The following is a 46,319-nucleotide window of genomic DNA, read 5'->3' as shown; positions in this document are numbered from 1 at the left end:
AACGATTCCTTACAACGTCTTTAAAGGTGAAGAGCATTGGAATCTTTTCGCAGAACTAACAGTCAGCTAGTGACCACTATCAAGGAGGTTTTGGTAATGGGAAAATATCGCTGGCATGTCAGCCGAGTAGGTGAAAAACCAGAAATCGTTCGGCACTACAACTGGATTACTAAAATGTATCGATTTATTTTACGTAATCCTGCAATGTTTGCCGATCGTGAATTGACGATTTATAAAAATGGAAAGCCCTGTGTTGACCTTCATTTTGATGAAATAAAGAGAAGATTTGACTTGAATAACAAAGAAGGAATCGAGCGTAAATATATCAACGAATTATCAAAGGAGGACGGCGAATGAGTCTAATTGAAGAATTAAAAAGCACTGGCGATCAATCTTTTGATACGTGGTTTGATCGTTGGTTTGAAAAGAATGATTTTCCTAACACATTTAAAAAATCAGCTCAGCAAGGCTATACAGGCTATTACATCGAATTAAGAAGAACCACATCACTACATGAAAACGATGAATACTTGAATCGACGACTACGCGATCCACGCACGGTAACAAAACTAAAGGATCGCCTACCGGGAATTAGCGTTGAGTTCGTCAAAGAGCGAAAGACAGGATTAATGGGACTGAAATATACTACAGAAAAATTGAAATTTAGCTGGAAGTAAGTTCTGTAAGCCACACCAATTAAGTAGGAAGGATGAATCTATGAAAATACTAGAATTATTTGCAGGGACCAGATCAATAGGAAAAGCCTTCGAAGCTGCCGGACATGAAGTCTACTCAATCGAGTGGGATAAGAAACACGAGAACATCAATTGGTACGCCGATATCTCAAAAATACAAGCAAACGATATTTTAGCGCGGTTAGGACGTCCAGATGTGATATGGGCTAGTCCTGATTGTACATCATATAGCATTGCAGCAATCAGTCACCATCGTACTAAAGAAGCAGATGGAAATCTATTGGCTAAATCAGAATATGCTTCGTTTTGCGATTTGACGAATCAGCATGTTTTGAAACTGATTAAAGACTTGAATCCAAAGGTTTACTTCATCGAGAATCCGCGTGGTGGACTCAGAAAAATGAGGTTTATGCAGCAGCTACCAAGGTACACAGTGACTTACTGCCAGTATGGGGATACACGGATGAAACCGACTGACATTTGGACCAATCATCCTAATCCACAATTCAAACCAATGTGTAAAAATGGAGCGCCTTGTCATGTATCTGCGCCGCGGGGAAGTCGGACAGGAACACAAGGCATCAAGGGGAGTGTTGATCGATCCCGAATTCCTAAAGAACTATGCGAGCATATTGCAAAAATCAGCGAAGAGCACGTGGCGAGCGGAGCGCTGAAAAAAGTGAACTAACTCAGCCTATCAAGTAAGAAAAGAGGTATGAAATGAATAAACAAGAAGTAATTGAACGATTAAATAATAAATTAGACGAAGTCTTTGCATTTCAACGGAGTTTCAAACCTTTAACAAGGGCACACATGGAATGTGAGTCAAAGGCTAATGCTTATATGACTGCTATAAACTACGTCGAACAACTTGACGAACCTCAAAAAGTCAAAGTGAAGCAATTCGTAGCAGATTGGTTTGAAGAGCATAAGCATAATTTGAGCAATTCACTGTGGGAATTTACTGTCGAATTGAATGAAAAAACTTTAGTGACGGGTGCTATATATACTGAATTTGAAAGTTGGTTCATAGAACATCCGCGTGCATACGAATTTATCACAAGTATGGGAAAAGGCTACGAGGTCGAGGAAGAGCCGAAGTGGAAAATAATTAATGATCAAAAATACTGTCTGACATCAATAGAAGCAGGATATGGCAACTCGTTACATTGGGCTTTCGACAGTACGAAGAAAAAGCCGATCCTCTTTGATAACGAGGAAACGGCATTGTATACAGCGTATATAACAGGCGGCACAGTCGAGAAAGTGTAGGTGTGAAATGGAATTACTTGAATATTTGGAATCAGAAGCAGATAAACTGCATGAAGAGAATTTTTCCAGTAGTGATGAATTTAGAACGGTGAACCACAGTTTTGTTGAGGGTTTTAATTATGCACTGGCGATTGTTCAAGGCTTTGAGGCTTTGAGGTGAAACTCAACCCAAACCAGCAGGTCGTATTGGAGTGGTTGAAGGAAGCATACAAGCGAACTAAATGGTCAAGCCCGTTCGGGACTGTGTACTCCACAATAAATATCCACGAGCTGTTCGTGCGAACGAGACTAACCAAAGCACAACAATACCAAGTCCTAGCAGCCTTTGCAGAATGGGGAATGGAACAGGAGGAAGAAAAATGATCAACAACGACTTAGCAATCGACAGACTGCAAGATTTAATTCTTACGTCTGTTAATCTAACTGAATGGCAGAAAGAGCAGATTAAAGAGGCTATTAGATTAATAGGAGGCGGAGATGGAGAAACAAAAACTAATTGAAAAATTAAAAAAAGATAAATAAAAAACGTTCAGCTCCTCAGCTAAACGCAGAATTAGTAATTAATCTCACAATTAATTATAACAAATTTTCGGAGGTTGGGGAATGGCTGAATTAACAAAAACACAATTAGCAGCACTTGAAGAAGACTTTAGAATGTATCACAAAATTCCAAGTAAGATTGCTGAAGCATTGGTGGCAAGAGAATGGAAGCCTGAAGACGTCAACAGTTGGATTAAAGGTAGTCGGACACACAATGAGAAGGCTCTGAACGATTTAATTAAGCGAGAAGACAATAAGAGCTATCTCTACTACTCAAAGCTGTACGCGGATATTAGCAGAGCTTATAAATCAGTCAGTGAGGAGCTAAGAGAAATCGTAGACGTTTACATGTGGGGAGAGTTGAACTATTTAGAATGGCGAGAAGTCGCTGAACATATTCATTGTTCAAAGACTGCTGTTTATAAAAAACGCTACAAAATATTGGAAAGTTTGGCAATTCAACAAGGAAAAGTGTTCTAAAATGTGTGGTAGACCACCCTAAAAACGTATTAAACTGGTATAGTAGATAATTTATCAAGCGGACGATTCAACCTTTTACTGACATGAAAGTTTCTCCTTTCTGAATTTTAAACTTACAACGTCTTGCTTGATAAGTTATTCGCTTTTGACTACACTGCCACTCTGCGGAAACAGAGAAGGCAACATCTGCGCAATGTATATAACGAGCTTTTAGGTGCAGTTAGAAGCTCACTGGCGGCACAAAATAAATAAGAATGGAGTTGAAAGACTTCGTTTCCTTTAAAGTTCACGTGCCGTCTTTATGTCACTGTGGCGGAAGTAGAAGACGCGGTAAGGCTATCCGAGCGGGTAGAGTGGCTGTTGCTAACGACGAGTTAGTAATGTGAGTGGGGCGGTGCCACTCCAGTGACGTAACGCATTAGAAACGTTAGGTTGATTCCGCATACTAGTTAAGTCGGGCGTAATATGATCGGACTGATAATCCGTACCATCCTAATTGTATTCTTTATAAGTCGTGGCGTGTAGCTCAGCGGCTAGAGCGTTTGGTGAATAGCCAAGAGGTCGCCGGTTCGATCCCGGTCACGTTAATAGGAATTGAATGATGGTCATAATTGACTAAACACTGCAATGACAGCAGGTGTGTAATTGTTGATTCCTTCTTTACACATTTGGAAACAACGTGTTGGAACGTTGGGCGTTGATGGATTAATTCTGAAACGTTTAAACATTAGCTATCTAGTCATAGCCTTATCGGTCAGTAAGCGGGGAAGGACAATCCAAACCGCCTCTGCTGACAATACATATTTGGTTAGATGGTCGGAGTTAGTAGCTAAACTAATTCCACGATGGCTTGGATAGAATCGGTAACCCTGTCTATCCAATACATAATCAAGATCACTTCTGCGGTCTTTTTATTTTGCATCAGGGAGGAATATTTAGATGAAGGATATTAGAGTAAAAGTTGATAAGGCAGTAATTCAAAAAGCAATTTTAGACAGAGCAGTGGAATTGATCAGTCAGATTGAGGTTGATGAATTAACAAATGTTGATTTCACTACCTGTGACTTAGGTGGTAGCTTCCAAGTGAGTCTTAATATTGAGTTCCAAAATACTGAAAAATAGATCATTCATCCGAGTGGTCTTTTTATTTTGCATAAGAAAGGTGGTGATGGAAAATTGAATAAGAGACAAAAAGCCTTTGCCGATGAGTACATCGCCAATGGTGGAAATAAATACAAGGCGGCTATTAGTGCTGGGTATTCAGAAAAGTATGCTAAAGCACAATCGCATAGGTTGTTGGAAAATGTTGGAATTGCGCAATATATCAAAAAACGGCTAGATCCTATCGAAAAACGGCGAGAAATAACCGCAGATGATGCCTTAAACGAATTGATAAGTATTTGGCAAGGCGATACACAAAATGGCGTCAGCAAGACGATGGATAGGTTAAAGAACGGGGAAATCGTCAAACATATCGAGTATGAGTATACGCCGGATTTAGAAAGCAAACTCAAAGCTTTAGACTTGTATCTCAAATACAAATCGCTTCTTTCTCAGGCACAGCTAGAGAAAGCGAGAACAGAAATCAAACTGATGCAAGCGAAATTGGAAGTCTTGCAACGCGGCGATGAAGAATCTACCGAAGATAAGCTTGACGAATTACTTAATCGGATTAGTGGTGAGTTAGATGACATTGACTGACGTATATAATCCAAAACAAATTGATGTGTTGAAAGCTACGATCAAAACTGATTGGTTTATTACACTTTTGCACGGCGCTAAACGATCCGGAAAAACGAAAATCAATAACGATCTTTTTCTATTTGAGTTACGGCGAGTACGGAAGATTGCGGATCAAGAAGGCGTGAAAGAGCCGATGTATATTTTGGCTGGCGTGTCTTCTGCAACGATTCAGAAAAATGTTTTGCAGGAGTTATACAACACGTACAACATTGAACCGAAATTTGATAAGCATGGAAATTTCCGACTTTTTGGTGTTAAAGTCGTGCAGGCGTATACAGGTAACGTTGGCGGTGTCAAATCTATTCGAGGTATGACAGCTTACGGTGCGTACGTCAACGAAGCATCGCTTGCGGTGCAGTCGGTTTTTGGAGAGATTGTTTCTCGCTGCTCCGGAACCGGTGCACGCATATTAGCCGATACCAATCCGGACAATCCGGAACATTGGCTAAAAAAAGAATATATCGACAATACTAGTGAAACGATTCAGTCATTTCATTTTGAGTTGGACGACAATACATTTTTATCTGATCGCTATCGACAGAATATCAAAGATGCAACGCCGAGCGGTATGTTTTACGACCGAGATATTAAGGGGCTGTGGGTATCTGCGGAAGGCGTTGTATATCAAGATTTTGACGCAAATAAACATTATATTCAGTCGAGCGATCTACCTCAGCTTTGTACATTTTATTGTGGAGTTGACTGGGGTTATGAGCATTGGGGATCTATCGTAGTAATAGGTGAAACAACAGACGGAACATCTTATTTAATTGAAGAACATGCTACTCAATTTGAAGAGATTGATTATTGGGTAGACATAGCAAAAGGCATTCAAGAGCGATACGGCTCACGAGTGCCTTTTTATTGCGATTCAGCTAGGCCGGAACACGTAGCCAGATTCCAACGTGAGCATATCAGAGCATCTAATGCGGATAAAGCGAGATTGTCGGGTGTCGAAGCTGTTGCAAAACGATTTAAGACTAATTCATTACTTGTCTGCCGAGACAAAGTATCAAAGTTTAGAGATGAGATTTACCAATATGTTTGGGATAAAAAGAGTGGAGAACCAATTAAGCAATACGATGATGTGTTGGACGCTTTGCGCTATGCAATCTACACACACCACAAACCTAAAGCGAGAGCCAAAGGATTTAAAGGAGGATTGTAATTTTGCTATTAAACAACGATAAACTAACGCCACCAAAAATCATGACGTTTGACCGAGACGAGGACATTACGCCAGAAGTCATTGCCAAATTCATGCGTATTCATCAGCTAGAATTGCCAAGGTATCAATATTTGATGAACTGCTACAAAGGGCAAATGGAGATTTACGACTATGCTAAAAAGGACGCCTACAAGCCGGACAATCGGCTAGTAGTCAACTTCCCGAAATACATCACCGATACATTTACCGGTTATTTTAACGGTATCCCGGTTAAAAAGAGCCATCCAGACGATGCTTACAATCAAGCCATTACAGCATTTGACGGCTTAAACGACATGGAGGACGAGGAGTCAGAACTTGCTAAAATGGCTTGCGTTTATGGCCGTTGCTACGAGTTTATGTATCAAAATGAAAATACAGAAACGTGCGTGGTTTACAACAGCCCAGAAGATATGTTTATGGTGTATGACAACTCAGTTAAGCAAGCACCATTGTTCGCTGTCAGATATGGACTAGATGATGATAACGTGTTTCAAGGTGAATATTATGGCCCTGATGGCAATCGCAAGCTAACAGGATCTACGTCTGCTTTGCAGTTTGGCGAGGAGTTAGACGATTATTATGGCGAGTTGCCAGTCACCGAGTTTTATTTCAACGAGGAACGCATGAGTATTTTTGAGTCGGTCATCTCATTGTTTAATGCGTTTAACAAAGCTATCAGCGAGAAAGCAAATGATGTGGAATACTTTAGTGACCAATATCTTGCATTTTTAGGCGCAGAAGTAGATGGTGACGATCTAAAAGAAATCCGTGAGAACCGAATCATCAACTACTATGGCACTGAAGCAACTCGTGTGGATGTGAAGTTTTTAGATAAGCCAGACAGCGACGAGCAGACGGAACACTTGCTAGACCGCCTGCAAAAGCTAATTTTCCAAACGTCTATGGTGGCAAACATCAGCGATGAGTCTTTTGGACAAGCGTCTGGCACAGCTCTAGCTTACAAACTGGAGGCAATGAGTAATCTAGCGTTAGCCTTCCAGCGCAAGTATCAATCGGCACTAAACAAGCGATATAAGCTATTTAGCAGTCTTGCTACTAACGTGCCTGCTAGCCAGTCTAACGCATGGCGAGAGTTGGAGTATACATTTACCCGCAACGAGCCAAAAGACATCAAGAGCCAAGCGGAAACGGCTCAAATGTTGATGGGAATTACATCAGAAGAAACAGCATTATCTGTCTTGTCTGTCGTGTCAGATACTAAAGCCGAGTTGGAAAAGATTGATGCACAAAAGCCGAAAGTTGCTTATGACTTTGAGAAGGGAGCAAATGAGGATGCCGAGAATTAATTTTGAATTAACAGGGGATGAAGTACGGGCTCTTGTTCGAGGAGAAGCAATTTCTTTAGGGAAATTAGGGGAGTATCGTGAAGTCACCATCACCTCGAAAGAGAAAAGAGCCCGCCATGATCGCACTGATTTTTTCACTGACGAGCTATTATGGGGCGGCAGTAGGATTTCTGTAACTAACCACCCTAATTGCGGATTGCCAAACTACTCGCAGGATAAATAGCCTATGAAATCACAAGATTACTGGCGAAAACGTGAAGAAAAATGGATAGCTCAGCAGATTAAAGATGATGCGAAACAGTCTAAAGTGATTGCTGAGAAATACCAACGAGCGCTTGACCAAATCGAAAAAGAAATCTCAGCTAACTGGGAACGGTTTTCTGGCAAAGAAGGTGTCACACTTTCCGAAGCTAAGAAAATGGCATACGAGATGGACGTGAAGGCTTTTGCTAGAAAGGCGAAGCAGTACGTTAAAGACAAAGACTTCAGCAAGACAGCCAATGACGAATTGAGGCTTTACAACGTCACGATGCGAGTTAACCGTTTGGAGCTGTTAAAGTCACAGATTGGCTTGGAGCTAGTCGCTTTGTCCGATGATGTAGATCAGTACACTGCCGATACACTCACCAAAACAGGATTAGCCGAGGCAACACGTCAAGCCGGCATTTTAGGCGAGACAGTATTTTCAGGCTATCAAAACTTTGTGGAATCGGTAGCTTTTGCAAGTTTTAATGGTGCAACTTTTTCCGAACGTATCTGGGGCAATAATCAGGCGCTTAAAGCCGATTTAGACCGTCTGCTTGTAAGGAGTATCACGCAAGGAAGAAATCCACGAGAGCTAGCGAGAGAGCTGAGAAACATATTTGACAGCAGTAAGTATGAAGCTGAACGGCTGATGCGGACGGAGACTGCGAGAGTGCAGATAGAAGTCCAGAAAAAATCATATTTTGAGAATGATGTGGAAGAGTTCGAGTTTGTAGCCGAACCGTCAGCGTGTGGGTTATGCAAACCACTAGACGGTAAGACATTTAAAGTTGCGAAGATGGAATCGGGGTTAAACGCTGCGCCGATCCACCCTAACTGTAGGTGCAGTACAGCACCTTATGTAGAAAGAAAGGAATAGAAAACGATGAAAGATTTCAACGAAGTTATTTTGACTATTCAGGTTGGAAACGGCTTAGGCCAAGCTTATAAAAAAGCTATCGAAACTGAAAATAGTACGCAATGGAAAAAGAATCCTATATATAACAGCAAAAAAGAATTAATCAGCAATGAATTGAAGCCGGTTTGGAACGGCAATTACGCTCATGTTGAAGTTGGACAAGATGATTTCTTGACGATCTCAATCATTTCCCACACACTACCTAACCTTTTAGAAACGACTAGCTGGTATGAGCGAATGGGTGCGAAGGTTGTTTATAAAAAAACCTATTAAGAAAAGGAATGATTAATATGTGTGTGCATTGGTCAATGAATAGTAAAACCTGCGCTTTGTGTGGAGAGCCTATTCCAGATGCGTTGAAGGCAAGAGCAAGTGAAATTACCAATGGAAAAATTAATGGCGAAGTTTTCAGCTCTGAGCCGTTGTCTGTGAATGAAATATTGCTAGAAGCTGCGATTGAATTTTTGCATGATATTGACTCTGAAAAGATTGAGACTATTCAATTTAATTCAGCAAAACACGATGATCGATCAAGAGATGTCACGATTAAAATTACGTATCCGCCAGAACTTACTGAGTCGGAGGAACAGGTGGACTATGCTCGGAGCCTAATTGAGCGTGACAAGGAGAGAAAGATGTTATGCCAAAAACATTATTTAACATAAGGAGCTGAACGTTATGGAAAACAGTAACCGCAGTAACGAAAATGCATTTGTTGAGTTTTTTAAAGGACTTGACGAGAATTATCAGCTTTACCTTATCAATGAAATGAAGAGGGAACTTCCAGATGAAAATCCCAATTTTCTTGGTGAAGCACTAAATAGTTTAGGTGATGAAGTAAAAGTCATTCCTAACAGCACTTTTGCCAAGAAAAGGTGGTGATCCAAAGTCTCGTTAGCTGTCGTTAAAGCTATTTAAGGAGTGATAGCGATGAACAGAATTAAAGAACTGAGAGAAGAGAAAAACCTCACTCAAAAAGAATTAGCTCAAAAAATAGGTATTTCAGACGCTTCTGTAAACAAATATGAGAAAAACACTATGAATCCTAAAATAGATAAACTTGAAAAAATGGCAGAAATATTTGACGTGTCAGTCGCCTATATATCGGGGAAAGGCACAAGTGACAACAAGAACAAACTCAAAGAGCTAAGAGAAAGTTTTGGTCTAAGCCTCGGCGATTTAAGCGAAGAATTACAAAAGAAAGGCTTTAAAGTCGGAAGGGCATCTTTGAATAACTACGAAAACGGCATTCAACAGCCAAAACAAGAAACATGGGAGCACTTGGCAGATTATTTTGATGTATCCGTTGCTTATATCATGGGACTGAATACAGCCCTAAATAAAAACGAAATATCTATATCCAAACTGGAATACGAACGCTTGAAAGCAATCGAGCAAAAATACAATGAAATCAAGTCTTTAGTCACTGACTAAGGGATTTTTATTTTGTCTTTTATTGGCAGACGTTAAAGAACCATTGGTTTCCCAAAACCAATCAAAACTAAATGCGAGATGGCTCCCATGCCACAAAATGCGAGAGAAGGAGAAATACACATGAAAACACCATTTTTATTGCCAATGAGATTGCAATTTTTTGCTGAATCAGCAGACGAAACAGAAACCGATGAAACTCATACAGAGGAAACCGCTGCAGAGGAGACTGAAACTGATGAGAAAGAGTTGGATTCTGAAAAGGTCGTTGAAAAACTGCAAAAAAGATTGGCGAGCAAGACTGCCGCTGAAAAGGAAACTAAGACGCAGCTTGAACAAGCCATATCCCGCATTGAAGAACTAGAAAATGCTGGTAAAAAAGGCGTGAAAGAGTTGTCCGATGAGGAGAAGGCGACCAAAGCACAGCAAGAAAAAGATGATGAGATTGCTAAACTGAAATCTCAAATCAAGATTGCGGAATCCACACAGCAAGCTGATGAAGTCTTGAAAGATGCTGGTTTAACAGTCGGCAAAGACATCTTAGGCATTGTGGTAGCAGAGGACGACCAACAAACGCTAAAAAACGTCAAAGCGCTAATCAACTACACGCAAGACCTACGATCTAAATGGGAGATTGCAAGAAACACTGGTTCCACTCCAAAACGCACGCCGGGCAATCAGCAAGCTATCACGCAAGAACAGTTTGATGCTATGCCGTTTGCACAAAAGTCGGCGTTAGCAACAAAAGACCCAGAACAATTTAAAAAATTAACAGGAGGCTATTAATATGGCAGACACAAAAACAATGTTAGCGGATTTAGTAAATCCCGAAGTATTAGCACCAATCGTATCATATCAACTACAAAAAGCATTGCGCTTTACACCTTTGGCGCAGGTAGATGCAACTCTTTCCGGTCAACCAGGGAATACACTAACTTTCCCGGCATACACTTATATCGGTGATGCAACAGACGTGGCGGAAGGTGCTGCGATTCCGTTGGATAAAATCGGCACATCTACCAAACAAGTAACCGTGAAAAAGGCTGCAAAAGGTACGGAAATCACTGATGAAGCTGTTTTATCTGGTTATGGCGACCCGGTGGGCGAATCTAGCCGGCAATTAGCCTTGTCTATCGCAAACAAAGTGGACGATGACATGATTGTCGCTGCAAAGACGACGACACAAACAGCTACAGCTCCCGCTACTGTTGCCGGTGTGCAAACAGTCTTGGACGTATTTAACGACGAGGACGCACAAGCTTATGTATATATCATGAATCCAATTGATGCTGGTGCATTGCGTGCTGATGCCAACGCTCAAAAAATTGGGTCCGAAGTCGGTGCAAATGCGTTGGTTAACGGAACTTACGCAGACGTTTTAGGCGCACAAATTATCCGCTCTAAGAAAATGGCGCAAGGTGAAGCGCTGATGTTTAAGATCGTGGCTAACCAACCGGCGCTTAAATTAGTCATGAAACGTGGTGTACAAGTGGAATCTGATCGTGACATCGTGACAAAAACTACTGTCATTACAGCGGACGAACACTATGCAGCATACCTTTACGATTTAACAAAAGTTGTGAAAGTAACTGTTGGCGAAGATCCGGCCACTGGTGCATAATGAGTCGCCTGTTAAGTCGTCACTTGCCCGCTTATAAAGTGGAAAAAGAAACGACAAAGCAAGTGAAGAAACCACGAAAGAAACCAGTTAAGAAAAAAGTAGGTGGTTAAATGGCTACCATTGCAGAAGACGTTAAGAAGCTGTTAGGCGGTACGCAAGACGATAAGTTAGAAGTTATCGAACGGCGAACAAAAAGCCGTCTAGCGTCAATTCTGGGCGTGTCAGAAGTGCCCATTAGCTTTGAAACAATTGTCTACGAAGTAACGGTTAAACGATTCAACCGCATCGGCAATGAGGGTATGCAGTCCTACAGCCAAGAAGGCCTGTCCATGGCGTTCCCAGAGTCTGATTTTGCCGAGTATCAAGGTGAGATTGACGATTGGTTAAATGCACAAAAAGACGATGAAGGAGAGGTTAAGCGAGGGAGGTTTCGTCTATATTGAGATACGACACAAGTATTACATTTATCAAAGATAGCACGGACTCCCACTATGATCCTGACCTTGGTGAGTGGGTTGATGGCGAAGCAAAACGAACTGGAACGGTTGCGAATGTGACCGATCTTGGTACAGAGCGTAGTGTAAAAGTATTTGGTGATGTTAGAGAAGGGGCAAAGGTCATTCGGACCATGCCTCTTTTTTCTTTACCTGAATTTGATCATATCGAGATTGATGGCAAGACATTCAAGGAAACCACTGCTAGAAATCCGTCAGGACGGCATAGTTTGATTGTTCAGGAGGTGGAGAGCGGTGGCCAAGTCATTTAAAATTACTGGGCTAAATAAACTTTCTAGCAAGCTAAAGAAGAATGTAACGATGAATGATGTAAAACAGGTAGTGAAAAATAATACTGCTGAGTTAACAAATGTCGCTCAACGAAACGCGCCGGTGGATACTGGCTTTCTAAAGCGTTCAATCGTTATGGAGCTTGCAAACGGCGGCTACGTTGGGAGATCTATCGCAGGAGCTGAATACGCGCCTTGTTAAGATAGGGCGAGCGTATGGTAACATACGATTAGGAATCGACCAAAATCGGTAGAAATCTTATTATAACAGTGTGCAATCGAAGTTGGAACATGATATAATTAGCACAAGGAGGCGGTATCATGTTTGAAGTTATCGATGCGCATGAAAGAAAAGGGAATGGGTTTGACGATTTAACAGGAAAACGTTTTGGTAAATTGACTGTAATAGGTTTATCTGCTAAAAAAGTAGGCAGAAAATCTTATTGGGTATGTCAATGCGATTGCGGAAATAAACATCTCGTTCGAAGCGATTCTTTAAAATGCGGAAATGTCCAGTCGTGTGGATGCTTAAAAGTGGAACAAGACATTCTGAATTTAAGACGTACTGCCCACGGAGATACGGTCGGAGGAGAGAATCGCCTTCACATGACATGGCAAGGAATGAAGCAAAGAACGACAAACCCAAACAACTCAAGTTTCAAGCGCTATGGTGGTAGAGGAATCACAGTATGCGATGATTGGTTAGACTACGAAAAGTTTAAATCATGGGCTTTATCTCACGGATACAACGATTCGTTAACTATTGAAAGAGTTGATGTGAATGGTATGTATTGTCCAGAAAATTGCATATGGATTTCTGCTAAAGAGCAAGCGACTAACCGAAGAAGCACTGTTTGGATCGAATGGAATGGAGAGGTAAAAAATATAAAACAGTGGTCGGATGTTCTAGGAATTAATTACGGAACACTACATTCCAGATATTACAGAAGCGATATGCGTCCACCCGAACTATTTGAACCTGTTAAAAGTAAGAAAATACCGAGGTAATCAGCAAAACTAAAAAATTGCTGGCACCGTAGAGCATAGGAATTGAACCTATGCTTTTTTATTACACAAAAAGCATAGAATACAATATTCCCACGAGTGGTCGACAACCATTTTTGATATGGTTGAAAATATATGCCGAGCTTACTGGTGACAGTAAGAAGCAGAGGATAAAAAGCCTTTGCGATAACAAAAAAATGTATCTTGAATACGGGACACGTTTCATGGCGTCGCAACCATTTATGGCGCCTGCTTATAGGTTGCAAAAGAAAAAATTCAAGTCTGACTTAGAAAGGTTGATGAAATGATTAAAACACGTGATCAATCAATCTTTGATGAGATGTTCAAACGTTCGTTAGCATTGAAATTTTCGACATATGACTATAAACCGCTTGATGACGTACCATATCCCTTCGTTGAATTTGAAGATACGCAAACGATCCACGAAGCGAATAAGACGGATATCAAAGGAACGGTTAACTTAACAATTTCAGTGTGGGGATTACAAAAGAAACGAAAGCAGGTGTCTGACATGGGATCTGCTCTTTTTAATGAAGCACTAAAAATAGTAGCAACAGACGGTTATTCGTGGTCGTTAAATGTTCAAGCAAGTGATATCCGCTTAATGGATGACACGACGACGAACACGCCACTAAAACGAGCGATACTTTCGCTTGAATTTAGAATTTTATAGGAGGAATACAAATGGCATTAAAAAAAGGTATTGATGTTATTTTGCTGTATCGCGAATTAGCAAAACAAGCAGAAGAATCAGCAAAAGTCGTTACGTATCAAACAGAACACACTTTCGGAATGTCACGTAATACAGACTCGACTGAAACCAAAGATGGCACTGCACAAACTGTAGGGGCAATTGAGTATGATTTCAGCTCTACTGCTTTATATGAACGTGGCAGCGAAACTCTCAAAATGCTTTACGATGCATTTATGAACAACAAGTTGGTGGAAACGTGGATCATCGACAAACTCGAACCAGAAGAAGGCGATACAGGTAAATTTGCAGCCAAATATATGCAAGTGTATATCTCAAACTATGTAGAAACGGCTTCTGCTGAAGATAATGTTGAAGTTTCTTTGGAATATGCCGTGCAAATGATTCATCAGGACGGCTATGCAACACTAACAACCGAACAACAAAATGCAGTTCAATACGCGTTTACAGACACAACAGCACAAACACCAGTACCACCAGAAGGCTAAGCACTCTTAATTGAGTGCTTTTTATTTTTAGGAGGAAAAATTAATGGAACAGACGATTAATGGAAAAGATTACAAATTTATTTTTGGTTTTGGATTCATTCAAGAGTTAAACCGTCGCTATTCTGTAACGGAGCAAGGCATGACGGTGAAAATGGGCTTGGATAATGTTTTGCTTAACTTTTTTAATAAGGACGTAGAAACATTAATTGAAATTTTGAAAGTAGCAAATTTAACCGAATCGCCTAAGGTAAGTGTGAATGATCTAGCGAGTTTAGTTGAAGAAATTGGTAGCGAAAAACTTTTCGACATCGTGCTAGAAGAGTTAAAAAAGTCGGAATTTACCAAATCGAAAACAGGGAAACTGTTGGAAACAATGAAAGAAGTTCAATAGATTCAAATGGTTTTTATCACGATGTGCAGCTTAATTGCATACGGTATTTAGGAATCACTGACTTTCTAGCCATTGATCGCATGACGCTGCCTGAGTATGAGCTAAGGCTTACCGCTTATCAGCTTAAACGGCTTGATGAACAGGAGTTGATTCATCAGCAAGCATGGGCTAATTGGCAAGTACAAGCAACTGAACAGCGTGGTAAGAAATCTGTTCCGGTATTTAACTCCTTTAAGAAATTTTTCGATAAAGAGAAATACGAAAAAGAAATTTTAGGAGTAAAAGACGAAGCTCCTAAATTTGTGAACTCTTGAGGAAAGGAGGAAAATATGGAAAGTTATTCGGTTGAAGCGATTCTTTCGGCTACGGACAAAAATTTTACTTCTACGATGAAAAGCGCCGATAAAACCATGAGTAGTTTAGATTCTAATTCAAAAAAGACACGCACATCAATCCTTGATATAGCAAAGGGGATGGGCGTTTTTAGCGTTATTCAAGGCGGTATTAACCTTGCTAAAAATGCAGTGGTTGGTCTAGGCGCTGAATTATCTGCTAGTTCCGCTACTTGGAAAACATTTACTGGCAATATGGAAAATCTAGGTAAGTCAAAAAGTGAAATTGCTAGCGTTAAGAAAGAATTGCAAGACTTTGCAACTCAGACGATTTACTCTGCTTCTGATATGGCAACTACATACAGCCAGTTAGAAGCAGTTGGCATTAAGTCTTCTAACAAGCTAGTAAAAGGTTTTGGTGGACTAGCAGCTGCAGCTGAAAACCCTAAACAAGCTATGAAGACGTTGAGTCAACAAGCTACGCAAATGGCAGCTAAACCTACAGTCCAGTGGATGGACTTCAAGTTGATGTTAGAACAAACGCCAGCCGGAATGGCGGCTGTGGCAAAAACAATGGGTATGACCACATCAGAATTGGTTAAGAATGTACAGGATGGCACTGTCAAAACACAAGAGTTTTTCGACGCTGTTACTAAAACAGGAACAAATGACACGTTTGGCAAGATGGCAACCGAATATAAAACGGTTGGGCAAGCAGTAGATGGATTAAAAGAAACGTTAGTGACTAAGTTACAACCAGCTTTTGACAAAGTTTCTGGTGTTGGTATTAAAGCTGTGGAAGGAATCATCGGAAAACTAGAAAAATTTAATTTTGATAAGTTTGTTTCTACGATTTCGGCTGGAGCTACGAAGGTTATTGACTATTTCAAGAAAATTTGGGAATCATTAAAAAAAGGACTTGAAGGTTTTGACACGACTGGATTTAAAAAGATATTTGATACGGTCGTAAGCATTGCTAAGGTAGCGTTTGGAGTTATTCTAGCAATCTTACCTACTGTAGTTGAGTGGATCGGGAAATTAGCGACGTTTTTCAGTAAAGTAGTAACTGCTATTCAACCGTTCCTTCCGATTTTGTTACCTATCATCGGTGCATGGGCCGCCTTTATGATTCAACTCAAAGGAATTAGCGCAGTCATTTTAATGTTTAAAAACTTAGCTACTGCGATCAAAGGCATAATGACAACATTTAAGATTTTGACTGCTATCATGGCAGCTAATCCATTTGTTTTGATTGTTGGTGCTATCGTTGGGTTAGTTGCAGCGTTCGTTTATTTGTGGAAAACAAACGAGAAGTTTAGAGATTTCTGGATTGACGTATGGGAAATGATTAAAAAAGCAGTAGGCGTAGCAGTTGATTGGATTACAGCTAAGTGGGGGAAATTAACCTCATGGTTTAGCAAAACGTGGGATTCGATTAAAAAAGGTGCTGATAATGCATTCACTGGAATAAAAAGTGCGCCTGGCAAAGCGGCGGACCAAATTAAAAGTAAATGGTCTGACATGAAAGGCTTCTTTTCTAATATTTGGTCAGGTGTAAAAGAAAACGCATCTTCTACATGGGGGTCAATCATCGAAACCGTATCGCCTTATGTTTCTGCTATCACCGAGGTTTTTCAACCTATGATTACCTTTTTCTCTAATCTGTGGACGCAAATCGGTACCATAGCAGGTGCGGCATGGGAAGTCATTAAAACGATCGTCATGGGTCCGGTGCTATTGCTAACTGATCTCATTACTGGTGATTTCACTCAATTAAAAGAGGATGCAGCAATGCTGTGGCAGACATTATCTGATAATGTGTCAACGATTGTGACTACATTTGTATCAATCGTTTCAGGCTATTACACAGCGTTTAAAGACACTGTGGTAAATATCTGGAACACTTTAGTTTCAACTATCAAGAGCACATGGAGTAGTTTTACTGGCTGGTTATCACAAACGACCGACAATATAGTAACTAGCGTTAAACAAGGTTGGAACAATTTAAAACAAGGAACAATTGATTCTTTCAATTCAGCGGTACAAGCTGGAAAAAACGCTTGGCAGTCATTTAAAGACTGGATGAAAAACACTGTTGATAATATTGTTCAAGGCGCTGTAAATGGTTGGAATAACTTAAAACAATGGACGATAAACACGTTCAATAATATTGTTGCAGGTGCCCAACAAGCTTGGAGTAATTTTAAGCAAGGTATCATGGATTTAGTAAACTCTGCTCGTAATACCTTTGACCAACTACGAAATATAAACTTGCTTGATATTGGTAGAGCAATTATGGATGGATTCTTCAACGGATTAAAATCTGCTTGGGGTAAAGTCAAAAATTTTGTTAGTGGGATTGGTGATTGGATTCGCGAACATAAAGGCCCAATGCGTGTTGATAAAAAATTATTAATGCCCGCTGGTAATGCGATCATGGACGGATTAAATGCAGGATTGAATAATGGTTTTGGTGCCGTGCAAAGCAATGTTTCGTCAATGGCAGATCGTTTGACCACGAACTTTGATATTGGTGGAAAAATGGCACAAATGAACGGTAGTATTGATGGTGTTGTTCAACATGAAGTTAGTTACGGATCACATAACAAACCCGCGGTATTCAATGTAAATATTGGCAATCAAAACTTTAAAGCCTTCGTGGATGATATCTCACAAGCGCAAGGACAAGAACGAGATATAAACTTATCGTTTTAGAAGGAGGATGACACGTGGAAGAATGGAATAACCAAATGTACCACTTTAGAGACACAATAGCATTTTCAGAGTATGAATCGTGGATCCCTTCTTCAGCGATGATATATGATAATTGTCTGTTCGAACAGGAGATTGACGGTTACCAGACGCTGTACGTGGAAGGTCGAGAAATGCTGTCATTAGAATTTGAAACAGAGAAAATGACAGTCGGAGAGTTCGTATTGACTCAACGATTGCCTGCTCGAACTCTCACGGTTCACTATAAACTAGAAGATCGTAATCCTGAATCATTTCAATGGAAGTTCAATCAATTGATGAAACTGTTATATCGTACAAACGATGTAAAAATCCAGTTTAATGATCAGCGCGATTTAACCTACTTTGGACGTTACGAGAGTGCAGGAAGTGTGGACGGGAAATCTAATAGCATCATTTCTAGTTTTACGATCAAATGTGCTGATCCACGTAAATATACAAGAGAGTTTTCAATTACGAGAGAAGTCAAATCCGACTTACCTTATGGTGCGATTCCAACATCAATCATTTTTGAAGCAACGCAAGATAAAAACGTCCGTATCACGAATGGAAGAGAAACAATTTCTATTACTAACTCAGCTATTAAAACAGGTGATAAAGTGGAGATTTTAATCAAGCAAGGTAAAATTCTTGTAAATGGAGAAAATAAAACACGTATTTTAGATCTTACGAGTGACTTTAAAAACTTTATCATTAAACAAAACGACATAGTCAAATGTGACAACGGCATTCCTGAAATTAGATATAGAGGGGTGTGGTTATAATGTCTGAGAGTGTTTATTTTTTTGATTCAGATCAAAAACTTATCAAAATTGTTGATGAATCTAGTCTGTTTTCAGTTACGCAAGAGAAAGAAATCACTTCTAACAAAGAAGAGTTAATCAATGACAAGCTTTCCGTGAGCACTGTATTTGATAATGAAATTAAAGAAGCTAACTACATGGCGGTTCGAGAAGACGAATCGTCTTTTTCTATGTATCGAATTGTTGGTGCAGCTGATCCGGGAACGATGTTGATATTCACTGGGATCAACTTTGGGCCGGATGAACTGGACGCATATATTATCAACGATATTCGACCTGCAAATGAGTTTTTTCAAAAAACTATACAGAGAGTTATGGACTTTACTTTAGGAGAATGGAGAATTGGTCATTTAGATTCAACACTACCAGCAGTTTCTATGACGTTCTATTACTGTAGTATCCGCGAAGCTTTAAAAAATCTGCAGACGTTAGGGTGCGAGATCGTTTTTAAGTGCAATCTAAGTGGAGAAGGTATCACAGATAAATGGGTAGAAGTTTACAAACAGATTGGCGAATACAGTAATGAACGTTATGAGTATGGAGACAAGGCTCTAACGATTGAAAAAGAAGTGGATAGAAGTAACATCTATACTTCTCTGATTGGTCGTGGCCGTGGCGAAGAGGTTGGAGATGGTTACGGTCGTCGAATTGAATTTAATCAAGTGTATTGGTCAAAATCGAAAGGCGACCCGTTAAATAAACCGACAGGTCAAATCAATTTGGAAATTCCAGAAATGACAGCCAAATACGGTATTCCAACCAAAAACGGAAAACGTCGCAAGCGTGAAAAAGTCGTTATTTTTGAAGACTGCGAGGAACCGACTGAATTGATTCAGCTTACGTATCAGGAGCTAGTAAATTGTTCAAGACCACTCGTTCAATTCAAGTCGACTATTTTTGGTTCTGACAAGTTAGGAAATATTGTTCGTATTCATCGTGATGATCGCGGCTATCATTACGAGACTAGAATTTTCAGTGTGAAAATTGATCGCTTAACAGGAAAAGTAGAAACTGGCTTAGGCGATAATTTGAATACTTCATCGACTCGACAAGCTTCAAATACTCAAAATGCTATACAGACTTTAGATGATAAAAAGATGACCTTTTATGAATCCACTGAGGTTTCTAAATGGCAGAGTGATATTATCCGTGGGGCAAAGGGGGGTTCCATCATTATGATGAACCCTTGGGATACTGGTAAAGGAACTTCAAGGCAACCATACCAAATGGTTTGGATGAATGGTGATTCCATAGATGCTTCTAATCATTTTTTAGTTGCCAACTCTGAAGGTATAGGCTTTATTGATGGGAAATTCAACGAAGCAAATTTTAAAACGGCATGGACCATTGATGGTAATTTCAATGCTAATTATATCCAGTCTGGACGTATTAGGGCTGATATTTTTGAAACTTCATTTAATGCTGTTGGCGACCAGTTAAAACTTATTGCAGGTGCTTTACAAGCTGTCAATAACAATAAAAAAATCATGGAACTAACTAAAAAAGGTATGCAGTTTTGGAGCGGAAATGGGGAAATCGGAACAATTGGTACGACAGATTCAGCCGGCAATCCGTTTCCTGAAATGGTTACTTCAACACCAATTGAAAACAATTCATTAGTAATCAGAAGTAATGAAAAAAAGTTTATTATTATTTCTCCTGGTGAAAAAAAAGGATTTGTGATGTTAGACGGAGCGCCTACTGCTCATTTTGGAGATATGAATATTCAAGGAAAAATGCAAATCTTTAAAGATGTTGACATCAAAGGGAAGCTCACGCTTAGCGGCCGCGAAGTATTTCCTGGCCAAGGTGGCGGATCCAGTGGTTCGACTGGCGGACAAGGAAATGGTTGGAATGGTCAATATCCGCCAGAAGTGCAAACAGATGCAGAAAAATTCGCGTGGCAATCTTGGGTTACTTTGCTAAGTTTAGGCTATTCAAAAGCCGCAGCTGCAGGTATTTTAGGTAATATCAATGGTGAAGCTGGGCCTAGTATGAATCCTGATATTGATCAAATCGGCGGTCCCGCATACGGTGCTATTCAGTTTGATGGTTCTGCGTATCCTCTCGTACCACCAGCAACATCAAACGGACGTGTATATGTTCAAAATTTGATGAAAGCCGCTGGAATTACAGAAGACTATCGTCAAATGGCGCCACAAATGAAACTTGTCAATTGGGCTAATTCAAATGGTCAATGGATAGGCAAGGTTGAGCCACTTACTGTTGCTGGTTTTAAAGCAATGACAGATCCTGCTCAAGCTGCGTATGCGTTCGAAAACAATTTCGAACGTCCGGCAAGTGCCCATCCAGATCGACAGGGATTTGCGGTTACATGGTACAACAAATTTAAGGATTTGCAGATTCCACAGGCGAATGGCGATATTGTTTCTGTAGCTAAAAGTTTGTTAGGATACTTTACTTATCAACTTATTCATGGTGAGAGCTATATCGGTTCTGTAGCAAACCCAGACCGGAACGGAATTACCGATTGCTCCGGATATGTTTGGCTAGTTTTAGCAAAAGCCGGCTACCGAGTTCCTGGGAATATGCAATGGTACACCGGAAGTATGACAAGCGATGCTCGCGGTACACATAATTGGTTTCAAGAGATTGCACCAGAGCAATCAAGAGCTGGTGATGTTGTAATCTACAATGTTGGTGGCGGAGCTGGTGCAAATGGACACACAGCTATTCTTTTAGAAACATATCGTGGCAACGAAACACAGATTATTCAAATGGGTGGGGATGGTCGATATAGCGGTGTTAACACATCAACGATTGGTTACTCATTTGGATCATTATTAGGTGGCGATCGTTGCATTGCTAGAGCATTAAAGTAGGAGGTAAGCAATGGCTATTTATGAAAAAGGATTAAATCATCTAAAAAGCAGATTAAATCAGCCAATAGGTAATTATCAATGTTATGCGGTTGCTGCTGAATTTTCCGGCATCATGTGTGGCCCCGATTTAGGAGCTGGCACTTATTTTGATCAGCTCGATCCAGTCGATGATGAGTTGATTTATTCGGCGTCAGATATCGGAATAGCCTATAAATGGGAAGAATTTGGCTGGACAGTACTCATGAATCCGCAGTATGAAGGCCTGAAAGTAGGCTCTATCCTCTGCTATGAACGTAATGTAAAGATAAGTGACGATTTCATTACCCATGAAGAATATGGCCATTGCGGTGTAATCAGGAGTCTAGAAAATGACAAGATTCAAACGTATGAACAAAAAGGCGAGAAAGGCGAAGTAGTCGCTGAGTATGATCGGGATTTTTTTGGAAGCGACACGATTGCTTCTGTGATTATTCCGCCTGATTTTAGCGGGACACCAACAGATTTTATCCACGGCCAAGCGCCAATAGATGAATAGGAGATGATGATTAGTGGCTAAATGGAACCTGCAATTAAGCACAACAGAACCGAACAATGATGTCGGTCTGATTAAAATACGACAAGCCGATGAAGAAACACAGACATTAGCCGTTGAAATTACAGAAAATGGTCTGCCAAAGATATATGAAGGATTTCAAGTTTTCTTCTGTGCAAAGCTAGGACAATCTGAAGGACTAGGGATTGTTGAACAAAAATTAAAGCCGGAAGAAATGACTAGCCCAGAATCAGGGAAACTTGAGTACACAATGCGCAATGAGGACTGGCAGCAGATTGGCCGCCAAACAGCATATTTTAGTTTTCGGAAAATGAAAGATGAACACGATTTTATTGAACAATTTACTACACGTGATTTTACATTTGATGTTATTAAAAGTATTTATTCTGACGGTCTAAAGGAAGTAAAAAAAGATGGGAGTACGTATGTGTGGACAATCGAAGATTTAATTCGATTATTTAACGAGTACATGGCGAGCGGAAAGAGCGATTGGGAAGAATTCGTTGAACAGAATAGAGAAATTTTGGAGTCTGTTGACCCTGGAGGCAAAATTCTTGGCGAGATTATCTTAGCGCGCGGTGGGGCGCAGACGCTTGGGGAGAGGTTGGATAGTGAGAAGGCTGAGGTTAGTGCGCGGTTGCAACAAACCGAGAGCCAATTCAGATTAAAAGAAGAGGATGAATCCGCTGAATTGGGAGCGGAATTAACAAGTGGGTCGGGATGGATTTCACAAGGTTGGACAGGCGACTATCCAAGTGGATTTAAACACGTAGTTGGACAAACTACTCCGCTAATCTACCCATTGGGCGCAACAGCAGGAAAGTTATATCAAATAAACTTAACCGTTGATGATACAGACCTTATGAACAGTGGATTTAAGTTCTTCGTAACTATTGGAGATTCAGAACCTTTCGAGATGTATAAAGGTGTCGGAGGGACTATTGAGTATTCAAGGGGAATTAAAGCTGTTAATGATGGTGATTTGAAGATTACTCCTACTTCGGATTTTACAGGAGTAATTAAAAACATTTCAGTTAAAGAAATCGTAGGAATGATAGAGCCTACAACCGTAGTTCAAGACTCCCTCGGCAGAAATGTTTACGAAGAACGTCCTACGAAAGCAGACTTAAATAATATATTCGAAGGTAAAAACGTAGGTCAAAATAACACAAATGGTGATGAAAATACAATCGTCGGACATAACGCTATGAGTGAGAACCTTAGTGGTTTCTGGAATAGCGCACTAGGTTTTGAAGCCATGCAAAAGAATATTAACGGTTCTCGTAATATAGCAATTGGTCGATGGTCTTTGCGTGAGTTGATAAGTGGACACCGCAACATAGCAGTCGGAACGTTTGCATTACACCGCGTAACGACAGGGTTTAATAACATCGGTATTGGATCGGATTCTGGTTGGAATACGACAACTGGTGAAGCTAACATTGCGATAGGGACTGTTTCACTCGATAAAAATACGACAGGTAGTTTTAACATTGCGATTGGATATAACGCACTTAGTAATAACTTAACTAATAGCTTTAACGTAGCTATTGGACACCACGCTTTAAGATTAAACACTACTAATAATAACACCGCCATCGGAGCGTTTGCTTTATCTGAAACTGTAGGTAGTGGCGGTCAAACCGCAATAGGTTATCAGGCATTGAAGGTATCTACTGGCACAAATAACACAGCAGTTGGACAGCAGGTTGCTTTAAACCTAAAAGGCGGGAACGATAATACAGTCGTTGGAAGAGTTGGTTTACTAGGGTTAGTTGCTGGTTCAAGCAATACGGTAATAGGTTCTAATGGCGCAAGGTACATGACCGAAGGGAACCGAAACACTTTAATCGGAAATGAAGTCGGTCATACTCTCACGTCTGGTGATGATAACATATTAATCGGTAATAGAGTAACAACGCCTACGGCAGAAACTAACAATTATTTGAATATAGGTAACTTAATTTATGGGGATTTAGCTACTAATAAAATAGGGATTGGGTTAGATAATCCACTTGCTAGATTGCACTTAGGCGCAGGTACAACATCAGTTCCTCCGATAAGGATAAATGGTGGTGTGCTACTATCTACTCCGATGAATGGGGCAATTGAATCAGACGGAAGTTACTTATACTTTACAAATAGCGCAGGAAATCGATTGAGAATTGTTGCGGAAAACGTAGCTTAAAAATCGAGGATCTTTTAATTCGCAAAAATTAGGAGGAAGAAAAATGAATTATCATTTAACAGACGAAGAAATGAATTATATTTTGAATTTATTAGCGGAGAGGCCTTACAAGGAATCGGCGCTGTTAGTCGAAAATATCAAAATGCAGTATGCGAATCAAATCGCAGAATTTGATAAAAAGTCAGCGGAAAAAGAATTATAAGAGTTATACGAAATAGAGTAGCGCTTTTGCGTTGCTCTTTTTTAATGGAGATGATGGAATTTGTTAAATGTAGGAGAGTTAGCAACATGGGCTGGTTGGTTTGCGACGATTGCCGGATTAATTCTTTTGGTGATTCGACCAATTTTGACGAGTTTCACTAAAATATCGGACAATCTAACGAAGATGGCACACAGCTTAGACTTAATCAATCGTGATTTAGAGATGAGTAAATCTGATCGTGTATCTATCCACAATGAGCTGAAGAATCATGATGAGCGTTTAGATCGTCACAACGAGCGATTAATTGAACACACTGAACAGATTAAAACATTGTTTAAAGAAAGTGGGGTAAAACAATGAAACTAAGCAACAAACAGTACGACTTTATCAAGCGATTTTTGACGATTGGAGTACCAGGAATTACCGCTTGTATCGTTACTTTAGGCGGACTGTACGGCTTTGACACGAAGATTATTGTGGGGACGATTACGGCGCTTGCTACGTTGTCAGGGGTACTTTTAAACGTAGTTAGTAATAATTATAGTTCTGATGATAGTGTAGACAAACACGATCAAGAGAATAATATTCAGTAAGGAGGAAATTAAATGGTACTAAATGGAATCGATATTGCCAGTTGGCAATCAGGAATCAACGTAGGTGCAAATGGAGTAGCTGCCGACTTTGTTATCATTAAAGCTACTGGCGGAACCGGGTATGTGAACCCTGATTGCGACCGAGCTTTTCAACAAGCGATCAAAAGTGGTAAAAAAGTTGCGGTATATCATTATGCGCATGAATTAGGTTTTCAAGGTACTGCACAACAAGAAGCAGAATTTTTCTTAAAAAATGTTCAGGGTTACATTGGAAAAGCTATTCTAGTCCTAGATTGGGAATCTGACAATAAAGGTGATGTCGCATGGGCGAAAGCTTGGTTAGATCATGTGCAAAGTAAGACGGGCGTTAAGCCGCTGTTTTACACCTACACAGCTGTTTTAAATAGTTACAACTTTAGTAGTATTGCTAACGCAGATTATGGGTTGTGGGTAGCGAATTATGGTTCTGATGCACCACAAGGATATTCGCAACCAAAACCGCCGGCTTCTCCTTACTGGAAATCGACAGTGATTTATCAGTACACATCTAATGGCAGATTGAATGGTTGGAATGGCCGATTAGATTTAAACGTGTTTTATGGTGATAAGAAAACTTGGGACGCATACGCAGGAATCAAATCTAGTAGTACGCCAACTCCAAGCGTACCCACGCCGTCTAAACCAACGCCAGCTCCCACACCGCAAGCCAAGAAAAACGGGATTGCTATTGACAACGTATCAAAAGACCAAGCAACGAAGATAGTCCAACGTGTTCAGACTAATTATGCGTGGACGCTATTAAGAGACAAAGTGAAAGCTGTATTGCAGCCAAACAAAGTGTACACAGGAGTAATTAAAACGGGTACAACAGCTCGCTTAAACGTTTCTTTAGCACGAGTGAAACAAGAGCTGTCAAGCTACCAAAAGGGCTATATTCAATCAAATATAGCTATTGTTGACGGTGACAAACCTACTAGCCGTATCGAGGTTCGAAATTTGAACGAGAAACAAGCGAAGTGGTTCGATGACCACATGCGGAAAATGTTGAAAGATATCTTGCTAGATGGACAAACCTACGCTGAGAAAAACAGCTATGGTACTTATGACGTTCGTGTGAAAGGTGAAGGATTCAATGATCATGACGCACCAATTGTATTGAAGCAAATTCGAGATATGGGTAAAGCGAAAGATTTGAAAATTGACCCTACCCACATTAAAGGATTTAAATATTAAAAAATGCCCTCTACTTTTTAGCAGGGGGCTTTGTTTTTATTTATACTTCGCGTTAGACTTGGCAAACGCATAATACATAGAAATTCTAAACTCATCAATGTCAGCCTTTCCTAAGTAGGCAGCAATAAAATCAAGATTCATTTTTTTCCTTCAGCACTTCTTTTGCTAAGTTAATAATATCATGTAATTGATCTTTATTAGCGTGAAGTCGAATAAAACTTTTTGCTGCAGAAAAACTCTTTAGATTACGTCTGCGAATCTTAGCAGTTTCGCTAAGACTCGCTTCATAATCACGTTGATTTTTTGCGTTATAATTTCCAGCCATTATTTAGTTCCTTTCTCATTTTTCAAGACATATTTTTTTCCATATCCAGTAGCGCCAAAGTTCGTTTCAACTTGTTTCAATTGTTCTTTACCATATTTTGCGATCAACGCCTTGTCATAAACTCTGCTTGCAGCTTTTAGGTTCATGTCAGTTCCAAGAACTTCATTTACTCCGTAACGTCCTGCCTCAACAATCGCATCTACTGAAAACTCTTTGTCTGTGTAATCTCCAATTTCATTATCAAATACGTTTACTTTCATCATATTAATCTTCCTTTCTTGTTCTTTTCTATACTTTTATTATAGTACATGTACTATAAATAAGCAAGTGTTAAATACGACTTATTTGAACTTTTTTTCAAAAAATACCTTCTCAAGAAGAGAAGGTATGTGGATTGATTATAAATTTAGCAATTCTTTTTTCTTTGTATCCATTAGTCCTAGTCAGTTGTGGAGGTCTTTTTTCTATTTAACTTTTATTTGCTGTCCCGGCTCAAAGTAATAGCTATCTGCATTCATTCCATTTGAATCGAATAGTTCATCGACAGTTATACCATATCGCTCCGCAACTTGCTGTGGACTTTCACCTGCTTGAACTGTTCCATATTGAGTATCTGTGTTTGAGGTATCGTTTTGTTGGATAGTTTGTTCTTGCTGGGTTTGGGACTGTTGTTGAGCAGCTTGCTCTTGCTGAGTTTGTTGTTGTTCTTGACTATCAGCTGTAAAATTATTTATGTTTTCATTTTGCGCATCTTGAGAACTAGAAGAACTTGTATCGAAACTTACGGGTGTTAAGGTCAGATCAGCATTATCTACATACTTATCGACGACTTCTTTTGGCAAATCCCCATTGAACTGCATTAACACTAATTTATCCTCATTCGCAGCAGTATAGGAAAAGGTCATAGATGATTCTTTACCAAGATCATCATAATACTTTTTGGTATCGTTCAAATCATCTATAGTTTTAAATGAGAAAATACGTGCATTCTGATATTCGCCATCAGATCCCATTTGTACATCAAAAATCATTCCGTTTTTTGCTTTTAATGGTCCTAATCCGTAATCAGCTTTTGTCATTTTTCTAGGGTCATTGACTTCTAGACCATCTTTTTTGAACTGTTCAATTATTTTTGATAAATTTACTGTTTTTCTTTCTTCAGAAGATGAGCTAGTACTAGTAGTAGAAGAATCTTTTGTGCTAGCTTTCTTTGAATAAGGGATCAGCACTAATTTTTGAGCATCCTTTTCATCAGGAGTCAAAACGATGTTCTCCCCATCTTTTTTTATAGCATAATCATTATCCAACTTTAAATCTTCTTCGATTAAATGGATAGTTTTTCCTTTTAATTCATATTCCACTTTATATTTGATATTTTCCGCGATTTGTTTTCCAAGATCTTCACCCATTTTTTCCCATTCATTGGTCGCTTCACTTTTCATAGAAGACATATCTGGAGTCCATGTCATTATATGATCGCTAAATGATACCCTAAAATTTATCTCTTCCTCATTTTCTTTCATATCCATTTGCCAATCACGTGCCTTTAAATCTTCCGTGGTTACTTTGTTTCCACACGCGGTCAAAAATAGAGAAAGAATCACTAATGATAAAACCCCAACCATCTTTTTCAAAATATAACCCTCTTTCATTAGATAGTATGCTTTCAAGAATATTGTATCATGAGCGCTAAAACTTTGTGCCAATTTTTGTGCCAAAAATTTTTTTAACGAATATCAACCAATAGTATATAATAGTAAAATGACGGTAGAAACGGAATTAAGAAATACTCAATTTTCAACGTATTTGAAGCGCGGTTGCCTGCAGCTGGCACTACGATAAAGCCGTCTTATCAAGGACTATTCTTTGATGATGACGGCTTTTTCTTATATGCTCTAAAGGTGTAGTCAAAAACTATGAGATTATTTTTGAGGGAGAAAAATGAAGAAAGTTTATCTGTTTCATTTAAGCGTATTGATCTATATACTATTTATGCATGTCACTCAAGAAACATTTTCTTTTATGGGATTGAATGTCTTTTTGGCGTGGCTGCCGTTTATTTTTGCTCAGCTTTTTTTAGATTTGGAAAACAAGGGACGCTGGCTCTTCATGCCATTGTGGCTATTATTTTTTCCAAATACGCCTTATTTATTAACAGATCTGTTTCATTTAGCTAGTTTACAGATCTACCAGGCTGGCGGGCATTTTTTGAATACTACCAGTGATTGGTGGGCCTATCTAACGTTGCTTTTGCCGGTGTTGGTCATGGTTTTTAGCGGGATGGCTCAAGTATTCAATTTATTTTCAGCAATCAAATTATCACGAGGCCAAAAAATAGGAAGTTTTGTCATTCTTTCTCTTTTATCTAGCATCGCGATTTACCTTGGACGTTTCGCCAGAATCCATTCAATTGAATTGCTGGTCCATCCAGTAACTGTTTTGAAATTATTGCTAGGTGATTGGCCTGTTGAGAAAATTCAATTTGTTTTGATATTCAGTATTTTACAGTTAGGAATCTGGGGATTAATCTATTTTTTACAACGAGGCAGTCAAGAAGAATAAAGATTTTGCAAAGTCAGCGGAGTCGGCTTTTCTTTGAGCAAAGAAGCGTCTATAATAATACGAGTATACTGGTGGAAAAGAGATGAACGATGGATAAACTAAGAAATAATAATGACAGCCGGATTGATTACGGCGTTATTTTACCTGTTTTTATATTATGTTTGATAGGATTGCTTTCCTTGTATGTCGCATTGACTCAAGATCCAAGAAATCCGAATGTTTTTCGAGGATTGGCGATGCAATCGATTTGGTATTTAGTCGGAGCGTTAGCAGTTGTCATTATCATCCATTTGGATGCGAAGCTTTTGTGGCGCTTGACGCCATTTTTATATGTGATCGGTTTAGCCGTCATGTTGGCTTTATTGAAATTTTATGATCCGACTTTAGCCGCTTCAACCGGTTCAAAAAACTGGTTTAAAATTGGGACATTGACTTTTCAACCTTCTGAGTTAATGAAGATTGCTTATATTTTAATGATGGCTCTAATTATTACCAAACATAATGTGACCAATAAATTGCATAGTTTAAAAACCGATGCACAGCTGATTGGGAAATTATTATTGGTCACATTACCAGTTTCAGGTCTTGTATTGGCACAAAAAGATTTTGGGACCATGTTAGTCTTTTTGGCTATTTTTGCGGGTATGTTTTTAATGTCAGGAATCTCTTGGTTGATTTTGGTTCCGGCAATGGCATTAGCAGTCATTCTGGGTGGAACGTTAATCTTTTTAGTTACGACAGATGCCGGCCGAGAATTATTGACACATATCGGTTTTAAGAATTATCAATTTGCACGGATTGATTCATGGTTAGAGCCTTTTCACGATCCTCAAGGAAAAAGTTTCCAATTAGCGCATGCGCTAATGGCAATCGGTTCTGGCGGAATGCTGGGGACGGGGTATAATGTCAGTAATGTGTATGTGCCTGTCCGAGAGTCTGATATGATCTTTACTGTTATCGGTGAGAACTTTGGTTTTGTTGGCGGCGCTTTTGTGATTTTGCTTTATTTTATATTGATTTATCGCATGATTCGTTTGTGTTTTGATATGAATAACGAATTTTATGCGTATATCGCTTCAGGAATTGTAATGATGATGCTGTTTCATGTTTTCGAAAATATCGGTGCCAATATCGGCTTGCTGCCGCTGACCGGGATTCCGTTACCTTTTATCAGTCAAGGGGGTTCATCGATCTTAGGAAATATGATCGGGATCGGTTTGATTTTATCCATGCGTTATCAAAGCGCAAATAAGCAACCTGTAAGGAGGACGCGTCGTGGTTAAATTTTATTGGTATCCTAAATGTTCTACTTGTCGTAAAGCCAAGGCTTGGTTAGATCAAGCCGATGTGGATTATGAGACCATCGATTTGGTTCAAGCGACCCCTTCAGCCGCTGCATTTGAAAAGTGGCTGACAGCTAGCGAGCTGCCTATCCGAAAATTTTTTAACACAAGCGGGATGAGATATCGTGAATTAGGGTTAAAAGATAAAGTAGCAGATTTATCGATAAAAGAAGCTAGTGAATTGTTAGCAAGTGACGGGATGCTAGTAAAGCGCCCATTACTGATTAAAGAGGATCAATTTTTATTAAATGGATTTAAAGAAACTATCTATGAAGGAGTGTTTAACAAATGAGTTACTTGAAAAAGCATGAAGGTCTATGGATTTTACACAATGACAAGGATTATTGTATAGGATTGACTGCAGAACAAGCTGAAGCGCTGGGTGAAATGACATTTATCTCATTGCCTAAAATTGGACAAGCAGTCAAGGCTGGTGAACCCTTACTAGAGATTGAAGCAGAAAAAGCAGTACAAGAATTTAAAAGTCCGTTAACAGGTGTCGTTTCTTCGATCAATGAAAAAGTCTCGGCTGATCCTAAAGCACTGGATACAAAAGACGAATTAGATGCTTGGATCTTATCTTTACGTGAAGTTGACGTAAACGAGTTTGAAAACTTGTAAAAAAAATCAGTTGGTGTTTGACAGGATGAAATCAGCCTGATATAATCCTTTCATACACATGAGAAAGCGATGAAAAGAAAAGTACATCTGATTAAAGTACAAAGAGAGCTCCGGTATGCTGAAAAGGAGTTATGGCAATGAGATGGAAAATGGTCTTTGAGCAGGATGGACGAAGCAATTGCCTAGTCTGTCACGGGAGTGCCCGTTATAGCGCCTCAGTATGCGGATTATGCAAGTACTGGCAGAGGTTTGTGATCGTAAGGTCAAAACGAATTTTAGGTGGTAACATGGAAGTCATAGCTTTCGTCCTAAGTGTACAGTTGTACATATTAGGGCGAGAGCTTTTTTGTATTTTCGGTTATTGAGAAAGGGAGTAAGTAAAAGATGGCGTTGATTGAGTTAAATCAAGTGGGAAAAAGTTTCGCCGGTAAAACAGGACCGATCCACGCAGTCGCTGGAATCAATTTAGCAATCGAAGAAAAGGATGTCTACGGCATCGTAGGTTATTCAGGTGCCGGTAAAAGTACATTGGTTCGACTGTTAAACGGATTAGAAACACCGACAAGCGGCCAAGTTTTAGTCAATGGTGAAGATGTCGCTAAATTACAAGGAGCGTCGTTAAGAACTTTTCGTAAAAAAGTTGGCATGATTTTCCAACATTTCAATTTATTGTGGTCACGAACAGTGATTGAAAATATTCAACTTCCGCTAGAATTAGCAGGCGTAGAAAAAAGCCAGCGTCAAAAAAGAGCAGAAGAATTATTGAGTTTAGTTGGTCTTGACGGCCGAGGTGATGCGTACCCATCGCAATTATCGGGTGGACAAAAACAACGTGTTGGCATTGCTCGTGCGTTGGCAAATGATCCAGATATTTTACTTTGTGATGAGGCCACTAGTGCATTGGATCCTCAGACAACAGAAGAAGTATTGGAATTATTAGCAGATATCAATCAAAAATTAGGGCTAACAATTGTGCTGATTACGCACGAGATGAATGTGGTCCGTAAAATCTGTAACAAGGTCGCGGTGATGGAATTAGGAAAAATCGTGGAAGAAGGTTCTGTTCGTGAAGTTTTCCGCCATCCAAAACAGGAAGTGACCAAGATCTTCGTTCATCAAGACCTTGAACCAAAAGCAGATCCATCTGCTTTGTTAGCAGAATTTATCAAAGAGAATCCAACAGGGACATTAGTGACACTACAATTTTTAGAAAACAATGCCAATGAACCAGTAGTTTCGCAAGCGATTCGTAAATTTCCAATCAATGTCAGCATCGTTTATGGAAATATTGAACGGGCACCGGGAAGTTCTTTTGGGACATTGACGGTTCAATTAACGGGTGAACCAAGAGACATCGATTTGGCAATTGATTTTATCAAGAGTCAGCAAGTTGGAGTGGAGGTGCTGCATCGTGGATAAAAGTTTCTCTGAGACGTATTTAAATTTCCAACAAGTTACGTGGGATACATTGAAAGAAGCAATTAATGATACTTTGTTTATGACGATTATTTCAATGGTGATTGTGTTTGTTTTAGGCTTGTTGCTTGGATTATTGCTTTATTCATTGGGACGCAAACACTCCAGTTCCCGCAGTGTGTTATATGGATTGGTTTCGATTTTTAGCAATATTTTCCGTTCGACCCCATTTATGATCTTGATGGTTTTGATCATTCCGTTTACCAAAACGTTAGTAGGGACGATGTTAGGTGCTAAAGCGGCAATTCCAGCACTAGTTTTATCAGCAGCACCGTTTTATGCTCGTTTAGTTGAAATCGCCTTTCGTGAAGTTGATTCCGGTGTTTTAGAAGCGGCGGATTCGATGGGAGCTAGCTATTTCCAAACGATTTATAAGGTTTTGATTCCGGAAAGTTTGCCAGCATTGATCTCAGGTTTGACCGTGACTTCTGTTTCTATGATTGGTTTTACCGCAATGGCTGGTGCAATCGGAGCAGGTGGGCTTGGAGCTTTAGCATGGCAAGAAGGTTATCAACGAGGAAATTACACAGTTACTTTAGTGGCAACAGTGATCATTTTGATCATTGTCTTCATCGTCCAAGGCATCGGAGATTTCTTGACGAAGAAAACAGATAAACGTTAGCAAAAATTATAGAATCTATTAAATTATTCAGGGGGAATTATTAATGAAAAAGAAAATTTTGGGATTTGCAGCAGCAGCGTTATTAACAATCGGATTAGCAGCTTGTGGCAATAGCGGTTCAGACTCAGCAGATAGCAGCAGTAAAGAAGAAAGCAAAACATTGGTCGTTGGTGCATCACCAACACCGCATGCAGAGATTTTAGAACACGTGAAACCATTACTTGAAAAAGAAGGCGTGAAGTTAGAGATTAAAAAATTCGATGACTACGTATTGCCAAACAAAGCGTTGGCAGATGGTGACATCGATGTCAACTACTTCCAACACAAACCATTCTTTAACAAAGCTGTAAAAGAAAATGATTATAAATTTTCTGATGTCGGCGCAGCTCACATCGAACCAATGGGTCTATACTCTAAAAAAATCAAAGATATCAAAGAATTGAAAAATGGTGCAACAATCATTACGTCAAATTCTGAATCTGACTGGGGACGTATCATCACAATCTTACAAGACGCTGATCTAGTAAAAGTTAAAGAAGGTGTTGATTTGGAAACTGCAACATTCGAAGACATCGCTGAAAACCCTAAGGAATTGAAATTTGAACATTCTATCGATCCTGCTTTACTTGCAACAACATATGGAAACGATGAAGGTGATCTTGTTGCTATCAATGCGAACTTCGCTTATGGAGCTGGCTTGAACCCAGTCAAAGATGCTATTTTACTTGAAAAAGATACTTCACCATATGCAAATATTTTAGCTGTTCGTACAGAAGATAAAAACGATGCACGCGTGAAGAAATTAGTAAAAATCTTACATGAAAAAGATGTTCAAGACTGGATCCTAGAAAAATGGGACGGCTCTGTAAAACCAGTTGAAAAATAAAGTAAATGTAGCACTGAAAGAAAGACTCTTTCAGTGCTATTTTTTCGTTAGATCCATATGTGTAGTAGATTTTCGGCTGAAAAATACTGGACAATAGATAAATTTTCAAAATAAGCAATTTTTTACGATTGAAAGAAGAAGTTTGTGGTAAGTTTCATTCAAGTTTTTAGATTGTTCAATCGATCAAAGAAAACGCTAGTCAGTAGTTTACAAAAAATTTATAGTTTTGGAATAAGATCATTTAGGAAAGCGAATTTATAATAATTCTAAATAAAAAAGTCATTTATTAGAAGAAAATGAGTAAATCAGTTTGTATTCCATTCTCATTTAGTCTAAAATATATGAGAACGAGAAAAAAATTTTGGAGGTACTTTCATGTCAGTTTTAGAAATCAAAGACTTGCACGTTGCCATTGATGATAAAGAAATTTTAAAAGGTGTAAACCTTGTGATGAAAACGGGTGAGATTCATGCCATCATGGGACCCAATGGTACTGGTAAATCTACTTTATCAGCAGCAGTCATGGGTAATCCCAATTATGAAGTCACGAAAGGCGAAATCCTGTTTGATGGCAAAAATATTTTAGACTTGGAAGTCGATGAACGGGCGCGTTTAGGTTTGTTTTTAGCGATGCAATATCCAAGTGAGATTCCAGGAATCAGTAATGCTGAGTTCATGCGTGCGGCAATCAATGCTCGCCGTGAAGAAAACGAAAAAATCTCTGTCATGCAATTCTTGAAAAAATTAGATAAAAAAATGGCATTGTTGAATATGCCTGAAGAAATGGCAGAACGCTATTTAAATGAAGGTTTTTCAGGTGGAGAAAAGAAACGGAATGAACTTTTACAATTATTAATGATTGAACCTACTTTTGCAATCTTAGATGAAATCGATTCTGGGTTAGACATCGATGCATTGAAAGTTGTTTCTAAAGGGATCAATGAAATGCGCAACAAAGAATTTGGTGCGTTAATCATTACTCATTACCAACGCCTATTGAACTACATCGTACCTGACGTGGTACACATTATGATGGATGGACGTGTCGTTATGACAGGGGATGCAGAACTAGCGAAACGTTTAGAAGCTGAAGGTTATGCAGGAATCTCTGCTGAATTAGGTATCGATTACAAAGAAGAAGTTTAGGAGGACAAGATAGATGAAAAAATGGACAGAATATCTTGAGGCCGTCAAAGCTTACTCAGCTGAATGGGCCGAACCTCAATGGATGACAGATCTACGCGTCAATGCGTTGAACAAAATCGATGAATTGCCATTGCCTGTGATTGAAAAGGTAAAATTTGCTCGTTGGAATCTTTATAATGTAAAACCTGAACATCAACAAGCAGCAGGGACAGTCCCTAGTTTTGATCAAATGAAAGACAACCCATTGATCGTACAAACAGGTGAAGCAACAGTTTTCGAACAACTGTCAACTAAGCTTGCAGAACAAGGTGTGATCTTCACTGACTTAGTGACGGCGATGCAAGAATATCCAGAACTAGTTAAAGAATATTACATGCAAAAAGCAGTCCCAGTTGAAGAAAATGCCATGACAGCTTTGCATGCGGCGTTTATGAATAATGGAGTCTTTTTATATGTACCTAAAAATGTGGTCATTGAAGATCCGATTGAAAGTTTATTTTTACACAACGGTGACGAAGACGCACATTTCTTCAAACATGTTTTGATCGTAGCTGAAACCAATAGTGAATTTTCATACTTGGAACGTTTTGAAACACAAGGCGATTTAGCGAAAAAACTTTCAGGGAATGTCGTAGTAGAAGTTATCGCAAAACCGGGCGCTCACGTGAAATTTTCAGCTGTTGATTCATTAGGTGGAAATATTACGACATATATGAATCGTCGCGGCTACTTAATGCGTGACTCGATGATTGATTGGGCAATCGGTATTATGAACGATGGTAATGTGATTGCAGACTTTGATTCTGATTTAGTTGGTGAAGGAGCTCATTCAGAAGTGAAGATTGTAGCCATCAGTACAGGCAAACAGATTCAAGGAATCGATACACGAGTAACGAATAAAGCACCGCACACGATCGGACACATTTTGCAGCACGGGGTCATCTTAGAAAAATCTACTTTGACATTTAATGGTATTGGTCACATCTTAAAAGGGGCAAAAGGTGCTGATGCACAGCAAGAAAGCCGAATATTGATGTTGTCTGAAAAATCTCGCGGAGATGCCAATCCGATTCTTCTGATTGATGAAAATGAAGTTACTGCCGGACATGCAGCCAGTGTTGGTCGAGTCGATCCAGACGAATTGTTCTATTTAATGAGTCGCGGTCTAGAAAAATCAGCTGCTGAACGCTTAGTTATTCGCGGCTTCTTAGGACCAGTCATCACAGCAATTCCAACCAAAGCTACTCAAGAACAATTGATCGATACGATTGAAGGGAAGTTGAGTAAATAATGAGGGATTTTTCTACGATTAGAAAAGATTTTCCAATTCTTTTTCAAGAGGTAAACGACGAACCGCTGGTCTATTTAGACAATGCAGCAACTACGCAAAAGCCAACACAAGTTTTAGATGCCTTACGTCATTATTATGAAAATGATAATGCTAATGTTCATCGCGGAGTCCATACATTGGCTGAACGAGCAACGAAAGATTATGAAGCAAGTCGTGAAAAAGTCCGCGCCTTTATCAATGCAAAAGAAACAGCTGAAGTGTTGTTCACCCGCGGGACGACGACTGGTTTAAACTGGTTGGCTCGCAGTTACGGAGATGCCTTCATCAAAGAAGGAGATGAACTCGTTGTTTCTTACATGGAACATCATTCCAATATTATTCCGTGGCAACAACTAGCTCAACGTAAAGGCGCGACATTGCGTTATTTACCTTTAACAGATGAAGGATTCATCGATATGACTGCAGCACAAGAAATCATTAACGAAAAAACGGCCATTGTTTCTTTAGCCTATGTTTCCAATGTACTAGGTGTGATTAATCCAATTAAAGAATTGGCAGAAATGGCTCATGCTAATAATGCGGTAATGATTGTAGATGGTGCGCAAGCAGCCCCTCACATGACAGTTGACGTTCAAGAACTAGATGCAGACTTTTTTGCCTTTAGCGGCCATAAGATGTGCGGGCCAACTGGAGTGGGTGTATTGTATGGAAAACGTCAATTTTTGGAACAAATGGAACCAGTAGAATTTGGCGGAGAGATGATCGATTTTGTTAATCTTTACGAAAGTACTTGGAAAGAATTGCCATGGAAATTTGAAGCAGGAACGCCTAATATCGCTGGCGCAATTGCTTTAGGTGCCGCAATCGATTATTTGAACGAGATTGGGATGGAAACTATTCATCATTATGAGCAAGAATTAGTTGCATATGTGTTGCCTAAATTGCATGAGATCGAAGGGATTACTACTTATGGCCCACAAGATCCAGAACATCATACCGGTGTGATTGCGTTTAATTTGGAAGGTGTCCATCCTCATGATGTAGCGACTGCTTTAGATATGGAAGGCGTTGCTGTCCGTGCCGGCCATCATTGTGCGCAACCATTAATGAATTATTTGAATCTGCCAGCAACAGCGCGGGCCAGCTTCTATTTCTATAATACGAAAGAAGATGCAGACCGCTTGATTGAAGCAATTCAGGCGACAAAGGAGTTTTTCAAAGATGGCGCTATCTAAATTAGATAATTTGTATCGGCAAGTGATTTTAGATCATTCTGCACATCCGCATCATCACGGAAAATTAAATGATTCTACTCAAACAATTGAAATGAATAACCCGACTTGCGGCGATGTGATTGAACTTGAATTAGTCGTTAACAACGGTGTGATTTCAGACATTGCGTTTTCTGGCAGTGGTTGCTCAATTTCAACAGCCAGCGCATCTATGATGACGGATGCTGTAATCGGCAAACCTGTTTCAGAAGCGGAACATTTAGCAGTGATTTTTGCTCAAATGGTTCAAGGAAATGAAATACCTGAAAAAGATGAAGAAGCCTTAGGCGATGCAGCGATGCTAAGTGGTGTCGCAAAATTTCCAGCTCGGATCAAATGCTCAACACTAGCTTGGAAAGCCTTAGGCAAAGCTTTGACCGATGAACAAGGTAAAGCACGTGAAGGACAATATCATAAAGAATAGGAGCGGGAATACATGAGTGTACCTGAAATCGAAGAATATCAATTTGGCTTTCACGATGATGTTAAACCAGTTTTTACGACTGGTGATGGTCTATCAGAAGAAGTCATTCGCGAAATCTCCCGCGCAAAAGGAGAACCAGAATGGATGTTGGATTTCCGATTGAAATCCTTAGAAACATTTAGAAAACTAGATATGCCTGAATATGGACCAGATTTATCCGAATTGGATTTTGATAAGATCAATTATTTCATTCGTTCAAGTGATAAACCTGCTCGTGATTGGGAAGATGTACCAGAAGAAATTAAAACAACTTTTGAACGTATTGGGATTCCTGAAGCAGAGCGAGCTTATTTAGCTGGGGCCTCAGCTCAATATGAGTCAGAAGTGGTCTATCATAATATGAAAGATGAGTTCACAAAATTGGGCATTATCTTTACAGATACAGATACTGCCTTGAAAGAATATCCTGAATTATTCAAAGAATACTTTGGGACATTAGTTCCTCCTTCAGATAATAAATTGGCTGCTTTAAACTCAGCAGCATGGTCTGGCGGAAGTTTCATCTACGTACCAAAAGGAGTAAAAACAGATATTCCAATCCAGTCTTACTTCCGTATCAATTCAGCTAATACGGGACAATTTGAACGGACGATGATCATCGTGGATGAAGGCGCAAGTATCAACTATGTAGAAGGATGTACAGCGCCAACTTATTCTTCAGATAGTTTGCATGCGGCTGTTGTAGAAGTTTTTGTCAAAAAAGATGGCTATTGCCGTTATACAACGATTCAAAATTGGTCCAACAATGTCTACAGTTTGGAAACCAAACGTGGCCAAGCACAAGAAAATGCGACAATGGAATGGATCGATGGCAACTTAGGATCAAAAGTAACAATGAAGTATCCAAGTGTTTACATGGAAGGTCCTGGTGCCCGAGGAACAATGTTATCAATTGCTGTAGCGGGTAAAAATATCACACTAGATAATGGTGCCCGAATGATCCATAATGCACCAAATACATCTAGTACGATTGTTTCAAAATCTATCGCCAAAGATGGCGGTGCAGTAGATTATCGTGGAACAGTTCGTTTTGGTCGTGATAGTGCAGGCTCATTTAGCCACATCGAATGTGACACAATCATCATGGATGATCAGTCGACTTCTGATACAATCCCTTACAATGAAATTTTAAATGGCAATGTTTCTTTAGAACATGAAGCAAAAGTTTCAAAAATCTCTGAAGAGCAACTTTACTATTTAATGAGTCGCGGAATCTCTGAACAAGAAGCAACTGAAATGATTGTCATGGGCTTTGTCGAACCATTTACCAAAGAATTACCAATGGAATACGCTGTAGAATTGAACCGTCTGATTCAGTATGAGATGGAAGGTTCTGTGGGATAAAAATAAAGAAACTCCTAAAATGTTGTTATAGCAGCGTTTTAGGAGTTTTTTTAATCACAAAGTTGTTCTTTGTCACAGAGTTCTAGTTTGCTAAAAGAGCTTACTTAAAGCGAACCAAATGCTAAAGAAATTGAGTAGATCGAAAGTAGTATAAGGCTAAGCCCAATAAAATTGAATAACCATTGGGACTGTTTAACTTATGTAACCAACATTTTCAAAATCGTTCTCTTATTTGACTAGAACTATCTATTAGACTGCTTTAACAAAAAATCAGAGATGTGGGGATTTTTTTAGCTTCAGTCTTGGGACGGATGTTTTTTCAGGAGATTTTTTATAAACTTATTTTAGAGGGGAGATTGTCATGAAAGTCTTATTCATTTTTGAAGATCAAAATTTTTCTAGTTTTTTTGTTTATGATCTAATTGGTGGATCAAACGGATTGTTACGAATCTCACCGGAAATAACGTTTCAGAAGTGGACATTAGGTGAACTGTATCGACAAGTACCGATTGAAACATTTCTCAGCTATTTTTCTGCAGCATTTTCTATCGAAGTAAAAAAATATTTCGTCTTGAAAAAAGAAGATTTTTTACAGGGAGTAAAAACAGCAGGGTTAGAAGCTGATGGGAAAATGCCGATGGTGAGCAATAAAGCATTTTTTGCGTTAAAAACGAACCAACAATTCAAAAAAGGTGAGCAGCGTTTGACTTTAGCAGAGATCGATGCATACATCAGTTATCAGATTGACCAAGATGGTCGGATCGATGTATTTGAACGACAAGAAGATATTATTCGTCTGATGAAACGTAAAACCGTTCGTCCCCGCCTATCTGTAATCACCAATAATTATGGAACTGTCAAAGAATATACGGACAGTAATCTCAATTTGAAGGACTTGTTAAAGTTAGGAAGTGGATATTTGGCAAAAGGCAATGCACGGATGAATAAGGTGGATGTACCAACAGCCGACAGTTTTACACTTAGCGGAGATTTTCCTTATCAATTAGAGACGATAGATTGGAAGAAAAATACGCTAAAACTGCGTAGTAAGTTAGTCTAATAAAAAGTTATTCACAGGGGCCGTCGTAAATTTAAGTTTCTAGCTTGATTTAGCCGCTTTCAAAGAAGAAAAGATTGTTATATCAGTCTTTTTGTAGGTTTCACAACTGCGAAACTTTTTGAAAAACCGTTTGTTAGGTACTTGACAAATCAGCCGAGCATTAGCGTCAAAAATCGAAACCGTCTATGCTAGACTGAAAACAAGAAATAAAGCTATTTTTTACAAGGTGTCATCTAGAGAGGTGAGAAAAGTACCGAAAAGATACACGCTTAGGAGTAAAAACAACTATTTTTTATTTAAAAAATTAGTTATCGAGGAGGAATAGACATGATTTGGACGTTAATTGTAGGAGCCGTGATTGGAGCAATCGGCGGCGGAATCTCTGGACGTGGAAAACAAATGGGTTGTTTGCTCAATATTTTGGCAGGGTTAGCTGGCTCTTATATCGGGCAAGCGATTTTTGGTCATTGGGGACCAGACTTAGCAGGGATGGCTTTGATTCCATCGATTTTAGGAGCTGTGATCGTAGTAGCAGTGGTGTCATTTTTTACTGGCCGACGATAAATTTGAAGGAGTCGAAATCTCGGCTTCTTTTTTTATTTGAAGCATTCGTTTGTTTTTCTAGTCTTGTTCGTTCTGATTTTTGGCACTCTTTGTTATAATGGAAGTTGGGTGATGAGAATGATAAAACGAATAGAACAATTACGGGCATTGATGAAAAAAGAGGCAATCGATGCGTACTTAGTAACAAGTCCAGCGAATCTTCGGTATTTGACGAATTTTACTGGAACAGCAGGTTTGGCATTCATCACATTAGACAAAGCGTTCTTTGTTACAGATTTTCGTTATACAGAACAAGCAAATGAACAAGTTCAAGCAATGACAATCCTCCAACAGCAAGGAGACATTATCAGCGAAATCCTTCAACTGACGAAAAAAGAAAAAGTCAGTGTTCTTGGTTTTGAAGACATGTTTATGACTTATGCCGAGTATTCAGTCTTTGAAGAAGTGATCGATGCAGAATTGGCACCGGCGAGCGGATTAATCGAACAATTACGAGAACAAAAAGACGCAGGTGAGATTGCTATTATTGAAAAGGCTTGTGCGATTGCAGATGAAGGATTTGAATACATCTTAAAAATGATTCGTCCCGGAATGACTGAAATCGAGGTAGCCAATCAATTGGATTTCTTTATGCGTTCACTTGGCGCAACGGGAACTTCTTTTGATACGATTGTAGCTAGCGGCACGCGTTCAGCGCTGCCACATGGTGTTGCTAGTGAGAAAAGAATTGAACAAGGTGATTTGATTACGCTTGATTTTGGCTGTGTATATCAAGGATATGTTTCAGATATCACAAGGACGTTTGCGATTGGTGATCCAGGACAACAATTAAAAGACATTTATCAAATTGTTTTAGCTGCACAGCAAAAAGTCATTGAAACAGCACAAGCTGGAATAAGCGGTGCACAATTAGATGCAGTTGCGCGTGATTTTATTGCTGAATCAGGTTATGGTGAAGCCTTTGGGCATTCAACTGGTCACGGTATTGGGATGGAAATCCATGAAGGACCGAATATTAGTCGTTCAAATGAGCGATTGTTGGATGTAGGAAATGTCATTACAGATGAACCAGGGATCTATTTAGCAGGTCTTGGCGGTGTTCGAATCGAAGATGATTTAGTGATTCTAGCAGATGGTAATCGCGTTTTGACTCAGTCACCAAAAGAACTCATCATTTTATAAGCGGAGTAGTAGTAGCGTAAGTAAACAAGAAATGATAAACTAGAACCAAATCTGTAAAGATGGGGTAATATAGAAGAAATCAATTTTTGATAAGAATAGAAAATTGATTGATTTCTTTTCAGTGAAGTAGGAGGAAGTATCATGATTTCAGTAAACGATTTTAAAACTGGTTTGACGATTGAAGTCGACGGCGGCCTTTGGCGGGTAGTTGAATTTCAGCATGTGAAGCCGGGTAAAGGTGCGGCCTTCGTTCGTTCAAAACTGAAAAATCTACGTACTGGAGCAGTTCAAGAAAAAACGTTCCGCGCGGGTGAAAAGGTAGCGAAAGCACAAATCGACAATAAAAAAATGCAATATCTTTATGATGACGGGGATAATTATGTCTTTATGGATATGCAAAGTTACGAACAAATTGAAATGCCTAAACAGCAAGTAGCAGAAGAAATGCTTTACGTGCTAGAAAATACTGAGTTGACTGTTATTATGTATGGCAATGAGATTTTAGGTGTAGACCTGCCAAATACCGTAACGTTAGAAGTTGCTGAAACAGATCCTAATATCAAAGGAGATACTTCATCAGGCGGATCAAAACCAGCAGTGATGGAAACTGGCTTGACCGTTAATGTACCATTTTTCGTGAATCAAGGAGATAAGCTGATTATTAATACACAAGAAGGCAGTTACGTTTCTCGTGCATAAGCTGTTTTATCTGAGAAATTCAAACGATAAAAAATATACGGGAAGCTTTAAATTTTGTAGTAACACTATTCATACCTTAATAATGAGCCAAGCCTGATCTTAAAAGTAGATTGGATATGGCATAAACATCAGATTTATTTTTTCTAAAAGAAAAAATAAATACATTTGGAGGAATAAGGGGAGAGTAAGATGGCAGATGAAAAAAATTTAGTTTTAGGCGAGAGTCCTGAACTTGGCGAGATTATCATTGCACCAGAAGTAATCGAAGTGATCATCGGAATTGCGGCTTCAAAAGTTGATGGCGTCTACGGTATGCGCGGATCTTTGGCAAGCAACGTGACGGAGTTGCTTGGAAAAGCTGCTCACGGCAAAGGGGTTTATCTTAAAAATGATGAAGATGGATTGAAAGTCGATATCTATTCTTATTTTGATTATGGTACTTCTGTTCCCAAAGTGGCGATGGCTATGCAAGAACGGGTAAAACAGCAAGTTTTGTTTATGACAGATGTAGAATTAAGTGAAGTGAACATCCACGTAGTTGGCGTCGTTGCAGAAAAATTAGAACAACCGTCTTTAGAAGAATTGTTCAATGATGAAGAGGAAAATAATGAATAAAGAATTATCACGTCATGAGATCCGGGAAAAGGCTCTACAAGCACTGTTTCCCTTGGACTTTAATCAAGAATTAACCAAAAAAGATGCAATCAACCATGCGTTGAGTATCGACCAGCAGGCATTTGTTAGTGAAGACGAAGAAGCATTTGTTCCAGTCTATCTTGATGAATTGGTTGGCGGAGTCGTGGAAAACCAAGCAGAACTAGATGGAATCATCCAAAAACATCTACGTTCTAACTGGTCGATTCAACGAATTGCAAAAATGGATTTGATTATCTTGCGAATCGGGATCTATGAGATGTTGTACAACACTCAAGTCCCCAATCGAGTGGTTTTGAATGAAGCCATCGAATTAGCCAAAACTTTCAGTGATGATCAGTCAAGAAAGTTTGTCAATGGAATCTTATCTAATGTAATGAAAGAGATCGATGAAGCTGGGGCAAATAGCTAATAAAGCTATTTTTCCCAGCTTTATTTAAACTATTTGAAGAAAGAAGTGGGGAAATAACGTGGCACAACTTATAGATGGTAAAAAAATAGCAGAAAACTTACAGCAAGAAACAGCCGCACAAGTTGCAGAATTGGCAGCAAAAAATATCCAGCCAGGATTAGTCGTGCTATTAGTCGGCGAAAACCCTGCTAGTCAAATATATGTAAGAAATAAAGAGCGTACCGCAAAAAAAATCGGGATCCATTCTGAAGTAAAACGCTATCCAGAAACGATCACAGAAGCAGAATTAATTGCAGAAATCGATTATTTCAATAAAGCAGATGAATTTCATGGAATCTTAGTCCAGCTACCATTGCCAGCACACATCAATGAAGAGGAGGTATTGCTTGCAATCAATCCGTTAAAAGATGTCGATGGCTTTCATCCGATGAATATGGGCCGATTATTTGCGGGGATGCCGCACACAATTCCTTGTACACCTTATGGCATCATGAAAATGTTTGAAGCACATGAGATTCCATTAGCAGGAAAACAAGCAGTCGTGATCGGACGTAGCAATATTGTAGGCAAACCAATGGCGATCTTGCTTTTAGAAGCAGATGCGACTGTGACTTTGACACATTCAAAAACAGAAGATTTGGCTAATGTTGCCAGTAAAGCTGATATCTTAGTTGTGGCAATTGGTAAAGGACACTTTGTTACCAAAGAATTTATCAAACCTGGTGCTGTGGTAATCGATGTTGGGATGAATCGAAATGAAGAGGGAAAATTGATCGGTGATGTGAAATTTGATGAAGTTGAACCAATCGCAGGCTATATAACACCTGTCCCTGGTGGTGTGGGGCCGATGACCATCACCATGTTGATGCAGCAAACAGTCGAATGTTGCAAACGCCAAGTATTGGAACATAAATAGCAAAGAGGTGTTTAGATGGCACAGGAGTATTTGACTGTCAGTGCTTTAAATAAATATATTAAACGAAAATTCGATGTAGACCCCTATTTAGAGCGGGTCTATTTGACCGGAGAAATTTCTAACTTTCGGATGCGGCCAAATAATCATCAATATTTCAGCTTGAAAGATGAACGCTCAAAAATCAATGCCATCATGTTTAAAGGTGCTTTTCAAAAACTGAAATTCACGCCAAAAGAGGGAATGAAAGTTTTAGTAGTAGGACGTGTAGCATTGTATGAAGCTAGCGGTATGTATCAAATCTATATCGATCATATGGAACCTGACGGAGTAGGGGCTTTGTATCAAGCTTTAGCAGAATTACGAGAAAAATTAGAAAAAGAAGGATTATTTTCACAATCTAAAAAATCCTTGCCACGTTACCCTAAACGTATCGCTGTAATAACCAGTCCTAGCGGTGCAGTAATTCGAGATATCATCACAACTGTAAACCGACGTTACCCTATCACACAGCTAGTTTTGTTTCCAACACTGGTACAAGGAGACAAAGCCGCAGCAAACATTGTTGAGAATATCAAAAAAGCAGAGGCGTTGGACTTTGATACGATGATTATTGGACGAGGTGGGGGATCGATTGAAGATCTGTGGCCATTCAATGAAGAAGTCGTTGCTCGAGCAATCGCCGCTTCACCAATTCCGATTATTTCATCAGTCGGACATGAAACAGATACGACGATTGCAGATCTAGTTGCGGATGTACGAGCGGCCACTCCAACAGCTGCGGCAGAATTAGCCGTACCTGTCCTATCAGAAGAACTCTTGCGTATCAAAGAGAAGCAAGCACGATTGGAACAAGCCTATTTGCATCAATTGCAAAGAAAAAAAGAACGTTTTGAACGACTGCAGCAATCGTACATTTTTAGACAACCTAATCGTTTGTATGAAGCGCAAAGTGTTCAATTAGACCGTTTGACACAAAAATTACAGCAAAACATGACTGTTTTGACCAATCAGCGAGAACGAGAGTTGACGCATTATAGCAATCGTCTAGCGCAAGCTAATCCGATTGGTCGTGTGAATCAAGCACAACAACAGATGACCTAC

The 46,319-nt window shown here is 39.4% G+C and carries 60 protein-coding genes, 1 tRNA gene and 1 other annotated feature (1 of these 62 only partly in view); of the genes, 58 read left to right on the top strand and 3 right to left on the bottom strand.

The window, feature by feature from the left end; genetic code table 11:
* The first annotated feature begins 96 nt into the window (after positions 1-96).
* The 38 genes from P7D84_RS08285 to P7D84_RS08100 all read left to right on the top strand — a co-directional run bounded on the left by P7D84_RS08285 (position 97) and on the right by P7D84_RS08100 (position 26,360).
* Complete coding sequence (locus tag P7D84_RS08285; protein WP_311805989.1) at positions 97-357, top strand: hypothetical protein; 261 nt, start codon at positions 97-99, stop codon at positions 355-357.
* The gene (locus tag P7D84_RS08280) at positions 354-677 is read left to right on the top strand and encodes a hypothetical protein (protein WP_311805987.1); all 324 of its coding nucleotides are present in this window, start codon (positions 354-356) and stop codon (positions 675-677) included. The genes P7D84_RS08285 and P7D84_RS08280 overlap by 4 nt, the downstream gene beginning before the upstream one ends.
* 40 nt (positions 678-717) lie before the next feature.
* Positions 718-1,383: a DNA cytosine methyltransferase gene (locus tag P7D84_RS08275; protein ID WP_311805985.1), complete on the top strand. Its 666-nt coding sequence runs from the start codon at positions 718-720 to the stop codon at positions 1,381-1,383.
* A 32-nt stretch (positions 1,384-1,415) separates the two neighbouring features.
* Positions 1,416-1,967, top strand: a complete 552-nt coding sequence (locus tag P7D84_RS08270; RefSeq protein WP_311805983.1) for a DUF1642 domain-containing protein — start codon at positions 1,416-1,418, stop codon at positions 1,965-1,967.
* A 7-nt stretch (positions 1,968-1,974) separates the two neighbouring features.
* Complete coding sequence (locus P7D84_RS08265; protein WP_311805981.1) at positions 1,975-2,127, top strand: hypothetical protein; 153 nt, start codon at positions 1,975-1,977, stop codon at positions 2,125-2,127.
* Between the two features lie 26 nt (positions 2,128-2,153).
* Positions 2,154-2,330: a hypothetical protein gene (locus P7D84_RS08260; RefSeq protein WP_311805980.1), complete on the top strand. Its 177-nt coding sequence runs from the start codon at positions 2,154-2,156 to the stop codon at positions 2,328-2,330.
* Positions 2,327-2,467 (top strand): hypothetical protein, encoded by a 141-nt coding sequence (locus P7D84_RS08255; RefSeq protein WP_311805978.1) that lies wholly within the window; start codon positions 2,327-2,329, stop codon positions 2,465-2,467. The genes P7D84_RS08260 and P7D84_RS08255 overlap by 4 nt, the downstream gene beginning before the upstream one ends.
* Before the next feature lie 103 nt (positions 2,468-2,570).
* Complete coding sequence (locus P7D84_RS08250; protein ID WP_311805976.1) at positions 2,571-2,987, top strand: transcriptional regulator; 417 nt, start codon at positions 2,571-2,573, stop codon at positions 2,985-2,987.
* A gap of 515 nt (positions 2,988-3,502) precedes the next feature.
* Positions 3,503-3,575, top strand: a tRNA-Ile gene (locus P7D84_RS08245).
* A 351-nt stretch (positions 3,576-3,926) separates the two neighbouring features.
* Complete coding sequence (locus P7D84_RS08240; protein ID WP_311805974.1) at positions 3,927-4,109, top strand: hypothetical protein; 183 nt, start codon at positions 3,927-3,929, stop codon at positions 4,107-4,109.
* A 54-nt stretch (positions 4,110-4,163) separates the two neighbouring features.
* Complete coding sequence (locus P7D84_RS08235) at positions 4,164-4,688, top strand: terminase small subunit (protein WP_311805973.1); 525 nt, start codon at positions 4,164-4,166, stop codon at positions 4,686-4,688.
* A complete protein-coding gene (locus P7D84_RS08230) occupies positions 4,675-5,898 on the top strand; it encodes a PBSX family phage terminase large subunit (RefSeq protein ID WP_311805971.1) in 1,224 nt (407 codons plus the stop codon). Before P7D84_RS08235 ends, P7D84_RS08230 begins: the two co-directional genes overlap by 14 nt.
* Before the next feature lie 41 nt (positions 5,899-5,939).
* Positions 5,940-7,247 carry a phage portal protein gene (locus tag P7D84_RS08225; RefSeq protein WP_311805995.1) on the top strand — a complete coding sequence of 436 codons (1,308 nt, stop codon included), beginning with the start codon at positions 5,940-5,942 and terminating at the stop codon, positions 7,245-7,247.
* Entirely contained in the window at positions 7,234-7,470 is a 237-nt protein-coding gene (locus tag P7D84_RS08220) for a hypothetical protein (RefSeq protein WP_311805970.1), read from the top strand. Before P7D84_RS08225 ends, P7D84_RS08220 begins: the two co-directional genes overlap by 14 nt.
* A 3-nt stretch (positions 7,471-7,473) precedes the next feature.
* Positions 7,474-8,370 (top strand): minor capsid protein, encoded by an 897-nt coding sequence (locus P7D84_RS08215; RefSeq protein WP_311805969.1) that lies wholly within the window; start codon positions 7,474-7,476, stop codon positions 8,368-8,370.
* A 6-nt stretch (positions 8,371-8,376) separates the two neighbouring features.
* Positions 8,377-8,682 (top strand): hypothetical protein, encoded by a 306-nt coding sequence (locus tag P7D84_RS08210; RefSeq protein ID WP_311805968.1) that lies wholly within the window; start codon positions 8,377-8,379, stop codon positions 8,680-8,682.
* Between the two features lie 35 nt (positions 8,683-8,717).
* Positions 8,718-9,074: a hypothetical protein gene (locus P7D84_RS08205; protein WP_311805966.1), complete on the top strand. Its 357-nt coding sequence runs from the start codon at positions 8,718-8,720 to the stop codon at positions 9,072-9,074.
* 13 nt (positions 9,075-9,087) lie between these two features.
* Positions 9,088-9,291 carry a hypothetical protein gene (locus P7D84_RS08200; protein ID WP_311805965.1) on the top strand — a complete coding sequence of 68 codons (204 nt, stop codon included), beginning with the start codon at positions 9,088-9,090 and terminating at the stop codon, positions 9,289-9,291.
* 48 nt (positions 9,292-9,339) lie between these two features.
* A complete protein-coding gene (locus tag P7D84_RS08195) occupies positions 9,340-9,843 on the top strand; it encodes a helix-turn-helix transcriptional regulator (RefSeq protein ID WP_311805964.1) in 504 nt (167 codons plus the stop codon).
* A 120-nt stretch (positions 9,844-9,963) separates the two neighbouring features.
* A complete protein-coding gene (locus P7D84_RS08190; RefSeq protein ID WP_311805963.1) occupies positions 9,964-10,626 on the top strand; it encodes a capsid assembly scaffolding protein Gp46 family protein in 663 nt (220 codons plus the stop codon).
* Position 10,627: 1 nt separating this feature from the next.
* Positions 10,628-11,461: a N4-gp56 family major capsid protein gene (locus tag P7D84_RS08185; RefSeq protein WP_311805962.1), complete on the top strand. Its 834-nt coding sequence runs from the start codon at positions 10,628-10,630 to the stop codon at positions 11,459-11,461.
* A 110-nt stretch (positions 11,462-11,571) separates the two neighbouring features.
* A complete protein-coding gene (locus P7D84_RS08180) occupies positions 11,572-11,904 on the top strand; it encodes a phage head-tail connector protein (RefSeq protein ID WP_311805960.1) in 333 nt (110 codons plus the stop codon).
* Positions 11,901-12,227, top strand: coding sequence for a hypothetical protein (locus tag P7D84_RS08175; protein ID WP_311805958.1), 327 nt, complete (start codon positions 11,901-11,903; stop codon positions 12,225-12,227). Before P7D84_RS08180 ends, P7D84_RS08175 begins: the two co-directional genes overlap by 4 nt.
* Entirely contained in the window at positions 12,211-12,447 is a 237-nt protein-coding gene (locus P7D84_RS08170; protein ID WP_311805956.1) for an HK97 gp10 family phage protein, read from the top strand. Before P7D84_RS08175 ends, P7D84_RS08170 begins: the two co-directional genes overlap by 17 nt.
* A 119-nt stretch (positions 12,448-12,566) precedes the next feature.
* A complete protein-coding gene (locus P7D84_RS08165; RefSeq protein WP_311805954.1) occupies positions 12,567-13,253 on the top strand; it encodes a hypothetical protein in 687 nt (228 codons plus the stop codon).
* Between the two features lie 301 nt (positions 13,254-13,554).
* Positions 13,555-13,944, top strand: coding sequence for a phage capsid protein (locus P7D84_RS08160; protein ID WP_311805952.1), 390 nt, complete (start codon positions 13,555-13,557; stop codon positions 13,942-13,944).
* 11 nt (positions 13,945-13,955) lie between these two features.
* Positions 13,956-14,471 carry a phage major tail protein, TP901-1 family gene (locus P7D84_RS08155; protein WP_311805950.1) on the top strand — a complete coding sequence of 172 codons (516 nt, stop codon included), beginning with the start codon at positions 13,956-13,958 and terminating at the stop codon, positions 14,469-14,471.
* A 43-nt stretch (positions 14,472-14,514) separates the two neighbouring features.
* Positions 14,515-14,862: a tail assembly chaperone gene (locus P7D84_RS08150; protein WP_311805948.1), complete on the top strand. Its 348-nt coding sequence runs from the start codon at positions 14,515-14,517 to the stop codon at positions 14,860-14,862.
* A gap of 80 nt (positions 14,863-14,942) precedes the next feature.
* Complete coding sequence (locus P7D84_RS08145) at positions 14,943-15,176, top strand: hypothetical protein (RefSeq protein WP_311805946.1); 234 nt, start codon at positions 14,943-14,945, stop codon at positions 15,174-15,176.
* A gap of 15 nt (positions 15,177-15,191) precedes the next feature.
* Complete coding sequence (locus tag P7D84_RS08140) at positions 15,192-17,909, top strand: phage tail protein (RefSeq protein ID WP_311805944.1); 2,718 nt, start codon at positions 15,192-15,194, stop codon at positions 17,907-17,909.
* Between the two features lie 14 nt (positions 17,910-17,923).
* A complete protein-coding gene (locus P7D84_RS08135) occupies positions 17,924-18,709 on the top strand; it encodes a distal tail protein Dit (protein ID WP_311805943.1) in 786 nt (261 codons plus the stop codon).
* Complete coding sequence (locus tag P7D84_RS08130; RefSeq protein ID WP_311805942.1) at positions 18,709-21,591, top strand: phage tail spike protein; 2,883 nt, start codon at positions 18,709-18,711, stop codon at positions 21,589-21,591. Before P7D84_RS08135 ends, P7D84_RS08130 begins: the two co-directional genes overlap by 1 nt.
* A gap of 10 nt (positions 21,592-21,601) precedes the next feature.
* Positions 21,602-22,126 (top strand): CHAP domain-containing protein, encoded by a 525-nt coding sequence (locus P7D84_RS08125; RefSeq protein WP_311805941.1) that lies wholly within the window; start codon positions 21,602-21,604, stop codon positions 22,124-22,126.
* 13 nt (positions 22,127-22,139) lie between these two features.
* Positions 22,140-24,332: a BppU family phage baseplate upper protein gene (locus P7D84_RS08120; protein ID WP_311805940.1), complete on the top strand. Its 2,193-nt coding sequence runs from the start codon at positions 22,140-22,142 to the stop codon at positions 24,330-24,332.
* 43 nt (positions 24,333-24,375) lie between these two features.
* Positions 24,376-24,534, top strand: coding sequence for a hypothetical protein (locus P7D84_RS08115; protein WP_311805939.1), 159 nt, complete (start codon positions 24,376-24,378; stop codon positions 24,532-24,534).
* Between the two features lie 60 nt (positions 24,535-24,594).
* Positions 24,595-24,894 carry a hypothetical protein gene (locus P7D84_RS08110; protein ID WP_311805938.1) on the top strand — a complete coding sequence of 100 codons (300 nt, stop codon included), beginning with the start codon at positions 24,595-24,597 and terminating at the stop codon, positions 24,892-24,894.
* On the top strand, positions 24,891-25,127 hold the full coding sequence (locus P7D84_RS08105) for a phage holin (protein ID WP_311805936.1): 237 nt from the start codon (positions 24,891-24,893) through the stop codon (positions 25,125-25,127). The genes P7D84_RS08110 and P7D84_RS08105 overlap by 4 nt, the downstream gene beginning before the upstream one ends.
* 12 nt (positions 25,128-25,139) lie before the next feature.
* A complete protein-coding gene (locus tag P7D84_RS08100; RefSeq protein ID WP_311805934.1) occupies positions 25,140-26,360 on the top strand; it encodes a GH25 family lysozyme in 1,221 nt (406 codons plus the stop codon).
* Between the two features lie 130 nt (positions 26,361-26,490).
* On the opposite strand, the gene P7D84_RS08095 is transcribed toward P7D84_RS08100, so the two are convergent.
* From P7D84_RS08095 to P7D84_RS08085, 3 genes are all read right to left on the bottom strand, one after another.
* Positions 26,491-26,685 carry a hypothetical protein gene (locus tag P7D84_RS08095; protein ID WP_311805932.1) on the bottom strand — a complete coding sequence of 65 codons (195 nt, stop codon included), beginning with the start codon at positions 26,683-26,685 and terminating at the stop codon, positions 26,491-26,493.
* Complete coding sequence (locus P7D84_RS08090) at positions 26,685-26,948, bottom strand: hypothetical protein (protein ID WP_311805930.1); 264 nt, start codon at positions 26,946-26,948, stop codon at positions 26,685-26,687. The genes P7D84_RS08095 and P7D84_RS08090 overlap by 1 nt, the downstream gene beginning before the upstream one ends.
* A 201-nt stretch (positions 26,949-27,149) precedes the next feature.
* Entirely contained in the window at positions 27,150-28,310 is a 1,161-nt protein-coding gene (locus P7D84_RS08085; RefSeq protein WP_311805993.1) for a LysM peptidoglycan-binding domain-containing protein, read from the bottom strand.
* Positions 28,311-28,626: 316 nt separating this feature from the next.
* Between P7D84_RS08085 and P7D84_RS08080 the strand changes: the two genes are divergently transcribed.
* The 20 genes from P7D84_RS08080 to xseA form a co-directional block, all read left to right on the top strand.
* The gene (locus P7D84_RS08080; protein ID WP_311805929.1) at positions 28,627-29,247 is read left to right on the top strand and encodes a DUF1361 domain-containing protein; all 621 of its coding nucleotides are present in this window, start codon (positions 28,627-28,629) and stop codon (positions 29,245-29,247) included.
* 89 nt (positions 29,248-29,336) lie between these two features.
* Entirely contained in the window at positions 29,337-30,530 is a 1,194-nt protein-coding gene (locus P7D84_RS08075) for an FtsW/RodA/SpoVE family cell cycle protein (RefSeq protein ID WP_311805927.1), read from the top strand.
* Positions 30,523-30,882 carry an arsenate reductase family protein gene (locus P7D84_RS08070; RefSeq protein ID WP_311805925.1) on the top strand — a complete coding sequence of 120 codons (360 nt, stop codon included), beginning with the start codon at positions 30,523-30,525 and terminating at the stop codon, positions 30,880-30,882. Before P7D84_RS08075 ends, P7D84_RS08070 begins: the two co-directional genes overlap by 8 nt.
* On the top strand, positions 30,879-31,211 hold the full coding sequence (locus P7D84_RS08065; RefSeq protein WP_311800274.1) for a glycine cleavage system H family protein: 333 nt from the start codon (positions 30,879-30,881) through the stop codon (positions 31,209-31,211). The genes P7D84_RS08070 and P7D84_RS08065 overlap by 4 nt, the downstream gene beginning before the upstream one ends.
* A 60-nt stretch (positions 31,212-31,271) precedes the next feature.
* Positions 31,272-31,525, top strand: a binding site (T-box leader).
* A gap of 70 nt (positions 31,526-31,595) precedes the next feature.
* The gene (locus P7D84_RS08060; RefSeq protein ID WP_311805924.1) at positions 31,596-32,630 is read left to right on the top strand and encodes a methionine ABC transporter ATP-binding protein; all 1,035 of its coding nucleotides are present in this window, start codon (positions 31,596-31,598) and stop codon (positions 32,628-32,630) included.
* Positions 32,623-33,309 (top strand): methionine ABC transporter permease, encoded by a 687-nt coding sequence (locus P7D84_RS08055; protein ID WP_311805923.1) that lies wholly within the window; start codon positions 32,623-32,625, stop codon positions 33,307-33,309. The genes P7D84_RS08060 and P7D84_RS08055 overlap by 8 nt, the downstream gene beginning before the upstream one ends.
* A gap of 43 nt (positions 33,310-33,352) precedes the next feature.
* Entirely contained in the window at positions 33,353-34,195 is an 843-nt protein-coding gene (locus P7D84_RS08050; RefSeq protein ID WP_311805922.1) for a MetQ/NlpA family ABC transporter substrate-binding protein, read from the top strand.
* 375 nt (positions 34,196-34,570) lie between these two features.
* Positions 34,571-35,341: a Fe-S cluster assembly ATPase SufC gene (sufC, locus tag P7D84_RS08045; RefSeq protein ID WP_311805920.1), complete on the top strand. Its 771-nt coding sequence runs from the start codon at positions 34,571-34,573 to the stop codon at positions 35,339-35,341.
* A gap of 13 nt (positions 35,342-35,354) precedes the next feature.
* The gene (gene sufD, locus P7D84_RS08040; protein ID WP_311805918.1) at positions 35,355-36,632 is read left to right on the top strand and encodes a Fe-S cluster assembly protein SufD; all 1,278 of its coding nucleotides are present in this window, start codon (positions 35,355-35,357) and stop codon (positions 36,630-36,632) included.
* Positions 36,632-37,867 (top strand): cysteine desulfurase, encoded by a 1,236-nt coding sequence (locus tag P7D84_RS08035; protein ID WP_311800268.1) that lies wholly within the window; start codon positions 36,632-36,634, stop codon positions 37,865-37,867. Before sufD ends, P7D84_RS08035 begins: the two co-directional genes overlap by 1 nt.
* A complete protein-coding gene (gene sufU, locus P7D84_RS08030; protein ID WP_311805916.1) occupies positions 37,854-38,327 on the top strand; it encodes a Fe-S cluster assembly sulfur transfer protein SufU in 474 nt (157 codons plus the stop codon). The genes P7D84_RS08035 and sufU overlap by 14 nt, the downstream gene beginning before the upstream one ends.
* A 12-nt stretch (positions 38,328-38,339) precedes the next feature.
* Positions 38,340-39,731 (top strand): Fe-S cluster assembly protein SufB, encoded by a 1,392-nt coding sequence (sufB, locus tag P7D84_RS08025; RefSeq protein WP_311800265.1) that lies wholly within the window; start codon positions 38,340-38,342, stop codon positions 39,729-39,731.
* 361 nt (positions 39,732-40,092) lie between these two features.
* Positions 40,093-40,791, top strand: a complete 699-nt coding sequence (locus P7D84_RS08020; protein WP_311805915.1) for an LCP family glycopolymer transferase — start codon at positions 40,093-40,095, stop codon at positions 40,789-40,791.
* A 327-nt stretch (positions 40,792-41,118) separates the two neighbouring features.
* Complete coding sequence (locus P7D84_RS08015; RefSeq protein ID WP_376713386.1) at positions 41,119-41,355, top strand: GlsB/YeaQ/YmgE family stress response membrane protein; 237 nt, start codon at positions 41,119-41,121, stop codon at positions 41,353-41,355.
* A gap of 117 nt (positions 41,356-41,472) precedes the next feature.
* On the top strand, positions 41,473-42,537 hold the full coding sequence (locus P7D84_RS08010) for a M24 family metallopeptidase (RefSeq protein ID WP_311800262.1): 1,065 nt from the start codon (positions 41,473-41,475) through the stop codon (positions 42,535-42,537).
* Positions 42,538-42,678: 141 nt separating this feature from the next.
* A complete protein-coding gene (efp, locus tag P7D84_RS08005) occupies positions 42,679-43,236 on the top strand; it encodes an elongation factor P (protein WP_311800252.1) in 558 nt (185 codons plus the stop codon).
* Positions 43,237-43,425: 189 nt separating this feature from the next.
* Entirely contained in the window at positions 43,426-43,851 is a 426-nt protein-coding gene (locus tag P7D84_RS08000) for an Asp23/Gls24 family envelope stress response protein (RefSeq protein ID WP_137609841.1), read from the top strand.
* The gene (gene nusB / locus P7D84_RS07995) at positions 43,844-44,302 is read left to right on the top strand and encodes a transcription antitermination factor NusB (protein ID WP_311800250.1); all 459 of its coding nucleotides are present in this window, start codon (positions 43,844-43,846) and stop codon (positions 44,300-44,302) included. Before P7D84_RS08000 ends, nusB begins: the two co-directional genes overlap by 8 nt.
* 58 nt (positions 44,303-44,360) lie before the next feature.
* Positions 44,361-45,218: a bifunctional methylenetetrahydrofolate dehydrogenase/methenyltetrahydrofolate cyclohydrolase gene (locus P7D84_RS07990; protein WP_311805913.1), complete on the top strand. Its 858-nt coding sequence runs from the start codon at positions 44,361-44,363 to the stop codon at positions 45,216-45,218.
* A 15-nt stretch (positions 45,219-45,233) separates the two neighbouring features.
* Positions 45,234-46,319 carry the 5' portion of an exodeoxyribonuclease VII large subunit gene (gene xseA, locus P7D84_RS07985; RefSeq protein WP_311805911.1) on the top strand. The gene runs 249 nt beyond the window's last position, so 1,086 of the gene's 1,335 nt are visible here — the first part of the coding sequence; it begins with the start codon at positions 45,234-45,236; its stop codon lies beyond the right edge, outside the window.

The sequence above is a fragment of the Enterococcus dongliensis genome (assembly GCF_031927985.1).
GTDB classification, from domain to species: domain Bacteria; phylum Bacillota; class Bacilli; order Lactobacillales; family Enterococcaceae; genus Enterococcus_A; species Enterococcus_A dongliensis.
Note: the sequence above shows the minus strand (reverse complement) of the source record. Positions and strands in the feature narration are given on the sequence as shown.

Bases quoted from the DNA above. Each gene is read 5' to 3' on its own strand.
- P7D84_RS08220 (WP_311805970.1), top strand. From the start codon at position 7,234: ATGCCGAGAATTAATTTTGAATTAACAGGGGATGAAGTACGGGCTCTT.
- P7D84_RS08035 (WP_311800268.1), top strand. From the start codon at position 36,632: ATGAGGGATTTTTCTACGATTAGAAAAGATTTTCCAATTCTTTTTCAA.
- P7D84_RS08105 (WP_311805936.1), top strand. From the start codon at position 24,891: ATGAAACTAAGCAACAAACAGTACGACTTTATCAAGCGATTTTTGACG.
- P7D84_RS08185 (WP_311805962.1), top strand. From the start codon at position 10,628: ATGGCAGACACAAAAACAATGTTAGCGGATTTAGTAAATCCCGAAGTA.
- P7D84_RS08160 (WP_311805952.1), top strand. From the start codon at position 13,555: ATGATTAAAACACGTGATCAATCAATCTTTGATGAGATGTTCAAACGT.
- P7D84_RS08010 (WP_311800262.1), top strand. From the start codon at position 41,473: ATGATAAAACGAATAGAACAATTACGGGCATTGATGAAAAAAGAGGCA.
- sufD (WP_311805918.1), top strand. From the start codon at position 35,355: ATGAAAAAATGGACAGAATATCTTGAGGCCGTCAAAGCTTACTCAGCT.
- P7D84_RS08140 (WP_311805944.1), top strand. From the start codon at position 15,192: ATGGAAAGTTATTCGGTTGAAGCGATTCTTTCGGCTACGGACAAAAAT.
- P7D84_RS08000 (WP_137609841.1), top strand. From the start codon at position 43,426: ATGGCAGATGAAAAAAATTTAGTTTTAGGCGAGAGTCCTGAACTTGGC.
- P7D84_RS08090 (WP_311805930.1), bottom strand. From the start codon at position 26,948: ATGATGAAAGTAAACGTATTTGATAATGAAATTGGAGATTACACAGAC.
- P7D84_RS08230 (WP_311805971.1), top strand. From the start codon at position 4,675: ATGACATTGACTGACGTATATAATCCAAAACAAATTGATGTGTTGAAA.
- P7D84_RS08085 (WP_311805993.1), bottom strand. From the start codon at position 28,310: ATGGTTGGGGTTTTATCATTAGTGATTCTTTCTCTATTTTTGACCGCG.
- P7D84_RS08095 (WP_311805932.1), bottom strand. From the start codon at position 26,685: ATGGCTGGAAATTATAACGCAAAAAATCAACGTGATTATGAAGCGAGT.
- nusB (WP_311800250.1), top strand. From the start codon at position 43,844: ATGAATAAAGAATTATCACGTCATGAGATCCGGGAAAAGGCTCTACAA.
- P7D84_RS08180 (WP_311805960.1), top strand. From the start codon at position 11,572: ATGGCTACCATTGCAGAAGACGTTAAGAAGCTGTTAGGCGGTACGCAA.
- sufB (WP_311800265.1), top strand. From the start codon at position 38,340: ATGAGTGTACCTGAAATCGAAGAATATCAATTTGGCTTTCACGATGAT.
- P7D84_RS08225 (WP_311805995.1), top strand. From the start codon at position 5,940: ATGACGTTTGACCGAGACGAGGACATTACGCCAGAAGTCATTGCCAAA.
- P7D84_RS08285 (WP_311805989.1), top strand. From the start codon at position 97: ATGGGAAAATATCGCTGGCATGTCAGCCGAGTAGGTGAAAAACCAGAA.
- P7D84_RS08200 (WP_311805965.1), top strand. From the start codon at position 9,088: ATGGAAAACAGTAACCGCAGTAACGAAAATGCATTTGTTGAGTTTTTT.
- P7D84_RS08155 (WP_311805950.1), top strand. From the start codon at position 13,956: ATGGCATTAAAAAAAGGTATTGATGTTATTTTGCTGTATCGCGAATTA.
- P7D84_RS08190 (WP_311805963.1), top strand. From the start codon at position 9,964: ATGAAAACACCATTTTTATTGCCAATGAGATTGCAATTTTTTGCTGAA.
- P7D84_RS08100 (WP_311805934.1), top strand. From the start codon at position 25,140: ATGGTACTAAATGGAATCGATATTGCCAGTTGGCAATCAGGAATCAAC.
- P7D84_RS08210 (WP_311805968.1), top strand. From the start codon at position 8,377: ATGAAAGATTTCAACGAAGTTATTTTGACTATTCAGGTTGGAAACGGC.
- P7D84_RS08250 (WP_311805976.1), top strand. From the start codon at position 2,571: ATGGCTGAATTAACAAAAACACAATTAGCAGCACTTGAAGAAGACTTT.
- P7D84_RS08195 (WP_311805964.1), top strand. From the start codon at position 9,340: ATGAACAGAATTAAAGAACTGAGAGAAGAGAAAAACCTCACTCAAAAA.
- P7D84_RS08060 (WP_311805924.1), top strand. From the start codon at position 31,596: ATGGCGTTGATTGAGTTAAATCAAGTGGGAAAAAGTTTCGCCGGTAAA.
- efp (WP_311800252.1), top strand. From the start codon at position 42,679: ATGATTTCAGTAAACGATTTTAAAACTGGTTTGACGATTGAAGTCGAC.
- P7D84_RS08130 (WP_311805942.1), top strand. From the start codon at position 18,709: ATGTCTGAGAGTGTTTATTTTTTTGATTCAGATCAAAAACTTATCAAA.
- P7D84_RS08255 (WP_311805978.1), top strand. From the start codon at position 2,327: ATGATCAACAACGACTTAGCAATCGACAGACTGCAAGATTTAATTCTT.
- sufC (WP_311805920.1), top strand. From the start codon at position 34,571: ATGTCAGTTTTAGAAATCAAAGACTTGCACGTTGCCATTGATGATAAA.
- P7D84_RS08275 (WP_311805985.1), top strand. From the start codon at position 718: ATGAAAATACTAGAATTATTTGCAGGGACCAGATCAATAGGAAAAGCC.
- P7D84_RS08280 (WP_311805987.1), top strand. From the start codon at position 354: ATGAGTCTAATTGAAGAATTAAAAAGCACTGGCGATCAATCTTTTGAT.
- P7D84_RS08150 (WP_311805948.1), top strand. From the start codon at position 14,515: ATGGAACAGACGATTAATGGAAAAGATTACAAATTTATTTTTGGTTTT.
- P7D84_RS08050 (WP_311805922.1), top strand. From the start codon at position 33,353: ATGAAAAAGAAAATTTTGGGATTTGCAGCAGCAGCGTTATTAACAATC.
- P7D84_RS08075 (WP_311805927.1), top strand. From the start codon at position 29,337: ATGGATAAACTAAGAAATAATAATGACAGCCGGATTGATTACGGCGTT.
- sufU (WP_311805916.1), top strand. From the start codon at position 37,854: ATGGCGCTATCTAAATTAGATAATTTGTATCGGCAAGTGATTTTAGAT.
- P7D84_RS08125 (WP_311805941.1), top strand. From the start codon at position 21,602: ATGGCTATTTATGAAAAAGGATTAAATCATCTAAAAAGCAGATTAAAT.
- P7D84_RS08240 (WP_311805974.1), top strand. From the start codon at position 3,927: ATGAAGGATATTAGAGTAAAAGTTGATAAGGCAGTAATTCAAAAAGCA.
- P7D84_RS08165 (WP_311805954.1), top strand. From the start codon at position 12,567: ATGTTTGAAGTTATCGATGCGCATGAAAGAAAAGGGAATGGGTTTGAC.
- P7D84_RS08205 (WP_311805966.1), top strand. From the start codon at position 8,718: ATGAATAGTAAAACCTGCGCTTTGTGTGGAGAGCCTATTCCAGATGCG.
- P7D84_RS08080 (WP_311805929.1), top strand. From the start codon at position 28,627: ATGAAGAAAGTTTATCTGTTTCATTTAAGCGTATTGATCTATATACTA.
- P7D84_RS08115 (WP_311805939.1), top strand. From the start codon at position 24,376: ATGAATTATCATTTAACAGACGAAGAAATGAATTATATTTTGAATTTA.
- P7D84_RS08065 (WP_311800274.1), top strand. From the start codon at position 30,879: ATGAGTTACTTGAAAAAGCATGAAGGTCTATGGATTTTACACAATGAC.
- P7D84_RS08145 (WP_311805946.1), top strand. From the start codon at position 14,943: ATGACGCTGCCTGAGTATGAGCTAAGGCTTACCGCTTATCAGCTTAAA.
- P7D84_RS08265 (WP_311805981.1), top strand. From the start codon at position 1,975: ATGGAATTACTTGAATATTTGGAATCAGAAGCAGATAAACTGCATGAA.
- P7D84_RS08020 (WP_311805915.1), top strand. From the start codon at position 40,093: ATGAAAGTCTTATTCATTTTTGAAGATCAAAATTTTTCTAGTTTTTTT.
- P7D84_RS08270 (WP_311805983.1), top strand. From the start codon at position 1,416: ATGAATAAACAAGAAGTAATTGAACGATTAAATAATAAATTAGACGAA.
- P7D84_RS08015 (WP_376713386.1), top strand. From the start codon at position 41,119: ATGATTTGGACGTTAATTGTAGGAGCCGTGATTGGAGCAATCGGCGGC.
- P7D84_RS08215 (WP_311805969.1), top strand. From the start codon at position 7,474: ATGAAATCACAAGATTACTGGCGAAAACGTGAAGAAAAATGGATAGCT.